Consider the following 46,315-nt stretch of genomic DNA (forward strand, 5'->3'; position numbering starts at 1 on the left):
AAACGCAGTGTACACGATAGTACATGAGTATTTCGAAGAAAATTTCCGCCCAAGATCGACCAAAAATGGACGTTTCCTGATTTAATGGGACAGCCCTGCGCCCCCACCCCCTTGTGTTCAGAAGGCGGGCTGATAAGATATAGCCTTTTGAAATTTCAAGGCTAAACCATGCACACTTCATCACTGATCATCGATCCCGTTGGCACCGTACTCAATGACGACGACAAGCAGGTTCTAGACAATCCCTTGGTCGGGGGCGTCATTTTATTTAAACACAATATTGAATCGCCGAAACAAGTCAGCGAATTGTGCGCCAGCATCAAAGCCCTACGCCCCGATCTTTTTATCTGCGTTGACCAAGAAGGCGGTCGTGTACAACGCCTACGCAACGGCTTTACTCGTCTACCCCCCATGCGAACCTTTGGCGATCTGTATGATCAAAATCCTGAACAAGCTCGTGCACTCACTGAAACTTGCGCGTGGCTGATGGCCCAGGAAGTCATGAGCGTGGGGATCGATTTTAGCTTCGCACCGGTGCTAGATTTGGACTTGGGCATCAGCAGTGTCATCGGTAATCGCGCTTTTCACAAAGACCCAAAAATCGCCGCGGAACTGGCCACCATTTTCTGCCACGGCCTGTATCAAGCCGGCACGATAGCGGTGGGCAAACACTTTCCGGGGCACGGCGGTGTTGCGCCCGATTCTCACCTAGAACACCCGGTTGACGACAGAAGCTTAGAGCAGCTGGCCGATGAACTCTATCCTTTTGAACAACTGATCAAACACGAGCTGCCAGCGATCATGCCTGCACACATCACCTTCACGAACATTGATAATACCCTGGTGACTTACTCTTCACACTGGCTACGTACTATTTTGCGCGATCAACTCGGCTTCAAAGGTGTCATCATCAGCGATGATCTGACCATGGCAGCCGCCCACGATGGCACGATGGCCGAGCGCGTGGAGCGCACCTTACAGGCTGGCAGCGATATGGTATTGATTTGTCAAAACCGCGACGCAGTGCATGAAACACTCGCCAACCCACCAAACTACACACCACGCGAAGATTTTAACCCTCAAGCCTTGAAAGGCCGGTGCCAAGTCACGTATGATGAACTGATGTTAAATCCTAACTACCAACACGCGAAAAAAACCATCAGCGAGCTCACGAGTGACTAATCACGTTATTGATCTAAGCGATTACATTCAATCGGTTTCCCCGACCATTCTCACGCTCATTGAGTGCGCCATCATCCTGTTCATGACCATGATTTTGAGCATCATTGAAGGGCTAACATTCCACCGTGTCTACCCCAAACTGAAAGCCAGCGAGAAAACCAAAAGTGACCGGATTCTTTACGCTGTGCACAAACCGCTACAGCTTATCATCTGGACACTGGGTATCACCTATACGTTTAGTACGGCCAGCGATTTACTCAATGCTTCTGCCGTCGAGAATTTCTCCGACACCATGTCTTTACTGCGCCAAGTCGTGCTTGTAGCCGCCTTCACCTGGGCTGTATTGCGCTTTATTCGCCTACTCGAAGACACACTCGTTCACTCGCCCGAGCACAGTCATCAGCACAAAAAGCGCAAGCTGGATAAAGCCACCGCCTTTGCGGTTAGTCGCCTACTACGCATCGTCACTATCTGCGCAGCACTGTTGGTTATCCTGCAAATTGCGGGTGTCAAAGTTTCAGCCCTAATCGCCTTGGGTGGTGCCGGTACCTTAATTGCCGGTCTTGCCGCACGCGAGATGCTGGCTAATTTTTTTGGCGCACTGATGATTTACACTGACCGACCCTTTTCCGTCGGCGACTGGATTCGCTCCAACGATAGAAACATCGAGGGCACGGTAGAAGAAATCGGCTGGCGATTAACGCGAGTGCGCACCTTCGACAAGCGTCCGCTGTATATTCCCAATGCCATTTTTTCTTCCATCACGGTTGAAAACCCTTCACGCATGCATAATCGTCGGATCAAAACGGTTGTGGGTATAGGCTATGAATCCGCTGACAAAATTTCTTTGGTACGCGATGGAATTGAAGACATGCTCAGAAAACATGAAGAAATCGACACCACACAAACCTTGTTTGTACGCGTCAGTGAATTCGGCCCCTCTTCGATCAATATTCAAATTTACTGCTTCACCAAAACCATAGACTGGCTCGCTTTTGAACGTATTCAAGAAGATGTTTTACTTAAAATATTAGACATTGTCAGAGACTGTGGCGCAAACATCGCCTACCCGACACAAACGCTTTATTTGAAGAACCCTCAAACTGAAAGGAGCCCACACCATGGTTGATTTAACTGACGTCCATAATATAAAAGCCAGAGGCGTCTGTTTACACACTCGCGAAGAAGTTGAAGCTGCGATCCAACGCGTTGCCGATGACATGGCTCAAGTGCTTTCGGATCAAGCCCCACTCTTTCTCACAGTGATGAACGGTGCCGTGGTTTTTGCTGGACAGTTAGCCACACGTATCAAATTCGACGCGCAATTTGATTATATTCATGCCACACGTTACCGCGGTGAAATCGAAGGGCGTGATTTGCAGTGGATTGCCAAACCTCGCGCATCCATCAAAGATCGAGTGGTCGTGATCATTGAAGACATTCTCGACACTGGTTTAACCCTCGCGGCTTGCGTAAAGTATTGCGAAGAAGAAGGCGCGAAAAAAGTTTACACTGCCGCATTGATCGACAAAGATCATCCGCGCTCAGAAGGCGGTATTCAAAAAACAGATTTCACCGGTTTGCATGTGGAAGATAAATTTCTATACGGTTACGGCCTGGATTACCAAGAGTTCTTACGTAATGAACCCGGCATTTATGCGGTAGAAACTTGAGCAGCCTGAGTTGATCCGCCTTTGCTGCGAAGCAGCTACGGCGAGAAATAACCCGAGGAAATGAAAACCCGGATTATCACCCGTCTTCGCTTGCGCTGCGACGAGGTTCAATCCATATACAGGCTACGATTTCAGTGCATCCGGTGGGATGTCTAAAATTCGTAAAGCACCGCCCATCACTTTAGAAAACACAGGGGCTGCGACAATACCGCCAAAATGCTCGCCTTTAGGGTCTCGAATCACCACCGCAACTACCAGGCGCGGATCTGATACAGGCGCAATACCCACAAACGATGACATGTGTTTTTTCTTGTTATAACCGTGCGCATTTGCAATGTACGCCGTACCCGTTTTACCCGCCACATGATAACCCGGCACAATCGCCAGTCGTCCGGTACCACCGGGCTGTACCACAGACGTTAACATTTGCTGCATTTCTTTGGCCACAGTGGCTTTCATGGCCTGCGCGCATTCAATCGGTTGTGTGCGCTTTAAAAACGTGATTGGGCAACGCTGACCATCGTTCGCAATCACACTGTAGGCTTGGGCAAGCTGTAATGGCGTAATCGAGATACCATAACCAAACGCCAGCGTAGCGAGCTCAAAGGGGCGCCAATTCGCACGATCATGCAAAATACCCGGGCTTTCGCCTGGAAAGCCACTTGTGGTGCGCCGACCAAAACCCACGCGTTGCAATAAGCTGATCAAATGCTCAGGAGGCAGATGTATTGTCATTTTTGCCACACCAACATTTGAAGACTTTTGCAACACTTGCCGCACAGTGATCACACCGTAATCCAAACCATCATCACGCACAGTATTACCATTAATTTTAATCCAGCCTGGATTAGTATCTATTTTCGAGTCGGGGGTATACCCGCCTATTTCCAAGGCATTCGCAATACTAAAGGCCTTCATCGTTGAGCCTGGTTCGTAAATATCCGTCACCGCGCGATTGCGATAACGATCATACGGTGGGCCATACGGTTGATTCGGATCAAAACTGGGGTAATTCACCATCGCCAAGACTTCACCAGTCTGCGGGTCCAGCACAACCACCGAGCCAGTTTTAGCCTGATATTTTTCAACTGTGTTTTTCAATTCACGAAACGCCAAGTATTGAATGCGCTGATTGATACTGAGCGTTAAATCCTGCCCGGGTTTAGCGGCTTTAACCTGATCAACTACCGCAACAATACGGTCAAGACGATCTTTTAAGACTTGTTTTTTACCCGGCACGCCCTCAAGCCAATGATTATACGCAAGCTCCAAACCCGCTTGACCTTTATCATCAATATTGGTGTAACCCATCACTTGCGAATCGACCTGGCCTGCGGGGTAATGGCGCTGATACTCACGCTCAGAATAAATACCCGGCAAGGCTAGCGCATCGATTTTTTTTGCAGCCTTTTCGGGCACATCGTGTTTAAGATACACGAAATAGCGTTTGCGATTTTTATGAAAAATTTTTGAAAGAGTCTCGACAGGAATACCGATAATCTTGCCGACCTGATAAAGATTTTTCCAAGTGACCGGAAAATCTTGCGGGTTCACCCAAATCGCATCGACTGGCACGCTCATCGCCAAAGGCTGGCCTTCTCGGTCTAAAATCATACCGCGGTAGGCGGGGATATTGACCGTGCGTAACATACGCACATCACCTTGCTTTTGCAGGAAATTTTTTTCGATGACTGTGAGATACACCATGCGCCCGAAAACGGCAAAAAACACCAAGGCTAGAATAGCGGCGATAATTAAAAATCGTCGGCGCTCGAAATGAATAGGTCGTCTAGGTCGTTGTTTGTGTCTCACGCAGAGATCATAACAATCTTGCCGGGTTTTGGCATCACCATCCCCATGTTTTTTGTCGCAAGGCTTGCCACATGCGTTTGAGAAGCCAATGACCCCTCTTTCACCAGTAATTGGCTCCATTGACTGTGAAGCGCAACGTATTCGGCTTGAGCCGTTTGCATATCACTCATTAAACGACGATTCATATCTTTAACATACACCATGGAAAAAGCTGAGGCCAACACCATGAGCGCCAAACCAAAAACCAACCACTGCATACGACTCAGTGAAAAGGATAAATAGCCTAAATTTATCGCTCGATGCTGTAAGGATTTAACATACGCGTTCATCAGAGTTTCTCCGCTATTCTCAATGTCGCGCTACGCGCGCGTGGGTTCAACTTAACTTCGGATTCGCTGGCACGAATGGCTTTGCCCACCAGCATTAAACGTTGTGTTTTTTCAATATCGGCTTCTTTGATCGGCAAGCCCGCTGGCAAGGCCTGAGGTGTCGCTTCACGTTTCATGAATTGCTTCACGATACGATCCTCCAAAGAATGAAAACTGATACAACACAAACGGCCACCCGGCTTTAAGCAATCAATGCTGTCACGTAAAACGGTTTCTAAATCATCCAGCTCGTTATTCACCGCAATACGCAAGGCTTGAAAAGTGCGTGTGGCTGGGTGTTTTTTGAACTCGCGCGTGGGGATGGTTTTTTCGACCAAATCTGCTAACGCTTTTGTCGTTTGCAGTGAATCTATATTTGCTTTAATAACATTCGCCAAACGCCTTGCAAAACGCTCTTCGCCGTAGTCTTTCAATACGCGCGCAAGCTCGGCTTCTTCAACCGCTTCAAGGTATTCTTTTGCCGTTTGGCCTGTGGTAGTGTTCATACGCATGTCTAGCGGTCCATCACGTAAAAAACTAAAGCCTCGTTCCGCCACATCGAGCTGAGGTGACGAAACCCCCAAATCCATCATGATCCCATCAACGCGGCCCAATATGCCTTCGCTGTTGGCGATCCGCTTAATCTCAGCAAACGAGCCATGGTGAATACTCACCTGAGGATCGTGCTCGTAACGCTCTTTGGCTGTGGCGATGGCCTCGGGGTCTTTATCGATCACGATTAAGCGACCATCCATAAGCCCTTCTCGCACACCGTGGCTATGCCCGCCCCGCCCAAACGTGGCATCGATATAAACACCACTGGGTGAGATCAATAGTCCGGTTAGCGTTTCATCGAGCAATACCGGCTTATGCATATCACAACGCCAAATCGTCTAATTGCGTTGGCAAGTCGTCAGCGCTTCCTCTCTCAGATAGCCAATCTTCGCGCTGACTTTGCCAAACCGCTTCATCCCAAATTTCAAACTTTTTACCTTGCCCCAATAAAATGGCCTTACGATCGATACTCGCGTAATCGCGCAATAACTGGGGTAACAGAATTCGGCCTTGGCGGTCCATTTCCACTTCCGTGGCATGACCTAATAACAAACGTTGAATACGGCGAGCTGCTTTATTGAAGCTCGGCAACGCTTCAATTTTCGCTTCGATGATTTCCCAGGTTGCCATGGGGTACAGCAATAAACAGCGACTTTCAGTTTCGATAGTGACGACTAATTGGCCACGAGCTTGATCATGAAGGCGCTCGCGGTAACGCCTGGGGATCGCCGCGCGTCCCTTCTCGTCGAGATTAATGGCGTTAATGCCGCGAAACATGTTCCTCTCCCCACATGTGCCTTCACTCGAAACGAGTCTAGCACAAATTCCCACAATTCACCAAATATCTCCACTTTTTTCTATAATTCGCCCCAAAGGCTAATACGACACTCAAAATTGACGAGATTGAGCAAAAAATCGAAAAACTTGCTAACTTAGCGAGCAAAAACTAGGCAATAGAAAGAGTGCGCAAGTATTCACCAAAAATTTGTCATTTTTGCTGAATAATTACAAAAGTGCTTTATAATGAGACACTAAAGAAAAGCGACAAGAAACGATATGCCCCCAGATAGTAACACCCCTTCAACAAGCCAAGCGCAAGAAGCAGTTGAGGCTCAAATTCCGGAGCTTAAAACCTATTTACTTGATACTCAGAAAGACTTACATATCGCACCTTGGCTTGTTGAGGCGTCCACCGCGGCCACGCTACAGGAACAATCTGAGAAGGCAAAACAGACGGGACAAAACAAGCTAAACAGCGCCCGCGGCTGGCTCGCTCGTCGACGATGCCGGCGTGAGCTTGAGACCATCGAGCAACGTTGGGCGTACGCACTGAAAGCTAAAAAAGACGAAGAAGCTAAAGCTGAAGCGCTTCAGAGCGAACAAGCGCGCTCCTCTACCGCGCGACTGCTAACGAGTGCAGAGGCAGCTTCTGATATTGCCTTTCGTGCGGGTGCTGGGGTGGATACGGCAAGTGTTCTCAAACCCTCAAGCGTTAGCCCCTTGACTGTAACAAGCGTGGGTGCTGGGTGGAACCTCATCGATATGCTGCTCGCATTTGCCGGGCTAGCCGATGACGCGACGCGTTATCGCGCGGCTAAAACTTCGCCTAAAAAACGACGCAACAACCTTGCCTTCGGTGTGGTTGGCGCTGTTGCGGGCGCAGCCCTAGGCGCTGTGACCATTGCAGGCCTTGTTGCCACTGCACCTATTTTAACCATACTCGTCCCAGGCGCATTTGCGCTAACCATGGTCGTTGCCGCAGGCCGCTCGCTGGCTAATTTAGGCCGAAGCATCCGAAAATCCACGCTTAACGGCTTATTGGCTGATCGAAAGGGTAGTGGTGAAAGATTATCCGCGCTTTATTTTAAGGATGCATTTAATATCAAATCCTCTGAAGAGAAAGTAAAACTCATCGATATTTACTTAAAAATGGACATACCGCTTGAAACGCGCGGTGATCTTGAACGACTGCGCAGACTGACCCTGCAGCACGAAATACTCACACGATACAAAACCGAGCCAGTATCGCTAACTCCTAAAGAAAAACAACTCGTCAACACCTTACTCAATCAACAACGAGGCAAAGTCGGCAAAAACGTGCTCGACAGTTTCATTAAACTTGGTTGGGCTGCTGGTTTTACCATCGCCTCTATTCCAGGCCTCATCCCTATCGGGGTGCTAGTCGCCTCTGCGGTGACCGCCTTCAAAGTGGTGACGGCCGTTGTCAGCTGGATGCACTCAAGTTATCACGATTGGTTAGCCAAACGCGCCAATGAAAAACTTGAAGGCCCTTTGAAAAACCAGGCCATAGAGAATGTTAAAGCGCGCTATGGTGATCATTGGCAAGCCTTATCGCCCAAGCAGCAACACGCCTTAATCGACAAAGCCATTATTCAAGCAGGCAAAGCATTGGTCGGCAGCACCGTGATGTCACGCATGGCACGCTGGTGGACGTCAACCTTGGCCAGCGCCTTCAAACCTGGGCCAACGTTGGCAGACAATGGCAAGCCCTTAACGCGTCGACAAAAATTTATCAACGCCATGAAGCGCGTCGGTCGCGTATTTGCATGCATACTCGCCGGCCCACTATTATTACTGGCCTTACCTGCTCTAGCCATTAAATCAGCCCACGAAAAACGAAAACAAGCATCTGAAAAACGAAAACAAGCAGCTAAAAACAGAGTAGCAACGCCGGTGTCTGAATCTAGCCAAGCAGATGAGAGCACTCCCTTGCTTGCTGATCAAGCTGGGCCTGCTTATTTAGCAACAGCAGCAACAACAGCCAGTCCAGCGAGCCCGCGGCTAGCGACAGATTCAGCAACAGCAGCAGATGAGCAACGGACAGGCGAAACAGCCGGTCCAACGCAGCCAGATTCAGCAACAGCCGCTGCGCAACAGCGAGCGCCTGGCGTTTACGATCATTCCGCCACAAGCACCTCTCCCCAACCAGCAGAAGCAGAAGCAGACGCAGGAGCAAAAGCAGACGCAGGAGCGCCTAGCCCACCACCCCCGGGTCAATCGCAATAATTTCCACTTCAAAAATAATATCATGCCCGGCCAGGGGATGATTAAAATCCACGGTGACTTGCTCACCCTCAATCGCACGTATTATGCCATTTAAAGGCTCGCCTTGCGGCTGTTCAAATTCAAAAATCACACCCACTTCAAGCTCAGCGTCACCAAAGCGATCTTTAGGTAGCGTCATCACACCGCGACCATCATGCTCACCAAACGCATCCATCGCTTTAATCAAAAAGCGCTCTTTCGCGCCCGCTTCCAAACCCTGTAAACGTTCTACCAAGGCAGGCTGCAAAGTACCATCATCCATCTTGACTGTGGCCGGAGTCTCGTAATGTTTTGAGCTATCGGCAACTGAGCCATCTTCTAAACGAAGCGTGTAGTGCATCGTCACTGTGGAGTCGAGTTTAATTTTCATACCGTTACCTTTCTTTAAAATTCCGAGCGCAAAAAAAAAATTTATTTCCTAAACGTATCCATCAATAAACAGAGCACGCCAATACAAATGGCGCTATCGGCCACATTAAACGCGGGCCAATGCCAGCCAGCCACATGCAGATCAATAAAGTCGATAACATAGCCGTAATACAAGCGGCTGATCAAATTACCGATTGCGCCAGCAATAATTAAAGCTGCACCACAGGCTGCCCACGTTTTTTTAGGCGGCATACGATACAAGCAAATCAGCAACACCACGGATACGGCAATCGCCAACAAAGAAAACAACCACTGCTGCCAACCATTAGCGCTATTGAGAAAACTGAAGGCCGCGCCACGGTTATACACCAAAGTGATATTAAGAAATGAAGTGACACGATACGGTAAGCCAAACAGCCAATGTGCTTTAATGTAGGCTTTAGAAACAATATCAAGCAGCAGTACCAATAAAGAAAGCGTAAACCAGCCTGATTTGCCTTTAGGCATAGTGACGCACCTCACCTTCACCTGCAATATTGCTCACACACCGCAAGCAAATATCAACATATGCCTCACTGAAACCCACATCTTCTGTGCGATGCCAGCAGCGCTCACATTTTTTCTCAGCGCAGGCTTCAACCGTGATCGACACCCCCTCTTCGAGCGACTCACCAGCCGCTTTTTTTAGCTCACAGCCTGAGGTGATCAACACAAAACGCAATTCGTCTTGTATACGCGACAGTTGTTTAAACACGGTATTATCCGCAACGATAGTCACTTTAGCTTCCAAACTGGAACCCACCACACCGTCTGCGCGAGCCTGTTCGATGGCTTTATTCACGCGATCGCGGACGGTTTTAATCAAGACCCACTCCGTCATATCCACTTCGTGGCTTGCCGGAATATCCGCATACCACTCAGACAAAAAAACTGACGTTGTTCGCTCACCGGGAATGTATTGCCAGATTTCTTCAGCGGTAAAACTTAACACTGGCGCTAACCAGCGCACCAAAGCTTCAAGCGCGTGGTACATCGCGGTTTGCGCAGAACGACGCGGCAGTCCCTCCGTTTTACCCGTGTATTGGCGATCTTTGATAATATCCAAATAGAAGCTACCCAAATCAATCGAACAAAATTGCATTAACGCTTTTTGCACTCTATGAAACTGATAGCTATCGTAAGCCTCGATAATTTCGGCCTGTGTTTCACGCGTTTTTTGCAACAACCAACGATCAAGCTCAACCATGTCTTTCTCATGCACAGATTGCGCAGGATCAAAATCATGCAAATTCGATAACAAGAAACGCGCCGTGTTACGAAGTCGGCGATAACTGTCCGATGTGCGATTTAAAATCTCATGCGAAACCGCCATATCAAAACGGAAATCCGTTGACGCGACCCACAAACGCAACACATCGGCACCCAATTGTTTAAATACGTCTTGCGGGTCAATGCCGTTACCTTGTGATTTTGACATTTTGTGGCCTTGCGCATCCACCGTGAAACCATGCGTTAACACGGCCTTATACGGCGCCTCGCCATGCATCGCACAAGACGTTAATAATGAAGTTTGAAACCAACCACGATGTTGGTCGCTACCTTCTAAATATAAATCTGCGGGACGTCGCAGCTCATCACGACGATCCAAAACGGCAAAATGTGACGAACCCGAATCAAACCACACATCTAAAATATCTTGCACGGCCTCGTAGTGCTCAGCATCGCAGCCTAGCCATTCATTGACATCAATGTCATACCAGGCTTGCACACCCGATTTCTCTACGAGCTTCGCCGCACGTTCCATAAGTTCTGCCGTATTGGGATGCAACTCACCCGTTTGCTTATGCGCAAACACCGCAATCGGCACACCCCAGGTACGTTGACGTGAAATACACCAATCAGGCCGACCATCAATCATGCTGGTAATACGTTTCTCACCAGATTCTGGCAACCAACGCACACCTTTAATGGCCTTAAGCGCATCCGCACGCAAGCCTTTTTTCTCCATGCTAATAAACCATTGCGGTGTCGCACGGAACAATAAGGCTGATTTATGGCGCCAACAATGCGGGTAAGAATGCGTGAGCTTGTCTTCATGCAATAACACGCCCTTTTCTCTGAGCAAATCCACAATCATCGCATTGGCTTTTAAAATATGCTGGCCGCCCAGCAAAGGCGTATCATCATAGTACACACCGTTTTCATTCACGGGGTTATTCACCGACAAACCATATTGCAAACCCACACGGTAATCATCCTCACCGTGACCGGGAGCCGTGTGCACCGCACCGGTACCCGCCTCTGTCGTGACATGTTCACCTAAAATAATCGGCACAATTTTTTCATACAAGGGATGATGAGCCTGCACATTTTCAAGCGTCTGCCCTTTGAAGCGATGCACCACTTCGTAGTGATCGATACCATAACGCTGCATAACATGGCTTAATAAATCTTCAGCGACAATCAACGCTTCATCATTAAATTCGACCAGCACATAATCCAACTCTGCGTGCACGCACACGGCTTCATTGGCAGGCAGTGTCCAAGGCGTGGTTGTCCAAATCGGAATGGACACGCGCGCTTTATCGCTTTTAGCACCGATGTTATAAAACAAAGCCTCAGGTTCAACCAAGACAAAACGCACATCAATTTGCGTGGAGGTTTTGTCTTTGTATTCCACTTCTGCTTCCGCCAGAGCAGAAGCACAATCCAAACACCAATGCACGGGTTTAAAACCGGATTGCAAATGCCCTTTTTGCACCATCACACTCAAAGCACGAATCGTGTCGGCCTCGTACTGGTAACTCATGGTTAGATACGGTTGTTGCCAATCGGCCAATACGCCCAAGCGCTCAAACGCTATTTTTTGCAGGGCAATTTGCTTATCCGCATACTCACGACACGCTAAACGAAAATCACGCGGTGAAATTTTCTGGCCCGCACGACCTTTCTTTTTCTCCACGTTAAGCTCAATCGGTAAGCCGTGACAATCCCAGCCCGGCACCAGGGGTGCATCGTACCCGCTGAGTAATTTGGATTTCACCACAAAATCTTTCAAGGCCATATTCAAAGCATGACCTAAATGAATCGCACCATTGGCGTACGGTGGGCCATGGTGCAAAATGAACTGCGGTTTGCCTTTGGCTTGATGACGTGTTTGGCGATACAAATCCATCGCCTGCCAATGCGCCAAGGTCTGTGGCTCACGTTGTGCGAGATTCGCCTTCATGGGAAACGGTGTTTGGGGTAAATTCAATGTGTCTTTATAATTACTCATGCTCTGCCTCAAAATACGCGCGCGTGTCAGCCACATCTTGCGCCATTTGTGTTTTTAATGCCTCTAAACTCTTAAAATGCTCTTCATCACGAAGCTTATGCAAAAACTCCACAATCAAATGCTTGCCATAAATATCACGATCAAAATCCAAAAGGTGCACTTCCAGCCACTCACCCTCACCTTCAACCGCAGGCCGCACACCGATACTTGCAGCGCCCATTAATGGCGACTCGGGCAAGCCATAGACACGCGTGACATAAATACCACGCAAAGGACACACCAAGCGATTCGGGGCAATATTCGCTGTAGGGCAGCCAAGCTTTCGCCCCAGTTGCTGACCCCGCACCACCTCACCTTGCATGGTGTACGCTCGGCCCAACATTGCCTTGGCTTGTGCAAAATCACCGCGTGCCAAAGCCTCGCGCACCAAGGTGCTGCTCACCCGTGCTTCATTGACAGCATGATCGTCAAACACGGCAATCTCAAAAGGTGCATGCTCTCGTAAGTAGGCGACATTCCCTTCACGGTTTGCGCCAAAATGAAAATCCCGCCCGGTCAAAAGATACTGCGTGCCTAATTTTTTCACCAAGAAGTCATCAATAAAGGCTTGCGCCGTTTGTTTGGCCATCTCCAGTGAAAAGGGTAAAACCACCACGCATTCAACGCCCAGCTTTTCAAGCTGCTCGGTCTTTTCATCCAAGGTTAACAAACGCGCTGGTGCCTTGTCCGGCAAAAAGACTTCCAAAGGCTGCGGCTCAAAGATCACCACCGTGGGCACTAGACTACGCGTTTTGGCCTCACTCACTAGATGCACAAGCAAATGTTGATGGCCTAAATGCAGGCCATCGAAATTACCCACCGTCACAGCCGTGTTTTTGCTTATGATTTGATCGATTTTAGTGCAAACCTGCATGACTCAACGCGCCCAGTCAAAAGGCGACAGTATACCGCCAAGCCCACAAGCCCGCAATTTATGCGACTAAAAATTCCAACCTCGGCTCGTTACCTGATTAAAAAGCTAGCGGGGTTGACTTGAAGTCGATCCAAGCCTAAAATTAGTCCAACTTCTGTGTTACTCAACACTCTCAGCGAACCACCAGCAGACGCTTAAATCCATTTATCAGCTTTTTTACAACTCACTGTTTTTGTCGAAAAAACCACTGAAGTCATCAACACCATCTAGAATAAACAATAATGAGGTCCGTTTATGAAAACACTGCAAACCCTATTACTCTCGACTTTGATACTCGCTTCTTTGACGACAGCAAGCTTTGCCAGCCCTCTACACACAGCCTACCTGGTTGCACCTTTACCCAGCTACCAGACAGATCACTGGGAAGTTTCTATACCCGGATGGTACTTGCATAATCAACATCTACAAGCAGGCAATATCCAAAACATCAGCATGCTTTACAAACCCGACAGTGGCATAGTCATCATCAGTATTTTTATCGCCGGCGTCACCACAGGCGATAATCTCACAGAAATCGGCCAAGTGGGTAAAATTCATAATTTGGAAATGCCAAGCAACGCCTGGCAGCAAGATAGCGACGGTAATTACGTCTGCAAAGCCAGTGCTGCCCAAGGCTTAACGAATTTTTGCCCACTACCGAGCAATTAATCAAACAGCATCGTCAAAGGGAAAGCAAACACGGGCGATCATCCCGGAAAATTTCAACCCAGGCTGCGCAAGACAATCACTGCACAACTGCATACGGATAATACTTCGCTTCCCAACGCACCACACGAATCGCGTGATCCACATCACACGCATCTGCCTCGCCATCTTTGATGGCTTGCTCAGCCACGGCTTTGGCAATGTGCAAACTCACATCACGCGCATCGTTAATGTCCGGCAAGACCGGGGCCGATTTGTCTTTTCTCGCCGGCGATAATTCACTTAAGGCTTGGCAAGCCGCCCAAATCATATTATCAGTCATGTGTTTGGCTTTCACCGCGATAGCGCCCAAACCTAAGCCTGGAAAGACAAAAGCATTATTGCTTTGTGAAATACGAATGAGGCGATCACCCATTTTAACAGCGTCGAACGGGCTGCCGGTGGCCACAATGGCTTTCCCATCGCATAACTCGAGTATGCGTTTAGGCTCGGCCTCTGACAAGGGTGTGGGATTTGAGAGTGGGAAAATAATCGGGTGAGCATTGTTCGCCGCCATGGCGTTAATCACATCATCACTGAATGCGCCGTGCACGCCCGATGCGCCAATCAAAATGGTCGCCTTAGAGTGCTGCACCGCTTCCAGTAAGCTAATTGACTGCCAGTTGCTCACACCCCAAGCCTCCACCTCTTGACGAGATTTTGCGTACGGGGCCTGGAAATCTTGTATATCGTCCATGCCGTCAACCAACAAACCCGGACGATCGATCAAATAAATTCGCGCCCTGGCCTCTTCTTCCGACAAACCCTCACGCATCATCGCCGCACAGTATTGATCAGCAATACCGCAACCGGCTGTTCCCGCGCCAAAAAACACAATGCGCTGATCTGCCATCACCTCGCCTTTGGCCAATATCGCTGACAAACCACAGGCCAAGGCCGTCGCACCTGTACCCTGCATATCATCGTTAAAGGTGAGTAAATGCGGGCGCCAGCGCTCCAAGTTCTTGCGTGCATTACTGCGACCGAAATCTTCCCAGTGCAAATACACCTTAGGAAATTTTTTCATCACCGCTTTCACAAAACTGTCGATAAAATCATCATAAGCCTTACCCGTGATACGTTTTTGGCGCAAGCCCAAATACATCGGATCATCTAAAAGCTTCTGATTATTCGTGCCCACATCCAGCTGAATGGGCAACACGCGGTGCGGATTAATGCCTGCGCAAAGCGTATACACCATAAGCTTACCAATCGCGATATCCATACCCCCTATGCCCTGATCACCAATGCCGAGCACGCCCTCACCGTCAGTCACTAAAATCAAATCAATTTCAGGGTTCACGCGATTATCGAGCATCTCTTCAATGCGATCTTTATTTTCGCAACTGATAAACAAACCACGAGGCACTCGCATCTCTAGGCTAAATTTTTCAACCGCTTCACCAATCGTTGGCGTATAAACAATCGGCAGCATTTCTTCTAGGTGCTGGCCGACCAAAGCATAGAACAAGGTTTCATTTTTTTCGTGAACCTGATTGAGATAAATATTTTTAGCCAAATCCGTTTTGATTTCTGAAAATTGCTGATAATGACGATCCACCTGCTCTTGCAAGGTTTCGACAGCATCCGGCAACTTACCCAACAAACCCAAGGCTTCACGCTCTTTTAAGGTAAAAGCATTACCCTTATTCAGCTTAGGCGCGGATAACAAACGCTTACCCACCATATCCTTGTGAAGCTCAACATGCGTAATATCACCCGCATCATTACGAATCAAATTAAACTGCAACATAAATCCTCCGTGATTCTAAAGTGTATCCTGTAAATTCAAACAACCCACCCCGGCTTTACGCAAGCTTAATAGCCTGCCTGCGCCAACTGATCAAGCTGCTTGCTCGCCACACGAGCAGCCGGCGTATCCGGATATTGCTTAATCAATGTGTTAAAGGTTTTCTTCGCGCTCACATAATCCTGATTACTCATGGCCAGCATGCCGAGTTTGAGCATAGCGTCTTGCACCTTGCCCGATTTCGGGTAGTTGCTCACCACAGTCGTGAAAGCATCATTGGCTTTTTGATTATCGCCAGAAATCATATACAACTCGCCCAACCAGTAATAAGCGTTCGCAGCATACTGACCTGCTGGGTATTGCGACAAATAAGCATTCATACCTTTAATAGCGGCTGAGTAGTTTTTACTGTCGATTTGAGCTTTTGCCGCTTCGTAAAGCTGCGCCTCTTTACTGGCAGGTGCAGAAGCTTTCGTTGAATCACCGGCATTGGCGGTTTGCGAAGGCGCAGCAGCGCTCGAGCTTGCGGCAGCTTTATTAGCAGCCACCATTTGTTGCTCTTCGTTATGTGACAAGGCCGGACTCATCATCTGACTGATGGAGCTGCTCAAGCCCTCATCAACAGACTCGTTTGTGCTTGTGGGAGTATTTAAGGCCGCCGTGTCGGAACTCACTTGCTCACTCGACAAACTTGGCAAAGTTTTACCTGTCAGAGACTGCACTGCAGTTTGCAAGGCTTGGATTTCATGCCCCTGCATTTCGACCATGCCGCGAAGGTCTTGTACACTTTGAGACAACTGCGCAATTTGTTGCGGCAAGTTCATTTGTATCAAGTTCTCGGCTTGCTGTTGTAAAACGCTCGATGTCACAGCTGAATGATTGCTAGCCGATACTGACGAAACCGGCGCATCCGCCAAAGCTAATACGGGCAACATGGCCACAATCAAGACCAACACTTTTCTCATAAGAGACTCCAGAAAAATAACCACTGATCGAACTTTAGCGTGAAGCGCTTAAAAGCACAACCTCGCAGCCCGTCACAGGCTGATCGGGCATGCTGTAGCTGCCGCCAAAACTCTCAAGTTTGATACGCGACATTTCCACACCCTGCACCGCCAAATTATTGGCAACCGCTTGCGCACGTTGATACGACTGAGCCACATTCACCGCCTCACTACCGTCCGCAGGCGTAATGCTTTGAAGCACAATCGGTGATTTATCGCCCAAAAGATCTTGTGCAATCGTGCTTAGCTGCTGATTCGCCGCTTTCGATAACAACACGGTCTGGCATGAAAAAGGAATAATGGCTTTGACATGGTAATTCCACTGCCCTGACTTCGGCGCGGGCAAGCTCGCGGCTGCCGGCTCATTCGGGTTTTGACTTCGAGAACACGCCGCAAGTAACACAGCCGTGAGCACGATAAAAAGACAACGCATGATGACTCTCCTCATGACCAAGACCACACAGGGTAACGCAAATCACCATCCAGCGCAGGTAGCAGCACTTGATGCGCGCTGTCTAAGCTGGTTAGCACCAAACGACGCTGTCCGTTGATCATTCGACCATACACCATCATGTGAGCATTCGGCGATAACGTGCCCGGAAAGATTTGACCCTTGGCGCTTACCGATTCTGACTCACCACCTTTAAACCGCATGATTTGGTAATCACTGCCGTTTCTTTGCAAATAAACCAAAGTGCCCGCACGATAATCCGGCGCCATGGTGGCATCGCCATCAAAACTGACACGCGAAAAGGCCTGTGTCGCACTGTTGCAACGATACACTTGCGGCGAACCACCTGACGTAGAGGTCAGATAAAACGATTGCGCATTCAAAGGCACCGCCGATGTTTTGACTGACAAACCTTGAGTCACAGCTGCCAAGGCACCAGAGGCAAGGTTTAAAGCATAAATATTCACACCAGCCTCTCTGGCCAAGCTCATATACACAGTCTTACCATCGGCACTAAAACGCGGCGCAATATTCACCCCGGGAAACTGCGTAAGTACACGTAAACTTTTATTTTTCAAATCATCCAAATACACCGCCGAGCGGCCTAAGTTATAAGCCACAAATACGAGACTAGAGCCATCAGGGGACCAGGCCGGTGTTAAAATCGGTTCTGGCGAAGTGTAAACAATGCTAGCATTCTGCCCATCATAGTCTGATACCATCAATTGAAACTGCACTCGATTGCCATCCAAGTGTTTGACTGAAACAAAGGCCAAGCGCGACAAAAACGGTCCCTTTTCGCCTAAAAGTTTTTGATAGATTTGGTTGCTAATACGATGTGCGGTAGTGCGCAAGTCAGCCTGCGAAACTAAAAACTGACCTTCTGCCAAGACGGTACCGCTATCCACACCAAAAGCCGCTTGGTTATCTTGGGCTTTCTCACTTGGATTTGTGTACGCCGCCGTTAAGACATACTCCACCTGATACTGATTATTACCCTGCGCACTGACTTGGCCGCGCAACACGGCATTCACTTTTTCTTGCTGCCAAAATATATCTGTGGCCGGGGCTTTGCCATCAACACGCATCACATCAAACTGGCCAGAGTTTTCTAAATCATCAGCAATAATACTGGAAAGATCGCCAGTTTTAACCGAACCTTGTGCAACAAAATGTTCAACACCAATCGGCAAAGCGCCATGCACCCCTTTAGTGACTTGCAAACTCACATCAGCCAGCGCGACCACTGGCAAGCAACACAATAGCACAATCCAATAACGCTTCATGCGCCCACCACCCCTTCAGGCTTTAATGTAATGGTTATGGTTCGAAATTCTTTCAACAGAATCGGCGATGATGGGACAGGCAAAGGCGAAGCCTTTAACACGGCTGTCACGGCTGAGCGATCCAACACCGGGTCACCGCTGGATTGCATCACCTTCACCGATTGAACTTTACCATAAGGATCCAGCGTTAAGGCCAGTGTACAGCTCATGGTTTTTTTCGCATTCGGTGGCAATAACCACTGACGTTCTATGGCATTTTCGATCAAGGTTTTAAACTTCGCGATTTGGTTATCAAACTTTTGCTGTTCTAAGGCGCGTTTTTTCGCCTGCTCTTCATACAACTTGGCCTCAAGTTTTGCACGCTCTGCCTGACTCAAGGATTGTTTCAACTGCGCCTGTGTTTCACTGAGCTCTTGCTCGACCAAAGCTTTGTTTTTCGACAGCGCTGCACTTTGAGATTTTAGCGTATTCAGTGCACTTTCCGCTTTTTGCTTAAGCAAGGCCAGGCGTGCCAAATTCGCATTAGCCTGGGCTTGTTGCTCTTTGGTTTTACTCAAGGTACTTTTCGCTTGTTGCGCCTGCTGTTGCAGCTGATTTTTCCAATCAAGTTGGGCTTGCTTCTCAGCTTGACGCTGCGCTTTAATCGCATGAATCTGTTGTTCCACATCCGCTTGATTCACCGCCACGGCCTGCACAATTTTAGGCTCAGCTTCAAGCTGTTGCTTTTTTTGCGACTGATGTTGATACAGCACACCGGCCGCACCACCTAACAATAAAAGAATCACAACCGCGTTAACAATTAACGACAAGATCAATGAAAAACCGGTTTTGCGTTTACGTGCTTGGAACATCATCAGGTGTCCTTGTTAGCAAACCCACTGATGGTGCACCCGCTTTTTGCAGGAGGGCCATCGCTTCCACCACCTTGCCATAGCTGACGGACTGATCGCCTTTAACAAACACCGGTCGAGGCGTATTTTGTTCTCGATCTACCGCTAACTCTGCCGCCACCAGATTCACCAGATTTTCCGCAGAAATTGGCGTTGTTGGCGTGGGCGACACATTCACATAAAAATGCCCCACGCGATCAACGGAGACCACGATTGGCACATGCTGTTTCAAAGGAATCACCTTGGCTTTTGCATTGGGTAAGTTGACATGAATGCCTTGTGTCATCAGTGGCGCGGTGATCATAAAAATCACGAGCAAGACCAACATCACATCGATGTAGGGCACCACATTGATTTGTGACATGAACCGTCGCGTGCGACGATTACGCCTCATGTTCGACCGCATCGCTCTTCTCACCTTGCGTTTGTTTACGCGTTAATAAACTGACAAATTCATCTTGAAAAATATCAAAGCGGTGAACAATTTGATCGACCATGGCCGCGTAGCGATTATAAAACACGACAGCAGGAATCGCTGCGAACAAGCCGAGTGCTGTGGCAATCAACGCTTCAGAAATGCCGGGCGCTACCATCGAAATCGTGACTTGCTCTGCACCGCCCAAAGAATGAAAAGACATCATAATGCCCCAGACCGTACCGAACAAACCAATATAAGGACTGACTGAACCAATGGTCGCCAACATCGGCAAGTTTGCCTCTAGCTCTTCTTCTTCATAGCTTGCGTGCACACGCATCATGCGCATCACACAGTCCATTTTTTCCGCATGCGACAAATTTTCATGCTCGATACGTTGCCACTCTTTAAAACCTTCACGAAAGATCAACGCAAGGGCTTGCGTTTTTTTCGGTTTTTTATCGATGAGCGCCAAGAGATCATCGAAATTAGCTTGCTTTAAAATTTGACGCTCGAAACGGCGGTTCGCACGTTTAGCGCGACCCAGCGCAAACCAGCGCTGAAAAATAATCGTCCACGAAATAATCGATGCGACGACCAAAATCAACAAAACCAACTGAACCACTAAGCTCGATGTATTTAAATAATGGGAAAACGGTTGCTGCCAAGTCACGATAACCCCCTGCTTCGGCTATTGCAAAACAGTATCACCGAGGCTTCGTAAAATCAAACGGAGAATGAGGCATAAAAACAGCCTAGCCGCTGTGTTTGAGCGTTAGCCTTTCAAGGCTGTGTGGGCAGAAAGCCGAACCCAGAGCCGCCAGGGATGGCTTTACGGCGTCCTTGAAAGGCTAATGCTTAAATACAAAAAGGATAGGCGGCATTCAGAAAAAGTAGTGAACCCGTATTATCGAACTTATACCCTAAAGCAACTCGGCTCCGCGCTTAGGCGCATCCAAGCCCAAATGCGCGTAGGCGCGCGCGGTGACCACACGCCCTCTTGGAGTGCGCATCATAAAACCTTGCTGAATCAAATACGGCTCGATCACATCCTCGATGGTGCCGCGCTCTTCACCAATAGCCGCCGCCATACTCTCGACGCCCACGGGGCCGCCGTCGAATTTATGGATCACGGCTTCCAAGATCTTGCGATCCATCACATCAAAACCTTCCTGGTCAACCTTGAGCATATCCAAGGCCGCTTTAGCCACTGCCTCACAGACTTCGCCATTGGCTTTGACTTCCGCGTAATCACGCACACGGCGCAGTAAGCGATTAGCGATGCGCGGTGTGCCGCGCGAACGACGTGCCACTTCGTGCGCACCACCTTCATCCATGGTCATCTTCAATAAATGCGCCGAGCGTTTGACGATATCCGCCAAATCGCTCGCTGAATAAAATTCCAAGCGGTGCACGATACCAAAGCGATCGCGCAAAGGTGACGTTAAGTTGCCCGCTTTTGTGGTTGCGCCCACCAAGGTGAATGAAGGCAGCTCAAGTTTGATCGAACGCGCCGCAGGCCCCTCGCCGATCATGATATCCAACTGACAATCTTCCATGGCAGGGTATAAAATCTCTTCGATCACGGGGCTTAAGCGGTGAATTTCGTCGATAAATAAAACATCACCTTTTTCCAAATTGGTCAAAAGCGCGGCCAAGTCGCCAGCTTTTTCAAGCACCGGCCCAGATGTTTGGCGAAGGCTCACCCCCATTTCATACGCGATAATATGTGCGAGCGTGGTTTTGCCCAAACCCGGCGGGCCAAAAATCAAAACATGGTCTAAGGAGTCGCCGCGCTTTCTCGCCGCCTCGATAAAAATACCGAGCTGCTCGGCCACCTCAGGCTGGCCGCGGTAATCGCATAAGCGCTTGGGCCGAATGGCGCGATCCACCACTTCGTCGTCTGGGCTAAGCTCGGCTGTGATAAGTCGGTCTGATTCAATCATAAAAAATCCGCTAAACTTGAGCTAGTTTAGCGGATTTTGTGTTAATCGCCAATGGCGCTCAGTTGCAATAACGATAGGATTTAAAAAGCGTTAGGGTTCCAACCTGGATCAATAAACAATACTGGGTGCTGATACGTACCGGGTTGAATACGGCCCTTACCGATCATCTTAACATTGTATTGGAGGCTATGATTCACCTTGTCAAATTTTGGCTGACTCAAACGGACAACGTCTTGCGTGATCTGATTACGATTATCAAAGTACACAAAGCTCGCGTTCGGATGATCTTTTGCAAAGCTATCTTCACCCTTAGACCAATTTGCCATGAATTTTTCAATCGTGATCGCACCGGTAAAATGCTTAGGTCTATCACTAAAATACGTCACTTCATCTCGGGTCAGGCCCGTCATTAAAATCGTGTAATCACAGTGCTTGCGAGCACAAGGCTTCACCGTCACTTGCTGGCCAATCTGCGTGAACAAATAGCTGGTCTTTGCCTGCAGTGCCGGCACCAATAAGCAACCCGACGTCAGTAATATTGCCGATAGTTTTTTTAACATGATCCACTCCCCCCTTGGTTGTTTTGAACAATTTTAACACAACGCCAGGCAAAAGATAGCTCGCCACCTCTAAACTATATTCGGCGCCCCATAAGTATCAGTATCAGCATCAGCATGAGTGGCTCCAGCGTCGGCAAGCGCTTGTTCCGGTCTGGATCGCCCGAAACACCGTGCCCAGCAAGGTTCTGACAGCTTAAGCATTCTCTTCTCAGCCAGTCCTCCACACTTTGTTCCTTCTGCAACACCGGTGTGAATACCCGCTGAAATGAAAGGCCCTAACACCTCAAACAACACTAAAAGCGCATAACCCGGCAAATCGGCAGCATAAAGCACGCCCACCATGATGAGACTAATCAGGGTGTCGACGCCATAGTGAACCCCCAGTCTCACACCAAAACGCTGGCACCCCGTGCGAATGCGCCCTTGGCGCTCTGCTCTGCTAGCACGATCATCAGCCTTGCCCGCTCTATTAGTTTGAATCAAGATCTCTGCACTCTGCCGATCTATAATACCTTCTTTCATACGAAGCAGATCGTACTGCTCTAAAGCAGGATGCCTCGGGGCGCTGATAACAGGCTCGTCACCGGAAGCTTGTGGAGGCACAAAGCTTACGCAATGAGACAGGCCTCTTTCAAAAACACCAGACAAACTCGCCGTTTGAGTGGGCAACAAGCTCATCATTAATATTAAATATCTCTGCTTAAATGTGTCTGACTTGGGGCTATTTTGTAAAAGATGAGCCACCATAGCATGAGCAACGTAAGCCTCTCCGCTCGGCTCAAACTTATTCAATCGGGCCAGCGTCTTGAAGGTGCCTCGCAAAATAAAGCGGGCAGCATCAGCATCGCCACCAAGCTTTTCCGTTAAAGCCTGATTCAACACAGGCCACACGATTAAATTCACAAACAAGACCATCACCGTTTGAGGCGAATATTTAAAAAAGCCTGCACCAAGCACGCCATCCAAACCCCCAGAGAGTGCTTTTAAAAACTTTTTCTGCGTTAAAACAGAATTAAATACCTCAACGACAAGCTCAGCCACTGTTTCGGGATCGATAATATACGTTTGATGGTTTGAAGAGAGAGCCTCTTTAAGGCTTTTTTCGTACTTAGATACAATTGCCTTAAGCGACGAAGATAAAGATTTCAGCTCGTTCTCATAAGTTTCTTCGCCAACCCTGCAAGCGAGAAGATACGAAAAACCATCCAAAGATTGCAGAAACATTGGGCTGTCACACTCATTGAATGCCATATCACGCAATTGAGCATCGATAACCGTATTCATGTCACGCCACTGTGGATTGGCGCGACACAATTCGATAAAAAGCCACGCCTCATCCCGATCTTTCGCTGCACAGTGTGTATGGCGAAAATACGCAGTAAACTCATTGATGGAAAGGCGAGCTGGCGTATGAAATAAACCAAAGAGCTCATCAAGAAGTTTTCGAGGCCTGCTAAGCCGCTCAGCTTTATTTTGAGCCGCCCCATCTGAAACTGAAAGTGTTCGAATATCATCCGAAGCGCTCTGCTTGCTAAGCGCTTTAGCAAGTGGTAAGGCAAACTCTTCAAAGACGATCAGCAATAATGCACGACGCAAACTGTCTGAATGATTGGCAGCCTCAATCGCTTCGATAATTTCAGCAGCACGGGCCAACGGCTCCTTAAGCTGATGGGTGCTTTGTATCAAAGAAGTAAAAACCTTACATTGACGCAACGCTTTGAGTAAAACAGGGTTGAATGCAAACTCTCGACGAACTTCAGATTTTATTATTGAAGCATCGGGCTGATCTAATAAATAGTAAAGCTTTTCTGGGCTCATTAATTCAAGAAGAACACGAAGATACTCGGCATTGTCAAAAGAACGGTTATGGCTTCGACGAGAAGACATTTGAAAAAACGCATACTCTGGCGCAGGCTCGTCAGGAAATTTTGATGCCCGAAATTTTTCATCCGAAGGGTTATATTCTACCGTGTCATCGACCAATAACACGCGCGAATCGGGATAGAGCGCTTTAATCGCTCTGATGATATCAAGCTTACCATGATCCCGAACACCGTTAGCATCATCTGATTGAAACTGCGGCCTTGATTTTAAAATAGCCTCATATCGTTTCGCAACTTGAGCTGCAGTGCGGCAAAGTTCAGACGCAAGCCTTTCTGGAAAAAAATGCCGATAAAAAGCCAACTGATCGTCATACATGAACCTCGAGTCAGCCTCGCTATGCTCCACCTTATTAGAAGCACACACAACAACGATACCCGCCATCTTGGCCAACTGTATAAACGCCGTGATCTGATACCTATTAGGGCAGTACATATCAGATGGGATAAGCTCATCATGATCGTCATGATTCCTATCTGGATAGCGTGTCGTTAAAAGCACATCATCCACGTTGAAACGCGCCCGTTCAAGACGCTCTCTCAGAGTCGTCGGCAACGCATCTGGGATACCGGTCGTCAGGGTGCAGTCAGTATCTAAGGCTATCACTACGTTCACACTCGGTGGCACGCTCATTTTTTCGTACATATCCGCCCCTTCATTATTCTTTAATAATGAGATCTTAAACCATGCCCCTTAAGGAATTATTACCGAAATCAGAAAAAATTATTCTTTTGGCGCAGGCTCAGTGTGAACTTCCAAGGTTTGCGTGGGGAATGCAAACTCAGCACCGTGGCGCTTGACCAATTCACCCAGGCGCATATAAATATCCTGCTGAATTCTGACGAAATCTGCGCCGGAGGTTGTCGTCGAATACGCCGTAATATTGATATCCACAGAAGATTGAGAAAATGCGCTAAAATACGCACGCGGAGTTTGTTTATTCAAATCAATCGAAGGGTAACCGGCTAACATTTTTTCCACATCCGCTGCGATCAAAGGCAGCTTATCAATGTCTTGATACCGCAAGGTCAGGTTAAGATTTAAGTAGCGGTGGCTCATACGGGTTTTATTGATCACTGCAGAAGTTGAGAAAAAAGAATTCGGCACGAACATTGGCTGAGTACTCAAGGTAATCAAGTGGGTTGATCGAAAACCGATATTGGCCACGGTGCCTTCGATTTTTTTGTTATCAAGCACGATATAATCCCCCACAGAAAAGGGGCGCTCAAAATACAACATCAAACCACCGAAGAAGTTACCCAACGTGTCTTTAGCTGCAAAACTTAAGACCAATGCACCGACGCCACCCAAGGTCAAAACGTCCGAAAAAGGCACTCCCACTAACTTTAAAATCCCCAAAATAACAGCAAAGAAGATGACTATTCTAAAAATACGATTCAGCGCAAAGGCTGAAGCCTTATCAAGCACATGCGCACGGTCAGGATTCAAAATGTGCGCTTCCATGTCTCGCGTGAAGCGATACATAAACCAGATAATCGCAACCACAGCACTTAAGTCGCGCAAAAAAATGGTGTATTTATGGACCAAAATGTGGGGGAAATACGCAGCCAGGACATCCAAACAATAGGTCAAGCCAAACGCCAAAACAAGGAGCTGCAGCGGCCTATTGAAGGAATAAATAATAATTTCATCCCAAACCCTTTTAGAGCGCTCAAATTTTCGAAACAGCACACCAAACACAGCGACTTGAGTCAGCAGCAAGGTACTGGTTAATACCAGGATGATAACCACCTCAACCAAGGATCGCGTGAGCATAGGCTCAGCATCGAGCCATGCGATTTTCTGTGAGATTGCAGAGGCTAAAAGGTACATGATACCCCCCTTAAAAAACCTTAAAAAAGAGTATCAAGTGCGCCGAAGGCCGGCAAGCCCTATGTGTGATCAGGCACAGTCATGGTAAACGCCTTGGGCACATCTAAAGTCTGGGTTGGGAAGGCAAAATCCGCACCATGGCGGGTCACAATGTCTATCATTTTCAGGTAAATCTCTTGCTGGAGCAGACCAAACTCGACGGAGTCAGTGGTTTTAGAAAACGCCGCCACGCGTATATTGATCGAAGAATCGCCAAATTCGTTAAAGAAGACCTGTACCGCTTGCTTGGGGTCAATGCCATGGTGATTGCGAATATACTCATACACCTCATCACGAATCGCCGGGATTTTATCGGCATCTTGATAGCGCAGTGTCAACGCGGTGACCATACGGCGATTGGCCATGCGCGTACAGTTCATGACAGACGAAGTGGTAAACACTGAATTCGGCACAAAAATTGGGCGTTTATCGAAATTAATAATACGCGTTGAGCGCCAGCCGATGCCATCAACCACACCCTCAATATTCTTATCGATGATTAAAATCCAATCACCCATAGCGAAGGGATGCTCGATATACAGCATCAAACCACCAAACACATTGGCCAAACTGTCTTTGGCCGCAAAACTAAACGCCAACGCACCCGCACCACCAAACGCGAGCAAGGCTGAAAACGGTACGCCGACCAATTGCATAATCGCAATGGCACCAATAAAAAAAGCTGCGATGCGAAACAGGCGATTAACTGCAAAGGCAGTAGCCTTATCCACTTTTTTATGGCGCGAGGGGTCTAAGATATTACACTCCAAGCCTTTGCCAAACCGCAACGCCGCCCAAAGCACGGTAAATATCACGATGATTTTTCGGATAAAATTTGTGAAGGCTAAAAAAGATACGCTCGTGAAACTCGCGTCGAATACATCAATGCAGTAACACAAGCCCACCACGAGAATCAGTAATTGCAAAGGCCTATGCAGGGCTTTAAGCAACACATCATCCCACAAACGCGAGGTGGCCAAAGAGCGTGACAGTAATCGACGATAAATAAGCAACTCAAGTGCACAAGCAACCATGACAATGACTAAGATGATCAACACCTCAACCAGAGACCTGACGATCACAGGTTGAGTTTGTAACCAAACGATTTTTTGTGTTGCCGATTGCAACGCGGCTTGCGCCATGCCCTACCTCACTTATTCATCGATAAACTGAGCGTAACGAAAAGACTTAGGGAAAACAAGCCCAAGCCAGCGGATCGCTTGCCTGGACACAGTGTTTAGACGATGTTGTTTCAAGGCTGTGTGAGGCAGGATGCCGAACCCAGAGCCCCCAGGGATGGGTTTACGGCGTCCTTGAAATAAGATTGTCTAAACACAAAAGGACAGGCTTGTTTACAGCAATTTATTCACGCGCTTCACAAAACTCGCCGGGTCTTTGAGCTGCCCGCCTTCAGCCAGCACCGACTGATCGAATAAAATGTGCGCCAAATCCGCAAATCGCGCATCATCCGCCTCATCACGCAAACGCTTGATCAAGGCATGCCCAGGGTTCAGCTCTAAAATCGGCTTCACCTCTGGCATGGCCTGGCCCATTGCAGCCATAATGCGTTGCATATTGGCATTCATATCGTTTTCATCGGCCACCACACACGCTGGTGAATCCGTGAGGCGGTGCGTTAAGCGCACCTCTTTCACCGCCTCGCCCAACACTTCTTTGGCTTGTTTCAAGGTCGATTCATAGGTTTTTTCCGCTTCTTTCTGCTGTTCCTTGGTTTCTTTGTCATCCATATCGCCCAAATCCAAATCACCACGCGCCACAGAGTGCAAAGACTTACCTTCAAATTCCATTAAGTGAGAGACCAACCATTCATCCACAGGCTCTGACAACAACAAGACTTCAATGCCTTTTTTACGGAAAATTTCCAAGTGCGGTGAATGCTGCGCAGCCTGAAAGCTCTCAGCACTCACGTAGTAAATTTTCGTTTGAGATTCTGGCATGCGTGCCACATAATCTTCCAACGAGACGGTTTGTTTTTCGCTGTCAGTGTGTGTGGTGGCAAAACGCAACAATTTAGCGATACGCTCACGGTTAGTGAAATCTTCAGCCGGTCCCTCCTTCAACACTTTGCCAAACACTTGCCAGCATTCGTCATATTTTTGAGGCTCATTTTTCGCCATTTTCTCGAGCATATCCAACACACGTTTCGTGAGCGCAGCCTTGATTGACTCCACCGTGCGATCCGATTGCAAAATCTCACGCGAGATATTCAACGGTAAATCATTGGAATCAATAATGCCCTTCACAAAACGTAAATACATCGGCATAAATTGCTCGGCATTATCCATGATAAACACGCGCTGCACATACAACTTCAAGCCACGCGCTTGCTCACGTTGATACAAATCAAACGGCGCACGTTTAGGCACATACAACAAGCTGGTGTATTCAAGCTTACCCTCGACTTTATTGTGCGACCACGCCAGTGGGCCCTCAAAATCGTGTGAAATATGCTTATAGAGCTCTTCGTACTCATCATCTTTGATATCAGACTTTGGCATCATCCACAGTGCGGTAGCGCGGTTAACCTGCTCCCACTCAACGGCTTTCTCTTTTTTCTTATCTTTCTTATCCTCATCATCAGCATTTTCAGCAGATTTTTCCATCATGATCGGCAGCGTGATGTGATCCGAGTACTTTTTCACGATAGAACGCAGACGGTACTCATCCAAAAAGTCTTCACTGTCTTTATTCAAATGCAAGGTAATGGCCGTACCGCGCGTATCACAAGCCACATTTTCCAGCGTATAACCTTCTTTACCATCAGAAACCCATTTCACACCGTGCTCAGACGTTAAACCCGCGCGACGCGTGATTACTTCAACCTTATCAGCGACAACAAAAGCCGAATAGAAGCCCACACCAAACTGGCCGATCAACTGAGAGTCAACTTTATCTTTCGACGCTGCCAACTGATCCAAAAAAGCTTTGGTGCCTGATTTGGCAATCGTGCCCAAATTTTCAATAACTTCTTCACGGCTCATACCGATACCGTTATCGCGTATCGTCAAGGTTTTCGCGTCTTTGTCTAGTGTTAGCCAAATTTTGAGCTCACCATCACCCTCAAACAGTGCCGGATCTTCTAAAGCCAAGTAGCGCAATTTATCCGCCGCATCCGAGGCATTGGAAACCAACTCCCTTAAGAAAATCTCTGAGTTGGAATATAAAGACTTGGCCACCAAGTCCAGCAGACGGCTGACTTCAGCCTGAAAACCTAAATGTTCTTTTTGGGCGTCTACGCTCATGATGTAACTCCTACTGTTGTGCTTGCTATTCAAGATGGGGATGAATTGTGACTTTTCAAGGGGATAAGCAAAGACTGCGCCCCCTAATTTTCGCTTTTTGAGTGTATTGAGTTTAGGTAACGTCCCTGACGTTGCCTAAATCAACCGTAGCGGTTTATGCTTTAAGGTCTAAAGGGCAAATTTTAGGCGTATTTTCATGGATCTCCCAGCGATCACCACGCAACAGCATCTGTGTGCGTTGTGATTGAGCAAAGCCAGACACGTTCAAGGTGAAAATATCCCAAGCATAAGGCTTTAGAAGCACCACACCGTGACAAGGAAACACTTCATCCACATCATACGATGCCGCCTCATCACCCAGAAACTCTTGCCACAACAAGTTACCGCAATGCGGGAGCCATGGGCAACGATTTCAGAGGGCGCCCCGCGACGCCCCCAGACTAATACCAAAACTTCAAGGTTGAAAAGCAGCCGTACTCTCGCCAGCTGGCTCAGTAGAGCCGCGCGCGGACTGGGAGTACCCGGCGATCTCACCAAGCAATTGACGAGTTGAATCATCAACGTCATCACCCAAAGCTTGAGCAGCTAAGCAAAAATTCAACATTAACTTACGCTTACCATTCCTTTCGTTTACACTGTTATGCAGAAGAGCAATTACCGCGCAAGCTTCCACACAACCATGATAGTACTCAACTCGCTCATGACGTTTCGAAATAAACCTATCACAAGACATTGCGCAGCTAAGCAGCTGCTCGGCAAATTTCAATTTTTCAGCGGTTGACGCGGAAAAATGCATCAGCTTGCTATACATATTTAACAAGCTCAAAAACAGATCAGACTGACTATCGATACCCAACCCCATTCCAAGAAAAATAGCCTTCTGATAAAAGCGGGCCGCCACCCTTAAAGAATCACTACTGCCAGCAGTGGTATTTCCATCAAACAATTGCTCTCGTTGGTCCGCAAACGATTCAAACCTTTTGACTTGCCCAAGAAGCTCGTCCCTTACAGAAACCAGGTCATCACGTAACTGCCTTTCGCACAAATCGCCCTCATCGAGCTTGGAGATAAACTCATTCGCTTCCTTGAAATATTTTTTTAGCGAAACTTTTCGAAAAATATCTAAAAAAGTGCTAAACATACCTTGATTCGTGGTCTCAGAGAGCTTAAATAATTCGCAAAAGGTAATCAGTACCTCGTTAAGAAAAAAACCTTTTGATAATTGCTTCTCAGAAGAAATTTCTTCAAAAATGGCATGATATGTAGTAATGGCTAAACGGAAATTAGCCACACGATCCTCGAGCCGAGCCACTTCCTCCAAACCTTCATTAAAATCGCGATCAGCCCTATTCCAATCTGAACGCTGACCAGAAGAGAGTTCTGATGCTACGAAATCATGGAATCTATTTTTGGGGGGCATAGCTTTGTACCTCTTATTTTTTTGGGATCGTATCACCCTTAGCTTAAGGGACTATTAAAAACCAGCAATTCAGTTAAACTACCCGAAAATGAGCCAGTACCATGATACGACACTACCTCGCCCTCACCCGCTTTGACAAACCCATCGGCAGCCTATTGCTACTCTGGCCCACATTAACAGCACTTTTTTTGGCCGCACAGGGGCGACCCAGCGCCAAGAACCTCGTTATCTTCACACTGGGTGTATTTTTAATGCGCTCAGCCGGCTGCATTGTGAATGATCTCTTGGATCGAAAGCTTGATCGCCACGTGGCCCGCACCCAAAACCGCCCGCTGGCCGCGAATCAAATATCACCCACTCAAGCAGTGATCTTACTCGCGATATTATTACTCGGCGCCTTGCTGCTGGTGTTACCAACCAATGCCGAAACGATACTGCTGGCCTTCGTCGCACTGGCCATGACATTGGCCTACCCCTTAATGAAACGCTACACGCATTGGCCACAAGCCTGGTTGGGGGCGTGCTTTAACTTTGGTATCATCATGGCGTTTAGCGCTTCGAACAAACCTTTAGGCTTAAGCTGCTGGTTACTGTACGCAGCCAACATCGTTTTCACCGTGGCTTATGACACCTTTTACGCCATGGTTGACCGCGACGACGACATCAAAATCGGCATCAAATCCACGGCTGTTTTGTTTGGCGATAACGATCGCCGGTACATCGCCATCTTCCACATCGTCTACCTATTACTCATCGTGATCGTCAGCCAAATAACATCACTCAATCATTGGTTTGACTTTGGCCTAGCACTCGCCATTGCAAGCTTAGCGTATCAGCACACCATCACCCGCCACCGCAAGAAAACAGACTTCTTCAAGGCTTTCTTGAACAGCCATTACACACTGCTGGCGATTTTTTTGGGCGTATACTTAAGCCTATTACCCTATTAAAAAAGCCGGACAATTGCCCGGCTTTATGGCTACACCCTGGTCTCTAAGCTTTAAGCTGTGAAACAAAGGCTGACTGAATGTATTGAGTGTACGTTTGCTTGTTCGGCAAATAGACTTTGCCGGCTGCGCGACACATCACCGCGTTGCTGTTTTGATCAGCCTTCATGGTGAAAGCAGCGACGCCAACCTGGTCTTTCACTTTCGATTGAAACGCCTTTGCGCTAGCGTGGTCTGATTGGTAGTTCGCCACGTGGTAAGACACACACCCAGAAAGCAAAAAGGCTGGCAAGGCAGAGAGAGTTAACCATACATATTTTTCATACAGAGGATCCTTTGAAGTTAAGAAAATTAAAGCCACTTAATGTGGCCGAAAAATCGGCGCGCACCACTGTCATTTTCATTCATAAACTGTAGAATAAGATTCACCATATACGGTTAGATATACCCATGAAACGATCTCGCGCAACAGTCTACATTGCCTGGCTTATGACCCTGATCTTGGTTTTTTTTATTGTTTCACTAGCCTATATACGCTTGAGCACACGCTCACCCATCATCATTCATGGCTTACCTCACGAAGACATCATTGTGCCACACAAGGCGCCCACGCTGCCAAACAATCAAAAAGTCGTGCGCATTTTAATCATTGATGGCGGTGGTATTCACGGCATTATTCCCGCCTATATTTTAAATTATTTATCTGAGAAAACGGGTAAACCGATCAGTCAATTATTTGATATCATGGCTGGCACTTCCTCAGGCTCTATCAGCGTAACCGCATTAAACACACCAGACAAAAACGGCAAGCCGAAGCTATCCACGCAAGATTTAATTGGAATTTACAATCACATTGGTCCACAGTTATTGAAAAATCCGTGGTATCACCAAGTGCTGACATTAGGCGGTCTCATCGGTCCGATGTTGCCAGCCTCGAACCTTGACCACGCTTACGAAAAATATCTTGGTCAAACCACTCGCTTTGACGAGCTCATCAAGCCTGTGCTCGTGCCCGTCTATAGCTTTCAAGAACGGCGTGTGCTGTGGTTTAAAAGCTGGGAGCTTGGCAAGTCAGGCAGACCGGACTTTTACACGCACGAAGTGGTCTCTGCTGCCACCGCAACACCCGGTGTTTTCCCGCCGGTTATCATTCAGAGCATGGAAAGTAGGCAGAGCTATCTCGCCGGCGATGCCTTTAATGCGGTCAATGATCCAGGACCACCAGCACTGTTTGCCGCCATGAAGCTTTACCCTAACAAACGCTACCTTGTGGTTTCACTAGGCACTGGTGAAGACAGTACAAACATTCCTGGCAATCAAGCCATTCACTGGGGTTTAGCGCAGTGGATGCGCTACATTCTGATCGACTTTATGAAAGGTCAAGTAGACACAACCGTTAACATCATGCAAAACCTTCAAGAAATAATACCCAAACGTTTTGTTGCTTATTATCGCTTTAACGCCCCCATCCCACCTCAACTCGACGACCCATTTAATGTGAGCCCCAAAAATATAAAAGCCTTAAATCACGTTGCCCAAGCAATCGTCAATAGTCGACGAGCGGCACTCGATAAAGTTGCCTGCGAGCTCTCGCCTCAAAGCTGTCCAGTAGCTATCAAGTAAGCATTTAAGAACACTCCTAATTGCGATCAGAGCATCTTCAGCGTAAGATGTGCCAATCAATTTCAGCAAAAAGGGATAGAAAATGAGCAAAAAATACGACGCACTCCCCATCATAGCGTTAAGCAAAGAAAATACCTATACCCACCCCGAAGCCATGCCAGAACTTATCCACTGGGATGATAAAGCCTTAAATGTGATGATTAATTTCGAAACCGTTCGTCCAGCACTGGCACGCCCCAAAGACTTGATCGATGATACCTTGGTAAAAATGAAATCTTCCGGCCGATTAGTGATGTTGGTCGTAGACGAAGACTGCGTGGTCGGTGCCGTAAGCTCTGGTGACCTGCAGGGCGCCAAACCCTTGAAAATCACCCAAGAAGATCGCATTAAACACAGCGAAATCACCGTCAAGATGGTCATGACACCCAGAGAAAAACTACTCACCCTAAACTATCAAGACTTACGTTTTGCCAAGGTGGGCAATTTGATCAAAACCTTGCGAGAGAATAACTCGCGCTACGCGCTAGTCGTCGACATTCAAGAAGGCAGCAGTGAGCAGCGCGTGCACGGTCTGGTGAATGCTTATGACATCATCAAGCGATTAGAACACAACCCAGGCGCACCGATGCACGAAGCGCACTCTATCCTTGAACTTAAGAAAGCCTTGGATTAATGACGCTCGCTCGCTTTTCACAACTTAACTTTAGCGAGTATTTAAAACGCGATACACTCGATACGCTCGACCAACATTTTTTAAGCCTACTGGCATCGCAGCAAAAAAACTTGCACCGTGATCTGTTGCGCTATCGCGAAAATCCCAAGACATTTTCAAGCCTACAAATAAGCGAGTTAATTATTCACGCGGCACGCGAGCTTGAAAATTTTATTGCCGAGTTTTTTGACATTGAAAGCGCCACGGCCGCACAACAAACCTTCATTGAAAAAGACAAAGCGATCTTTGCGTTTAAAAAATGGATTGTGCTTCGCCGAGCCAAACGCCGTCTCACACGTGAAGAAACGCTAGAGCCTTTTGAATCTCTTAACGCGTGGCTTAACAATCAGCTCGATGAATCAGGCGACAAAGAGTTAGCCGTCAGCGAGCTGGCTGTGCGCTACCTGGACGATAAAGAAGCTTATGAGGCCAAGCTTGAAAAATTGACGCAGTGGGCTATTCATTGCTTAAAAGATCATAGCAAGCATGTCAGCGGCTGGGTCAGCTTTAAATTACCCAAACGCACAGACTACCGACGACTAATCCCCATCATTACCGAGCACGGCGCTCAACAGCTACCCGCTGAACAATGGCGATCGCGCGATGGCTTTGATTTGACGGACAGCGGCATGAATGAGCGCCAAGTCCAGGCGGAAATTGACTATTGTGTGCTTTGCCATGATCACGATGGCGATTTTTGCTCTAAAGGTTTTCCCGAGAAAAAAGGCGAACCTGAGCTGGGCTTTCGAAAAAATCCGCTGGATAACACGCTAACCGGCTGCCCGCTGGATGAAAAAATCTCTGAGATGAACACGCTGCAAAAAGAAGGCTTAAGCATTGCAGCACTTGCAACCATCATGATTGACAACCCGATGTGTCCTGCCACTGGCCACCGTATTTGTAATGACTGCATGAAAGCGTGCATCTATCAAAAACAAGACCCAGTCGATGTGCCGCAAATTGAAACACGTATTTTAAAAGATGTGTTAAGCCTCCCCTATGGCGTCGAAATTTACGACCTACTCACACGCTGGAACCCTTTGCGCTCAGAACAATTCGTGGAAAAACCGTATAACGGCAAAAAAGTCTTTATTGCGGGCATGGGGCCTGCAGGTTTTAGCCTCGCGTATCACTTGCTCATGGAAGGTTGCGCCGTGGTAGGCAGTGACGGTCTAAAAATCGAAGACTTGCCTCAAACCTATTTAAACACTGCGATTGAACACTACTCAGATATCACCGAGCCTTTAAGCACACGCCAAGTACTAGGTTTTGGTGGTGTCGCCGAATACGGCATCACCGTGCGATGGGATAAAAATTTTTTAAAGCTGATCTATATCAGTCTGTCGCGACGCAAGCATTTCCAACTGTTCGACGGCGTGCGCTTTGGCGGCACGGTCACGATCGAGTCACTTTATGCCATGGGCTTTGATCATGTGAGCATCGCCGTGGGCGCGGGCTTACCCAAAGCCTTACCCATACCGGGCAGCATGGCCCCTGGCATGCGACAAGCCAACGATTTTTTGATGGCCTTGCAATTAACCGGCGCGGCTAAGAAAGACAGTCTTGCCAACGTGCAGCTGCGCTTACCCGCAGTGATTATTGGCGGTGGCTTAACCGGCGTGGATGCTGCGACCGAAGCACAAGCGTATTACATCAAACAAGTCGAAAAAACCTTGGCGCGCTATGAGGCACTTTGCAAAAGCCAAAGTGAAGCCAGCATTAGAAATGAATTTGACAAAGCCAGCTTAGCTATACTGGATGAATTCTTAAACCATGGCGAACAAGTCCGAAACGAACGAAAAATAGCACAGCAAGAAGACCGGGCGCCGAATTTTCTGCCGCTTATCCATGCCTGGGGTGGCGTTACGATTGCCTATCGCCGCCATATTCACGAATCACCGGCGTATATCAGCAACCATGAAGAACTGCACAAAGCGCTTGAAGAAGGTTTATTTTACCGTGATTGCGTCAGTCCCGTTGAAGTCACGCTTGATGCTTTTGGTCACAGCGAGACACTAATCATGCAAACGCGCCGTTGCGATGAAGACGGTCATTGGCATGATACCGATGAATACATCACGCTACCCGCTAAAACTATCTTGGTAGCCACGGGCGCAAGCCCAAATGTGGCGTATGATTTTGAACACCAAAACCTGCTTAAACGCACAAAAATGCAATACGACACCTATGACTTAGACGAAACGGGGCTAAACCCGACAGCTTCAGGAGAGCACGTCAAAAGCAAAGACTTTGGTCCCTTTACCTCCTATGCCGATAACAATCATTTTGTGAGCTTCTTAGGTGATGTGCACCCCACTTTCCACGGCAATGTGGTGCGCGCGATTGCTTCTGCCAAACGCAGCCACCCGAAAATCATGCGGGCTTTAGCGTTAAGCTCACCAAACGCAAGTGATCACCAAAGCTTTGCTGATGATATTCATGCGCGCTTGGACGCAAAACTTTTGAACAAAAGACTGCTCAGCGAATCTGCGTGGGAGCTCACCTTTCACGCACCTGAGGCAGCCAAACGTTTCAAGCCCGGCCAGTTTTATCGCCTTCAAAATTATGAAACACATGCGCGCACCAAACACAACACACGCCTTCAAATGGAGCCTTTGGCTTTGTTGGCCAGCCGTGCCGATAGTGATCAAGGCACTGTGACGACTCTGCTCATCAACCGCGGCGTGAGTTCAGCGATCGCGCAAACGATGGAAGCCGGCGAACCGGCCAGCCTCATGGGCCCAACGGGTGTGCGATCAAAAATCCCCAACACACCGCAAAATATTTTAATTATCGCCAACGAGATTGGCTTGGCTTATGCACTGGCCCTAACGCCCGCACTGCGCGACGCAAACTGCCCCGTCACTTTGCTAGCCTACGCCGAAAATAAAAAGGATTTCTTCTATCAAGATGAACTCAATAAACTGTGTGATAACACACACTGGATCACTGACTCACCTGAAAAATATTTAATGACACACCCTGAAATCATTAAAGGGCAAGATCGCATCACCCTTTTCGGCGATGCGTGTTTATTAAAAAACATTCAAGCCTTGAGAAGCGGCACATTAGCTCACCTATTCAAACCCGAAGCCCGAGTCTATGGCAGTGTCCACAGCACCATGCAGTGCATGCTCAAAGGTGTGTGTGCACAATGCTTACAGTGGCAAATTGATCCAGCAACAGGCAAGCGCACAAAAGCGGTGTTTGCTTGCTCTTGGCAAGATCAACCGCTAGAGATGATTGATTTTGATAATTACGCTGAGCGCAGCCTGCAAAACAAAATGAGCGAAACCTTATCTCGCTTATGGTACGAACACATCAACAAGGAGGTTACACATGGGTAAACAACGCAAAACCTGCACCATGGCCGAAGTGATGCCGCCGGAGCGCGCCAACTTCACCGGTCACATTCACGGTGGGTATATTATGTTACTCATGGATCGCGTGGCCTATGCTTGCGCGGCACGCTACTGCGGCAAAGACGTGGTCACCATTTCTGTCGACCAAGTGATTTTCAAACAACCTATTTACGTGGGCGAACTCGTGACCTTTAAAGCCAGCGTAAATTACACTGGCAACACTTCGATGGAAATTGGGATTAACGTCACCGCCGAAAATGTGAAAACCGGCGAAGCTCGCCACACGAATAGCTGCTATATCAATATGGTCGCCATCGATGATAACGGCAAACCGGCTGTTGTGCCCAAACTCGCCTTAGACACTGAGCTTGATCAGCGCCGATTCAAAGAAGCCGAATTGCGACGCAAGCTTCATCGCGAACAAAGCGCGCGGCATGAAGCCATCAAACAGCAGACCTAGCCTACCCTCGTTAAACTTGTCATACAACTCACTCCTCGAACGGTGCCAACTGGTGCGAAAAAAGGTAACCACGAAGGACGAGGTGCGCCGGGGTTTGAAAAACTCGCCGGCGCGATAGCGCTGGCGTCACTGCGTTGTCGAGAAACAGCCGGTGTCTGTGCTTGACTACTTTTCATTATGAATCCCCCCTAGACTATCCTTGTTCATTTTATGCTCAATTTATTAAGCAAACCTTAAAAGTGGAATATTATTAACCAAAAAATGGCGGGGATATAAAACTCCCATTGAATTCAAAAACTTGCTAGACTGATCGGCATGAAAAAGAATCACTTAGCACAATATGGCCTCTTGGCTGTCATCGTAGGCTTTACTGCATCCTTATTTTATATCTTTGATTTTGTCGCGCGCGTCATGCCTTCTGCCATGACACACGAACTTATGCAAGCCTTTAGCGTGCAAGCGGGCGCACTGGGCGTGCTCTCATCACTCTTCTTTTACGGCTACGCCCCCATGCAAATTCCTGCGGGTATTTTGCTGGATAAATTAGGCGCCAGAAAAGTGCTCACCTTGTCTTTGTTATTCAGCGCATTGGCCACACTGGCCTTCGCCTACACCAGCCACCTGGGTGTGGCCATGGTCTGCCGTTTTATCATGGGTTTTATGGCCGCCTTTGCTTATATTGGTGCACTCAAAGTAGGTGCACATTGGTTTAAAGCCCAACACTTTGCAATCTACGCAAGCCTTGTGCAAATTTTTGGTTGTGTAGGTGCAATTGTTGGCGAAGGCCCTGTGGCCAAACTCACCGCAGAATACGGTTGGCAACACGCCAGCATTCTAGTTGCGGTGCTCGGCTTTATCTTTGCCGTGCTCACCGTGCTGATTGTGCGAAACCACCCACCCAAGCCTTGGGCAAATTACATTGGTCACACCATTAATCTCGCGGAAAAAGAAAAATCCCTGCCCTTCTGGCATATTTTCAAAAGCCGCACGATTTGGGTGAGCGCCTTATACGGCTTTGCGATTTGGTCGCCCATCAGTATTTTTGCCGTATTATGGGGCGTGCCGTTTCTCTCACGCGCCTACCACTTAACGAATGTGAACGCAGCCAGCAGTTTATCTTTTGTTTGGATTGGCGTGGCTGTCGGTGGGCCCATCATCACCACGCTTTCAAGCTGGCTAAAACAGCGACGCTTGATGATGATAGCAAGCTCGCTTATCGGCTTAATTAGCGGCGTGTGGATGATTTATTTCCCACCGAGCTCAACAGCTTTGCTCATTATTTTCTTGCTACTCTTTGGTGCTGCAGCCTCATCCATGGCCTTAACGTTCGCCTTGATCATGGATACGCAACCCAAATCTTTGATCGCCACAGCGTCTGGCTTCATCAACATGGCCATTGTACTTGGCGGATTAACATTGCAGCCCGCCGTAGGTTTTATTTTAGATGCGATTTGGAAAGGCCAGGTTGATGCCAGTGGCGGCCCCATCTACTCGATCGGTGATTACCAAACAGGCTTAATGGTCGTGCCCATCTCTTTCGCGATTGCGCTACTGACAGCCCTATTTCTAGTGCAAAAAAAGTAGCAACGATTTTACCTTTCCCGGATTACCACCCGTCTTCGCTTTCGCTACGACGAGGTTCAATCCAGACTACATTCACGAAGCAGCAACAAACTAACGTAGCAACCGTCTTTGCGAGGAGCGACGCGACGAAGCAATCTCCATATTAATGAGCAAGATTGCCGCGCTCACTATCGTTCGCTCGCAATGACATTGGCGATAAAATGTAGCCTGTTGACGAGCTCAGCGAGGATAACCCGGGTTTAAATTTCCCGGATTATCACGCCTTCGGCGTTCCATCCAAACGATGCAAGCAAGTTTTTACAGCGTACTCTGAACCGCGATTAAACGCTGCAAATCAGGCTCGCTAGGGTAATTTAGCTTGATGACATTGATCGTGTGAGCTGCTGCCGATTTCAAACCCAAACGCTGGTACGACATAGCCATCAACACCAAAGCCCCTGGTACAGCAGTGCTTTGTTGGAAGTGCTGAACCACCAAGTTCGCACGATTAGCGGCGGCCACATAGGAATGGCGCTCAAAATAAAATTTAGCAATTTCCAAGTTATGCAAGGCAATAATATTACGGATATACACCATACGGCGACGCGCATCTGGCGCATACTTACTGTGCGGATAGTCGCTGATGATATGCTGAAAATCCAAAAACGATTTTTGCACATCATCCAAACCGCGTTGGGCATAGTCGGTGTCGTAATGCTGATCCAAGAAACTTCGGTTTCGGTAAAATTCAGACAAACCACGCATGTAATAGGCATAGGCGACGTCTTTATCCATAGGGTACAGCTGAATAAAGCGATCCGCGGAGGCCAAGGTCATGCCCACATCGTCGTTTTTATAATAACAATAAATAATATCTAACTGCGCATTTTTCGCGTATTGTCCGAACGGATACAAGGTCAACAAGCCTTCAAAATGTTTGGTGCATTGATCCCAGTCTTGGTGGAATAAGGCATGGCGCCCACCCAAATAAATCTGTTTCTCTGTTTTGCCTTTGTAAGGAGCACCCGGATCATCAACGGCAACATCCTTTGAGCAGGCACTCAAAAGAAGGGCCGCGGCTGTTAGTAAGGCAAATAAGTGTAATCGACGTTTTATCATGCTCTATTATCTTGTATGCTATTCAATGCTTGGCGATTATAACGAGCTTTTAGCTCTCTGGCTATCACTGTAATGAACAACACAATTGAACACAATTTAATCATCCCGGAAAACTGTCACGGCATGCGATTCGACGCGGCTGCTGCATCACTGTTACCCGATTACTCCAGAGCCAAACTCAAAGCCTGGATTCAATCGGGTGAACTCACCTTAAACGAAGAAACGGCACTCCCCAAACACAAAGTTAACGTCGGTGACACTTTACGTTTACACACCCAGCTAGCCGATGAAGGTGATTGGCAAGGCGAAAATATTACCTTGAATATCGTATTTGAAGACGAGAACCTGATGATCATCAACAAACCGTCCGGGCTTGTCGTTCACCCAGCCGCCGGCAACCACAGTGGCACACTCGTCAATGCGCTCATTTTCCATGAACCTGAGCTTAAGCAGCTACCCCGCGCTGGTATCGTTCATCGACTTGACAAAGACACCACAGGCCTAATGGTCGTGGCCAAAACACCCAGCGCACACCAGCACTTAGTGCGCGAGATACACGCACGCGATATTCATCGCCACTATAAAGCGCTAGTGTACGGTGCCCTCACCGGCGGTGGCACCGTTGATCAACCGATGGGGCGACATGCCAAAAACCGTTTAAAAATGGCAGTTGTGCATAGCGGCAAACCGGCCGTCACACATTTTCGTATTGCTGAGCGTTTTAAGCATTTCACATTACTCGATGTGCAGCTTGAAACCGGCCGAACGCATCAAATTCGTGTGCACATGGCTCACCGACTCAACCCCATCGTGGGTGATCCAGTGTATGCCAAGCTTCGCCTACCGCAAGGCGCGGATGAAACCTTGAAACAAGCCCTAAGAGACTTTACTCGCCAAGCACTGCATGCTGCGCATTTAAGCCTAACGCACCCTGTCACAGGCGAGCGTTTAAGTTTTGACGCACCACTGCCTGACGATATAAAAGATTTGCTTGAAGTTATTCGAAACCATGATCATTAAGCCTAACTGGCCAGCACCCGCCAATGTGTTCGCGGCATCAACCACCCGTCAAGGTGGCGTGAGCCAAGCACCTTTTGACACGTTTAATGTGGCACACCACGTGGGTGATTCTCCTGACGACGTTCAGAAAAATCGCGTGATTCTTCGTGAAACTTTAGCGTTGCCTAGCGAGCCCTTGTGGCTAAACCAAACACACTCTAACAGTGTGAGCACGGGCGGCAATTGCGAAGCCGATGCGGCCTATACGCGCGAACCAAATACTCCACTGGTGATCATGACCGCTGATTGCTTGCCGATTTTATTGTGTGACACAGAGGGCACAGAAGTTGCCGCCATCCACGCTGGCTGGCGCGGCTTAGCGCATGGCGTCATTGAAAACACACTGAAACATTTCAGCGCCAAACCCGAAAATATTTTAGCTTGGCTAGGGCCTGCCATTGGCCCTAGCGCGTTTGAAGTCGGCCAGGATGTCTACGATGCTTTCACCCAACACGACGCACAGGCTGCACAAAATTTTACAGCAAAAACGCCCGGAAAATACCACTGTGATATGTACGGTTTAGCCAAACAACGGTTGAGCCAGCTTGGTGTACAGCATATCAGTGGTGGTGATTTTTGCACCTACACAGACAAACGGCGCTTTTACTCTTATCGACGCGATCAACGCACAGGCCGCATGGCACACCTTATCTGCTTAAACCAAACAGACTAAAGAGGAAAAACATGAGGGTTGAGGTAAAAGACATCAAAGATGGCGCATCACTCATTCAGTTTCTAGAACAAGCTGAAACACACTCTATAAAACAATTTCTAGGGAAATTTTATCAGCGACTGTACGCGATCAACACAAACGATCAAAGCAACCCTCAACACAGGTTATCTCACGACACCAATGCCGTGGAACGCTTAGCAAGACGATTAGACTCGATGGCAAGACTAGTGGTGGGCGATGAGGTTTGCGCCGCTGTCTGCCTTGTTAGAAAAGACAGTGGCTTTGAACTTTGGTTCTCAACCAACCAACAACACGAAGACCCAAAGCTCTACGACCGCGTTAGAAGCCTTTTTCAGCACGTAGGTGTGCTTGCGAAATTATTGCATGAATCACGCGCGACAGTGCTCGTTTCACACGAGTTACTGAACGCAATGAGAAAACGTGTTTTGCTTTTGTGCCTCAAACCCTATATTCTTTACCGGCAACCCAAAAACTCAGTCCCCAGCTCGAACGACCAGACTTCACTAGACACCTTTCTTGAGCATGTCGTTGAAAGCATTAATGCCTTTTACACAAACACTGGAAGCGATGATGCCTATGACGTGGTTGAAGCCTGGATCAAAACACACTTTGAAACCCTAGCCGCCAGCCATTTAAGTGATCATTTCAAAAGCCAAACGGGCACCTTAAAACAAATTCTAAGCCGATACTTACAGGATCTTTTGAAACTCGAGCAGTTTTTTTCATCAAAGGCAGAGTGCAGCGAATTAGCCAAGGTTTTTTCAGAAAGACGATTCAACTTCAAGATCATAGACACAGGCAATGCCGACACACATGCCGAAATGAGACTCCTGACTGAATTGGCAGAACAAGGCGATAAAACTGACTATATTGGGCTTAGCAAGCTGCCTTGTGCCTATTGCCACATGGCATTGACCACCTTAGAGAAAGAACCGCTATTCATTCAAGACAGTGATGCACCCATTACACGAGGTTTTCACGGCAACCCGTACCCTTGGCGAATTCCCCACTTGCTCCTTAGCGAACGATGGCAGCGTGCTTGGCTTGGCGATGAGCTTTTTGAGATATTAAGAGCACTCGACGGCGAAAGCGTGACAACACGCATTAACGATGATCAAACAGAAACCTTAAGGCTTAGCCTTGTAGCTTTACATTGCTTACAGTATTTACCCATGTTAAACCAGAAACACCTGAAACATCTTGGCATTACCTTGAAACTCGAACGAAACGCTCGCGAGGCAGCCGACCCTTCCACCCTCGTTTCATGCGCACAAGTAAACCCATCAGCTAGGGCCTTGCGACTGGCTTATTTTTGGTTCAATGAACGCCGCACAAGCTCCCAACCGCCGCCAGCACATAAAGGTAGTAAGCTTGGCTACATAACACCTTATACCACCCTTCTTTTACGAAGGGCGAAAACCACCGATGATATAAAGGAGAAGCAAAACCAGCCGTCTAGAGAGGAAACTCCGCGCCCAAAGTCTCGCTAAAAAAGCACAAGGTATCTGATTGTTACCCCATTCTGGGTAAAGCTTGAAATTCTCGGTAGCTCCTCAGTAGATCAGCATCATAATCAGCCATACCCTGAACAAACCTCTGATCAAAAGCCTGAAGCATCTCATCCTTAGACAAATCTGACTGAATAAGGTTAAGCAAAACAGCACCAAACAATCCCGCCAAGTTGAAAGCTTTTCCACCATAATTATCTAAATACATTAGAAACCTCCAAGTATCAGTGGTATCAAGAATCTGCTTAATTAAACCACCTAACTCTTCTTGAGTCACCAGCATAATATACCTCATATTGTTAGTGTGGCTCATAGAGTAACAGCACAAACTGAAGATAACCTTAACAGATAAAAACTCACGGTGAATGCGCCTTAGATAGCGAGTTTCGGTATTCTTCGGCAAGCTGTGAGAGAGGTTTATTGCGCTCGATTTCTCGATTAAAAAACTCAAGGCCACACTCCTGCCAGAAAGCCTTATAGGCGGGTCTCAAACTCTTATGCGATAAACATAGCTCAACGAACTTATTAATGACAGCTTGCTTTATCGCAGGCAAATTTAATCTATCAGTCGGAGAACAATACAGTATTGAATTATTGAGGGTGGTCTCAAAAGCTTCGCGAACAGTCCTATTTTTCGAAAAGTGACTATTATTTAGAAATCGCAAAAAAGCATTAATCAACGGGTGTGACCTTGGTGCCAAACTACTGAGCATTCCACCCCAAAACCTACCGATTAAAATTCTAGGGTGACTTTCCGGCGGCCTTCTAAAGCTCCGAGCCAACCTAGACGGAGGCTTAGCCAACTTTTCATCACTTGCCTCACCGCGCCATAATTTGCCAAGCTCAGGAAGTCGCTCACGAGAAAAATCAGTAAAACGATAATCCTTAAGCAAAAAATTCTCATACACATAGCGAAGATTGACGCGATCAATATCCAAGCAAAGATACTGTCTAGGTGTGCCAATCGGCTTAAGGAGGAAAAAGGCACCATCCGAACACGCACTCCCTGTCATTATCGTGATATTCAGTGTGGCAGAAAAAACACGAATAGCTGGACTCAAAAAGGCCTTATTAGCTGGGGTTTATTGCCGAACCCTGGTTTTGAAATTCTTGGTAAAGTTTAGAAAACTCTTGATGCGTATCAAGCTTGAGCCGAAAACGTGTTTCAAAACAGTCAGGAATATCAAACGCCGGTTGCTTATCAGTATAGGCTTGTAACCCCGAAGCAATCATCGCAAGAAAGAAGTTAGCCATCTTAACGCCTAGCAAGCCATTACTAGAAGGCATGGTTTCAAGAAACCGCAAAAAACTATCACAAAATTTAAAGCTTGCCACATCTTTAGCCAAAAGAATTTTTCTCTGACCATTTTTTCTATAGACAAAAAAACGATCACTGAAGGTTCTATCAAAACTCTGCCTGAATGAAGCAGTATCTTGAATATCATAACCAGGAGCTCTTTTTAACTCACACCTTGCAGAAAACAATTTCTCAGAAAATGCGGCCTCTGAATACTGATCAAACCATTTCGGATGAACAGTGTCTAAAACCCAGACACGGCAACGCCTTCCTGACTCTGAAGACTGATAAGCCTCAGAGTGCCAAGTCGCCACACTCTCCAGTTCTTTTCTCTCAAAAAATGCAAGATACTCATTGATAGCATCAAGGTGTTTACCTAACTTCCCTCGAACAATGACTTCTCTCCTAAGCATTTGATCGATATTGTCAAGCCGCAAAATTGCGGTCAGCGTCACTGATTCGCGAATGCAGTAAAACTGCTCATGTGGATAGAGGTCTATACGAAGAAATGTTTCACAAAAACTCCGAGTCAAACCCGTCTTCGATAGCAAAAACTCAGCAACCGCGTATTGAGCCTGCTGATCTAAATCGCAAAATTTTCTATCCATAAAGCCAACCTAGTTATTATTTTTATCGGGCCAATGTACCAAAAAAAGCTTAAGGATTTCTTACAGGCGCTTCTCGAAATTCAAATCGCCAAGAGAAACGCAGCAAAATTTGACGAAAAAGCTCAGTTTACATAGGCGTAAATGAGCATCTCCCATCAAGTGTGGGACAAGCTTTGAGGAGAATTTTGCACAGTTTATCTCAGTGAGTTGGATTTCGAGAGGGGCCTTTATGAAAAAGGAGCCTTTAAGCCCCTCCCCTGAATAAGCCCGCTTACATGTGCGAAACGATGGCCTTCATTTGTTCAGCCGTTACCGGATAAACGGTGAAGTCTTTATGACCGCCGCGTTTATACTTGGCTTTAACCTGATAAACACCGTGGCGCTCCTTAATCCACAAGTGTTTTACTTCCTGTGGTTGATTGGTGCTCACATTATACAATGTCAGATAATCGCCATTCTTTGAGGGCATCAGCTTACCCGTCTTCATAGAGCCGTCTGGATAAATATACAAACGCTGACCCACGGTTTTGCTAGCCGTATCTGGCATAATGAACACCAGCTTATGGCTTTTACCTTCGTACACGACACAACTCATGGATAATTTAAAAAAGTCTTGAAAAATCAAAGGGCTCGCTGATAATGCCCCCTCATGGAAAACGACTAAAT

The 46,315-nt window shown here is 47.6% G+C and carries 43 protein-coding genes; 14 read left to right on the forward strand and 29 right to left on the reverse strand.

Going from position 1 to position 46,315, the window contains the following annotated elements:
• Positions 1-168: 168 nt before the first annotated feature.
• From COV52_01340 to COV52_01350, 3 genes are read left to right on the forward strand one after another with little or no spacing between them, the layout of a single operon-like run.
• Positions 169-1,182, forward strand: a complete 1,014-nt coding sequence (locus tag COV52_01340; GenBank protein ID PIR11899.1) for a beta-N-acetylhexosaminidase — start codon at positions 169-171, stop codon at positions 1,180-1,182.
• Complete coding sequence (locus COV52_01345; protein ID PIR11900.1) at positions 1,175-2,311, forward strand: mechanosensitive ion channel protein MscS; 1,137 nt, start codon at positions 1,175-1,177, stop codon at positions 2,309-2,311. Before COV52_01340 ends, COV52_01345 begins: the two co-directional genes overlap by 8 nt.
• Complete coding sequence (locus tag COV52_01350; GenBank protein ID PIR11901.1) at positions 2,304-2,855, forward strand: hypoxanthine-guanine phosphoribosyltransferase; 552 nt, start codon at positions 2,304-2,306, stop codon at positions 2,853-2,855. The genes COV52_01345 and COV52_01350 overlap by 8 nt, the downstream gene beginning before the upstream one ends.
• Positions 2,856-2,978: 123 nt before the next feature.
• Here COV52_01350 and COV52_01355 read toward each other — a convergent pair whose 3' ends face one another.
• The 4 genes from COV52_01355 to COV52_01370 form a co-directional block, all read right to left on the reverse strand.
• Positions 2,979-4,562, reverse strand: a complete 1,584-nt coding sequence (locus COV52_01355; protein PIR11941.1) for a cell division protein — start codon at positions 4,560-4,562, stop codon at positions 2,979-2,981.
• Positions 4,563-4,663: 101 nt separating this feature from the next.
• Entirely contained in the window at positions 4,664-4,996 is a 333-nt protein-coding gene (ftsL, locus tag COV52_01360) for a cell division protein FtsL (GenBank protein ID PIR11902.1), read from the reverse strand.
• Complete coding sequence (locus COV52_01365; GenBank protein PIR11903.1) at positions 4,996-5,910, reverse strand: 16S rRNA (cytosine(1402)-N(4))-methyltransferase; 915 nt, start codon at positions 5,908-5,910, stop codon at positions 4,996-4,998. Before COV52_01365 ends, ftsL begins: the two co-directional genes overlap by 1 nt.
• Before the next feature lies 1 nt (position 5,911).
• On the reverse strand, positions 5,912-6,367 hold the full coding sequence (locus tag COV52_01370; GenBank protein ID PIR11904.1) for a cell division/cell wall cluster transcriptional repressor MraZ: 456 nt from the start codon (positions 6,365-6,367) through the stop codon (positions 5,912-5,914).
• A 279-nt stretch (positions 6,368-6,646) separates the two neighbouring features.
• Between COV52_01370 and COV52_01375 the strand changes: the two genes are divergently transcribed.
• Positions 6,647-8,617: a hypothetical protein gene (locus COV52_01375; protein ID PIR11905.1), complete on the forward strand. Its 1,971-nt coding sequence runs from the start codon at positions 6,647-6,649 to the stop codon at positions 8,615-8,617.
• Here the strand turns inward: COV52_01375 and COV52_01380 are convergent.
• From COV52_01380 to COV52_01395, 4 genes are read right to left on the reverse strand one after another with little or no spacing between them, the layout of a single operon-like run.
• Positions 8,586-9,026, reverse strand: a complete 441-nt coding sequence (locus tag COV52_01380; protein PIR11906.1) for a peptidylprolyl isomerase — start codon at positions 9,024-9,026, stop codon at positions 8,586-8,588. The genes COV52_01375 and COV52_01380 overlap by 32 nt on opposite strands.
• A 41-nt stretch (positions 9,027-9,067) precedes the next feature.
• A complete protein-coding gene (locus tag COV52_01385) occupies positions 9,068-9,532 on the reverse strand; it encodes a signal peptidase II (GenBank protein ID PIR11907.1) in 465 nt (154 codons plus the stop codon).
• Positions 9,525-12,302, reverse strand: a complete 2,778-nt coding sequence (locus COV52_01390) for an isoleucine--tRNA ligase (protein ID PIR11908.1) — start codon at positions 12,300-12,302, stop codon at positions 9,525-9,527. The genes COV52_01385 and COV52_01390 overlap by 8 nt, the downstream gene beginning before the upstream one ends.
• Positions 12,295-13,215 (reverse strand): bifunctional riboflavin kinase/FMN adenylyltransferase, encoded by a 921-nt coding sequence (locus COV52_01395; protein PIR11909.1) that lies wholly within the window; start codon positions 13,213-13,215, stop codon positions 12,295-12,297. Before COV52_01395 ends, COV52_01390 begins: the two co-directional genes overlap by 8 nt.
• A gap of 294 nt (positions 13,216-13,509) precedes the next feature.
• Between COV52_01395 and COV52_01400 the strand changes: the two genes are divergently transcribed.
• Positions 13,510-13,923, forward strand: coding sequence for a hypothetical protein (locus tag COV52_01400; protein ID PIR11910.1), 414 nt, complete (start codon positions 13,510-13,512; stop codon positions 13,921-13,923).
• Positions 13,924-13,999: 76 nt separating this feature from the next.
• Here COV52_01400 and COV52_01405 read toward each other — a convergent pair whose 3' ends face one another.
• From COV52_01405 to COV52_01475, 15 genes are all read right to left on the reverse strand, one after another.
• A complete protein-coding gene (locus COV52_01405) occupies positions 14,000-15,712 on the reverse strand; it encodes an NAD-dependent malic enzyme (GenBank protein ID PIR11911.1) in 1,713 nt (570 codons plus the stop codon).
• A 65-nt stretch (positions 15,713-15,777) separates the two neighbouring features.
• On the reverse strand, positions 15,778-16,674 hold the full coding sequence (gene ygbF, locus COV52_01410) for a tol-pal system protein YbgF (protein ID PIR11912.1): 897 nt from the start codon (positions 16,672-16,674) through the stop codon (positions 15,778-15,780).
• A 34-nt stretch (positions 16,675-16,708) separates the two neighbouring features.
• Positions 16,709-17,161: a hypothetical protein gene (locus COV52_01415; GenBank protein PIR11913.1), complete on the reverse strand. Its 453-nt coding sequence runs from the start codon at positions 17,159-17,161 to the stop codon at positions 16,709-16,711.
• Positions 17,158-18,450, reverse strand: a complete 1,293-nt coding sequence (locus COV52_01420; GenBank protein ID PIR11914.1) for a hypothetical protein — start codon at positions 18,448-18,450, stop codon at positions 17,158-17,160. Before COV52_01420 ends, COV52_01415 begins: the two co-directional genes overlap by 4 nt.
• The gene (gene tolA / locus COV52_01425; GenBank protein PIR11915.1) at positions 18,447-19,304 is read right to left on the reverse strand and encodes a protein TolA; all 858 of its coding nucleotides are present in this window, start codon (positions 19,302-19,304) and stop codon (positions 18,447-18,449) included. The genes COV52_01420 and tolA overlap by 4 nt, the downstream gene beginning before the upstream one ends.
• Positions 19,285-19,734, reverse strand: coding sequence for a protein TolR (gene tolR / locus COV52_01430; GenBank protein PIR11916.1), 450 nt, complete (start codon positions 19,732-19,734; stop codon positions 19,285-19,287). Before tolR ends, tolA begins: the two co-directional genes overlap by 20 nt.
• On the reverse strand, positions 19,724-20,428 hold the full coding sequence (gene tolQ, locus COV52_01435) for a protein TolQ (GenBank protein PIR11917.1): 705 nt from the start codon (positions 20,426-20,428) through the stop codon (positions 19,724-19,726). The genes tolR and tolQ overlap by 11 nt, the downstream gene beginning before the upstream one ends.
• Positions 20,429-20,678: 250 nt before the next feature.
• The gene (locus COV52_01440) at positions 20,679-21,701 is read right to left on the reverse strand and encodes a Holliday junction branch migration DNA helicase RuvB (GenBank protein PIR11918.1); all 1,023 of its coding nucleotides are present in this window, start codon (positions 21,699-21,701) and stop codon (positions 20,679-20,681) included.
• A gap of 80 nt (positions 21,702-21,781) precedes the next feature.
• The gene (locus tag COV52_01445; protein ID PIR11919.1) at positions 21,782-22,261 is read right to left on the reverse strand and encodes a hypothetical protein; all 480 of its coding nucleotides are present in this window, start codon (positions 22,259-22,261) and stop codon (positions 21,782-21,784) included.
• Between the two features lie 69 nt (positions 22,262-22,330).
• Positions 22,331-24,787, reverse strand: a complete 2,457-nt coding sequence (locus COV52_01450) for a hypothetical protein (protein PIR11920.1) — start codon at positions 24,785-24,787, stop codon at positions 22,331-22,333.
• Positions 24,788-24,865: 78 nt separating this feature from the next.
• Positions 24,866-25,975 (reverse strand): hypothetical protein, encoded by a 1,110-nt coding sequence (locus tag COV52_01455; GenBank protein PIR11921.1) that lies wholly within the window; start codon positions 25,973-25,975, stop codon positions 24,866-24,868.
• Positions 25,976-26,034: 59 nt separating this feature from the next.
• The gene (locus COV52_01460; protein ID PIR11922.1) at positions 26,035-27,156 is read right to left on the reverse strand and encodes a mechanosensitive ion channel protein MscS; all 1,122 of its coding nucleotides are present in this window, start codon (positions 27,154-27,156) and stop codon (positions 26,035-26,037) included.
• A gap of 210 nt (positions 27,157-27,366) precedes the next feature.
• Positions 27,367-29,277, reverse strand: coding sequence for a molecular chaperone HtpG (locus COV52_01465; protein PIR11923.1), 1,911 nt, complete (start codon positions 29,275-29,277; stop codon positions 27,367-27,369).
• A 154-nt stretch (positions 29,278-29,431) separates the two neighbouring features.
• Positions 29,432-29,656, reverse strand: coding sequence for a hypothetical protein (locus tag COV52_01470; protein ID PIR11924.1), 225 nt, complete (start codon positions 29,654-29,656; stop codon positions 29,432-29,434).
• 75 nt (positions 29,657-29,731) lie between these two features.
• Positions 29,732-30,697 (reverse strand): hypothetical protein, encoded by a 966-nt coding sequence (locus COV52_01475; protein ID PIR11925.1) that lies wholly within the window; start codon positions 30,695-30,697, stop codon positions 29,732-29,734.
• Between the two features lie 101 nt (positions 30,698-30,798).
• Between COV52_01475 and ubiA the strand changes: the two genes are divergently transcribed.
• Entirely contained in the window at positions 30,799-31,647 is an 849-nt protein-coding gene (ubiA, locus tag COV52_01480) for a 4-hydroxybenzoate octaprenyltransferase (GenBank protein PIR11926.1), read from the forward strand.
• A gap of 43 nt (positions 31,648-31,690) precedes the next feature.
• On the opposite strand, the gene COV52_01485 is transcribed toward ubiA, so the two are convergent.
• Positions 31,691-32,005: a hypothetical protein gene (locus tag COV52_01485; GenBank protein PIR11927.1), complete on the reverse strand. Its 315-nt coding sequence runs from the start codon at positions 32,003-32,005 to the stop codon at positions 31,691-31,693.
• Between the two features lie 89 nt (positions 32,006-32,094).
• Between COV52_01485 and COV52_01490 the strand changes: the two genes are divergently transcribed.
• The 5 genes from COV52_01490 (at position 32,095) to COV52_01510 (ending at position 39,385) form a co-directional block, all read left to right on the forward strand.
• Positions 32,095-33,267 carry a hypothetical protein gene (locus tag COV52_01490; protein PIR11928.1) on the forward strand — a complete coding sequence of 391 codons (1,173 nt, stop codon included), beginning with the start codon at positions 32,095-32,097 and terminating at the stop codon, positions 33,265-33,267.
• 82 nt (positions 33,268-33,349) lie between these two features.
• Complete coding sequence (locus COV52_01495; protein ID PIR11929.1) at positions 33,350-33,940, forward strand: hypothetical protein; 591 nt, start codon at positions 33,350-33,352, stop codon at positions 33,938-33,940.
• Positions 33,940-37,326 carry a pyridine nucleotide-disulfide oxidoreductase gene (locus COV52_01500; protein ID PIR11930.1) on the forward strand — a complete coding sequence of 1,129 codons (3,387 nt, stop codon included), beginning with the start codon at positions 33,940-33,942 and terminating at the stop codon, positions 37,324-37,326. Before COV52_01495 ends, COV52_01500 begins: the two co-directional genes overlap by 1 nt.
• A complete protein-coding gene (locus COV52_01505; GenBank protein ID PIR11931.1) occupies positions 37,319-37,801 on the forward strand; it encodes an acyl-CoA thioesterase in 483 nt (160 codons plus the stop codon). The genes COV52_01500 and COV52_01505 overlap by 8 nt, the downstream gene beginning before the upstream one ends.
• Positions 37,802-38,116: 315 nt before the next feature.
• On the forward strand, positions 38,117-39,385 hold the full coding sequence (locus tag COV52_01510) for an MFS transporter (GenBank protein ID PIR11932.1): 1,269 nt from the start codon (positions 38,117-38,119) through the stop codon (positions 39,383-39,385).
• 297 nt (positions 39,386-39,682) lie between these two features.
• Here COV52_01510 and COV52_01515 read toward each other — a convergent pair whose 3' ends face one another.
• Positions 39,683-40,483 (reverse strand): outer membrane protein assembly factor BamD, encoded by an 801-nt coding sequence (locus COV52_01515; GenBank protein PIR11933.1) that lies wholly within the window; start codon positions 40,481-40,483, stop codon positions 39,683-39,685.
• 72 nt (positions 40,484-40,555) lie between these two features.
• Between COV52_01515 and COV52_01520 the strand changes: the two genes are divergently transcribed.
• From COV52_01520 to COV52_01530, 3 genes are read left to right on the forward strand one after another with little or no spacing between them, the layout of a single operon-like run.
• Positions 40,556-41,503, forward strand: coding sequence for a 23S rRNA pseudouridine(1911/1915/1917) synthase RluD (locus COV52_01520; GenBank protein PIR11934.1), 948 nt, complete (start codon positions 40,556-40,558; stop codon positions 41,501-41,503).
• Positions 41,493-42,215, forward strand: a complete 723-nt coding sequence (locus tag COV52_01525; GenBank protein ID PIR11935.1) for a multi-copper polyphenol oxidoreductase — start codon at positions 41,493-41,495, stop codon at positions 42,213-42,215. Before COV52_01520 ends, COV52_01525 begins: the two co-directional genes overlap by 11 nt.
• An 11-nt stretch (positions 42,216-42,226) precedes the next feature.
• Positions 42,227-43,726, forward strand: a complete 1,500-nt coding sequence (locus COV52_01530; protein ID PIR11936.1) for a hypothetical protein — start codon at positions 42,227-42,229, stop codon at positions 43,724-43,726.
• A gap of 22 nt (positions 43,727-43,748) precedes the next feature.
• Here the strand turns inward: COV52_01530 and COV52_01535 are convergent, their stop codons facing one another.
• The 4 genes from COV52_01535 to COV52_01550 form a co-directional block, all read right to left on the reverse strand.
• Positions 43,749-44,027 carry a hypothetical protein gene (locus tag COV52_01535; GenBank protein ID PIR11937.1) on the reverse strand — a complete coding sequence of 93 codons (279 nt, stop codon included), beginning with the start codon at positions 44,025-44,027 and terminating at the stop codon, positions 43,749-43,751.
• A gap of 73 nt (positions 44,028-44,100) precedes the next feature.
• Positions 44,101-44,757: a hypothetical protein gene (locus COV52_01540; protein PIR11938.1), complete on the reverse strand. Its 657-nt coding sequence runs from the start codon at positions 44,755-44,757 to the stop codon at positions 44,101-44,103.
• Positions 44,758-44,815: 58 nt separating this feature from the next.
• The gene (locus COV52_01545) at positions 44,816-45,649 is read right to left on the reverse strand and encodes a hypothetical protein (GenBank protein PIR11939.1); all 834 of its coding nucleotides are present in this window, start codon (positions 45,647-45,649) and stop codon (positions 44,816-44,818) included.
• Between the two features lie 271 nt (positions 45,650-45,920).
• Positions 45,921-46,315, reverse strand: a 395-nt coding sequence (locus COV52_01550) for a hypothetical protein (GenBank protein ID PIR11940.1), incomplete at its 5' end; no start/stop codon positions are given.

This window comes from Gammaproteobacteria bacterium CG11_big_fil_rev_8_21_14_0_20_46_22 (assembly GCA_002796245.1).
Lineage (GTDB): Bacteria > Pseudomonadota > Gammaproteobacteria > UBA12402 > UBA12402 > 1-14-0-20-46-22.

Coding starts and splice junctions, on each gene's coding strand:
- COV52_01340 (PIR11899.1), top strand. CDS start 169: ATGCACACTTCATCACTGATCATCGATCCCGTTGGCACCGTACTCAAT.
- COV52_01350 (PIR11901.1), top strand. CDS start 2,304: ATGGTTGATTTAACTGACGTCCATAATATAAAAGCCAGAGGCGTCTGT.
- COV52_01355 (PIR11941.1), bottom strand. CDS start 4,562: ATGGTGTATCTCACAGTCATCGAAAAAAATTTCCTGCAAAAGCAAGGT.
- ftsL (PIR11902.1), bottom strand. CDS start 4,996: ATGAACGCGTATGTTAAATCCTTACAGCATCGAGCGATAAATTTAGGC.
- COV52_01365 (PIR11903.1), bottom strand. CDS start 5,910: ATGCATAAGCCGGTATTGCTCGATGAAACGCTAACCGGACTATTGATC.
- COV52_01370 (PIR11904.1), bottom strand. CDS start 6,367: ATGTTTCGCGGCATTAACGCCATTAATCTCGACGAGAAGGGACGCGCG.
- COV52_01375 (PIR11905.1), top strand. CDS start 6,647: ATGCCCCCAGATAGTAACACCCCTTCAACAAGCCAAGCGCAAGAAGCA.
- COV52_01380 (PIR11906.1), bottom strand. CDS start 9,026: ATGAAAATTAAACTCGACTCCACAGTGACGATGCACTACACGCTTCGT.
- COV52_01385 (PIR11907.1), bottom strand. CDS start 9,532: ATGCCTAAAGGCAAATCAGGCTGGTTTACGCTTTCTTTATTGGTACTG.
- COV52_01390 (PIR11908.1), bottom strand. CDS start 12,302: ATGAGTAATTATAAAGACACATTGAATTTACCCCAAACACCGTTTCCC.
- COV52_01395 (PIR11909.1), bottom strand. CDS start 13,215: ATGCAGGTTTGCACTAAAATCGATCAAATCATAAGCAAAAACACGGCT.
- COV52_01400 (PIR11910.1), top strand. CDS start 13,510: ATGAAAACACTGCAAACCCTATTACTCTCGACTTTGATACTCGCTTCT.
- COV52_01405 (PIR11911.1), bottom strand. CDS start 15,712: ATGTTGCAGTTTAATTTGATTCGTAATGATGCGGGTGATATTACGCAT.
- ygbF (PIR11912.1), bottom strand. CDS start 16,674: ATGAGAAAAGTGTTGGTCTTGATTGTGGCCATGTTGCCCGTATTAGCT.
- COV52_01415 (PIR11913.1), bottom strand. CDS start 17,161: ATGAGGAGAGTCATCATGCGTTGTCTTTTTATCGTGCTCACGGCTGTG.
- COV52_01420 (PIR11914.1), bottom strand. CDS start 18,450: ATGAAGCGTTATTGGATTGTGCTATTGTGTTGCTTGCCAGTGGTCGCG.
- tolA (PIR11915.1), bottom strand. CDS start 19,304: ATGATGTTCCAAGCACGTAAACGCAAAACCGGTTTTTCATTGATCTTG.
- tolR (PIR11916.1), bottom strand. CDS start 19,734: ATGAGGCGTAATCGTCGCACGCGACGGTTCATGTCACAAATCAATGTG.
- COV52_01440 (PIR11918.1), bottom strand. CDS start 21,701: ATGATTGAATCAGACCGACTTATCACAGCCGAGCTTAGCCCAGACGAC.
- COV52_01445 (PIR11919.1), bottom strand. CDS start 22,261: ATGTTAAAAAAACTATCGGCAATATTACTGACGTCGGGTTGCTTATTG.
- COV52_01450 (PIR11920.1), bottom strand. CDS start 24,787: ATGTACGAAAAAATGAGCGTGCCACCGAGTGTGAACGTAGTGATAGCC.
- COV52_01455 (PIR11921.1), bottom strand. CDS start 25,975: ATGTACCTTTTAGCCTCTGCAATCTCACAGAAAATCGCATGGCTCGAT.
- COV52_01460 (PIR11922.1), bottom strand. CDS start 27,156: ATGGCGCAAGCCGCGTTGCAATCGGCAACACAAAAAATCGTTTGGTTA.
- COV52_01465 (PIR11923.1), bottom strand. CDS start 29,277: ATGAGCGTAGACGCCCAAAAAGAACATTTAGGTTTTCAGGCTGAAGTC.
- COV52_01475 (PIR11925.1), bottom strand. CDS start 30,697: ATGCCCCCCAAAAATAGATTCCATGATTTCGTAGCATCAGAACTCTCT.
- ubiA (PIR11926.1), top strand. CDS start 30,799: ATGATACGACACTACCTCGCCCTCACCCGCTTTGACAAACCCATCGGC.
- COV52_01490 (PIR11928.1), top strand. CDS start 32,095: ATGAAACGATCTCGCGCAACAGTCTACATTGCCTGGCTTATGACCCTG.
- COV52_01495 (PIR11929.1), top strand. CDS start 33,350: ATGAGCAAAAAATACGACGCACTCCCCATCATAGCGTTAAGCAAAGAA.
- COV52_01500 (PIR11930.1), top strand. CDS start 33,940: ATGACGCTCGCTCGCTTTTCACAACTTAACTTTAGCGAGTATTTAAAA.
- COV52_01505 (PIR11931.1), top strand. CDS start 37,319: ATGGGTAAACAACGCAAAACCTGCACCATGGCCGAAGTGATGCCGCCG.
- COV52_01510 (PIR11932.1), top strand. CDS start 38,117: ATGAAAAAGAATCACTTAGCACAATATGGCCTCTTGGCTGTCATCGTA.
- COV52_01515 (PIR11933.1), bottom strand. CDS start 40,483: ATGATAAAACGTCGATTACACTTATTTGCCTTACTAACAGCCGCGGCC.
- COV52_01520 (PIR11934.1), top strand. CDS start 40,556: ATGAACAACACAATTGAACACAATTTAATCATCCCGGAAAACTGTCAC.
- COV52_01525 (PIR11935.1), top strand. CDS start 41,493: ATGATCATTAAGCCTAACTGGCCAGCACCCGCCAATGTGTTCGCGGCA.
- COV52_01530 (PIR11936.1), top strand. CDS start 42,227: ATGAGGGTTGAGGTAAAAGACATCAAAGATGGCGCATCACTCATTCAG.
- COV52_01535 (PIR11937.1), bottom strand. CDS start 44,027: ATGCTGGTGACTCAAGAAGAGTTAGGTGGTTTAATTAAGCAGATTCTT.
- COV52_01540 (PIR11938.1), bottom strand. CDS start 44,757: ATGACAGGGAGTGCGTGTTCGGATGGTGCCTTTTTCCTCCTTAAGCCG.
- COV52_01545 (PIR11939.1), bottom strand. CDS start 45,649: ATGGATAGAAAATTTTGCGATTTAGATCAGCAGGCTCAATACGCGGTT.